The following is a 54,738-nucleotide window of genomic DNA, read 5'->3' on the forward strand; positions in this document are numbered from 1 at the left end:
TGCACGATGCCTTTGGCATCCAGTGCGGCATCGGGTACCTCCAGATCGTCCCATGTGATGGTAACCGCCCCTGTTTTGCCGTTGACCGAGATCACCGCACCCCGCGTCGCGCTGTCAATCCAGCCTGCCGGTTCGCCGTCAGCGTCCCAAATCCAGACGGTATCGGTCGAGCCGACGACCGCGAAATCTCCGGCATTCGCAGAGGGCAGCGCTTCCCGCAGGGCTTCCGGGGTCGCATAGTAGCCCTTGTTATGCTCCAGCAGCGACGGGATCAGGGACAGTGGCAGCCGCCCTTCCTCATCCAGCCCCGCGTAGCCGCCGACTTTGTTTTTGTTGGCTGCATCCTCCTTTGCTTCAAAGGCCGCGATCTGACCGTCCGTCAAAAACCGGTGCTGCGGGTCGGTCTCGACCTGTGCCGCCACCGTTTTGGGATAACGGTCCTCCCATTTTCCGTTCACAAATGCTCTCTGCGTGTAGTTCTGCGCCATACTTTCATTCCTCCTGCTTTAAACTTTACAGCGCGCCCCAGATCACCGAGGTATCCCCGGGCGGGTCTGCGCTGAATACCATGTTTTTGACCGCAACCACATCTGCGGGAGTGTCAGGGACGCTTCCCCCGTCACCGCATAACAGCCGGAGATATACGGCGTCGATTTCGTTGCCCTGATACAGGACCACATATTCGGTATGGCTGAGCTGCCGCAACTCCTTGTTGATCCCCGGCCTTGCCGCATCCTTTGTGGTGTAGACGGCCAGCCTGTTTTTGTCGAGACATTCCGCTTTTGCCGGTATCTGCATCAGGCTGGTTCCGCCTGCCGGGCCGCTGCCCGCTTCGCCCATGCCCGCGCCGTATTGATAGGCAAACGCCAGCACCTGCGGATAGGTTCCCAACTGGTGATCCAGGACAACCAGCTCGGTCTCCGGATGATCCTCCCGGTTATGTTCCCGGATCACCTGCTTCAGTTCCGCTTCCAGTTCTTCGCGGGTCACATTGTCCACCGACGCGTCCACGACAAACTGCACCGCATCCACATTCGTAAACAGCACATGCAGCCAGAGGGTCAGCTTGGACGCGATCCCGTCCAGGATCAGGGCCTTGGCGGTATCCGGGAAGTTACTGACCACAATCAGGTTCCCCGAATCATCCAACAACCCGACCTCTCGGACGGTAAATCCGCCCACCGTCCCGTCCAGCACGATCTTGACGTCCACCATGTTTGGTGACACGGCGTTGACCTTCTTTTCGGCGATCTCCCCGCGCCACACCTCATTTTTGATTTCGGTCATGTCGGGTGTGGGGATGTAATAGCTTCCGCCGCCATCCCCGACCACCGCAGTGGTGATGTTGATTTTCGGTCCGTCCAGCGTATAACCGGCGAGCTTTTGGTTCCCCAGGTCGGTGACCATGGTTTTATACTTCCGCTCATCGGTCGTAATGACCACATTCCCGTCTATGTCCGCCATTTCGCATCCATCCTTTCCTCGGGGTATAGTTCTACCGTCTGCTGCACAGAGATAAACCCGTCATTTCCAGCCCCGACGGCCAGCTCCGCCCGTTCGGCCAGGGCGGGCCAGATTTCCACCGTCTGCGCCACCACCGCCGCAACCCCAATCTGATCGCTTCCGGCTCCGGTCAGCTCGACCGATACCGGCTGCTCCGGCCAGACCTCCACCGTATGAGCCGCGGTAACGTATGCTCCGGTATGGTTCGTCCCGGAAACCTCTCCCTCAAGGGAGATTCCCTCCAGATGGGAGCGCAGATTTTTGTAGTACCAGATCCGGCTCAAAACCCGCCGCTGCCGGTCCTCTGAAACGCCGTCCTGCACCGGCAGGAATAGCCGGAAACAGTAGGGAGACCCGCCATATTCAAACCATTCCTCCACCCAGGCCCCGGGAAAGATGTCCCCCAGAACCGTCTCCACCGCGTATTTCGTCCCCAGCGTCCGATGGACGTTCCAGTTGTCCCGCAGCACCCGGCGTTTCTCCTCGAGGGAATACTCGCTGTCCCACCAATCCACCTTGAAGTCGTACGCCAGGATGTCGAGCAGTTTTTCATCCAGCCGGAATACATCCGGATAGATCCGCAGCCGGTCGATCTCCTCCGGCCGCTGCGCGAGCATCTCCGCCATAGCGCTGGCCAGCGCGGTGACTGACCGATCCAGCCGCAGGGCGACCGGCAGAGTCTCCAGCAGGTTTTCCCGCGTCAGTCCCCGGCTACTCATCCTCACAGCCTCCGTTCAGGACGGACACCCGCTGCACCTGCCCGACCTGCGGGACGGTCATGGTGATCTCGTATTCCTGTGTTCCCAGCGTCATCCGACCGTCCCGCAGCGGCTGAAAGGATGGGGCGCGTAGGTCCACCCGCTTGATCCCGGTCTGCATCAGCAGCTGATAAAGCTTTGACGGGTTGATGTCCCGCCCGAGCTTTGCACTTTGCCAGTCAATATAGTCCTGTACCGCCTGTTCCACCAACCCTTGAAGCTCGGCGGAACTGACGGGAGAATCCGCATGGCTGTACCAGGTCAGGTCGACTTCGTAGGGGACAATCTCCGGGTCGCCCATCTGGACATGGTCGGTGAACGGCCGCACCCGGTCGGCGCTGCATCGCTCGTATACCGCCTTCTTGATCTCCTCCCCAGCCGGTCTCCCGCCCTTCATCAGGACGTAGAGGTAAACCTCCCCTGGCGACGGGGAATTCGGGACCACGTCCGCGATCTCGGTGGACACCTGCATGGCGTGATAAGTATAGCTCCCGGTACTGCCCGCGGTGCTCCATCCGTCCTGGCTCAGCCGCAGCAGGTTGTAGTATTCCTCGTCGGTCGCGGCGTCGGCCCCGCCCTCCGATTCGGTAACATTGCGGCAGACGGTGCAGTAGCTGTACAGGTCCACAATCGTGTCGATCTGCCCGGGGAGGTACCCGTTTCCTATCGTCCCCGGCGTCTGGCAGACCACCTCAACGTCCACCGACGTTTCCCCGACCGGGACGAGGGCATCCTCCTCGGTCTCCCAGACCAGTACCCCGCCTGCATCTGACACCCGCGTCCCCTTGGAAATCAGAACCGGGAACGGCTGGCCCTGGGAGATTTCAAACCGCACACGACAGCGGGCGGATTTTGCGTCCGGCCGTTCGTGCTCCAGAAACAGCTCCCCCAGCGCATCAAGATTTGCCCCCTCCGCCCGGCTCGGGATGTTCTGATTGCCGGTGTAGTTGTTGAGCGCCCGTTCCTGTAGGATCGCCGCCGTATGCCAGCGCAGGAACAGCATTTCGGGGCTGGCCGGTTGGACGGTCATGCCGGTCAGCGTCTCATATGCCGCGATTGCCTGCGAGAGGATTTCCTGCGCATCCATGGATACAAACTCATATTCCGGATTCCTGCTCATCGTTTATCTCCACCTCCACAGTTGGGATCAGTTTCCCCGGGTCGGACGGGTCCTCCGCAAGCTCCACATCCAGGACGGTAACCCGGGGTTCCCACTCCTCGACCGCTTCCCGGATGTCCGAAATCATCATGACCTTTGCCACCGGGATCGGGCGGTCCAGGATGCTGGCCGCAATCCCGAATTCCCGGTAGAGCGGCACCGACCCTCTGGGAGTGGACAACAGCACCGCGATATTTTGCAGGATCGAGGACAGCGCGTCCCGCTCCTGAAACCGGATACTCCGGAGATCGGTCGCGCTCACAAGATAACTCATCTTTTCACCGCCTCGCATATTCCTGTAGATTGACAGATACCACGACCACCGACAGGTTCCCGCGCCGGTCGAATGTTTTTGCTTTGACGCTGTGGCCGGTAATCACCCAACGGTAGGTCCCATACGCCTTGCTGCCGATGGTCAGCGGCAGGGTTCGACCCTTGCTCTCGTACTTGGCGATTTTGGAGATCTCCCGTGCAGGGGACGCGCCTAACTGGGTAGATAAAGTCATATCGAAGGAGATCTTATCCGGGTCCACGCCGGTAAACTCCAGCAGCCCCCGGCCCAGATGCCGCTGGTGGGCCGCATACCGGGCAGACCCCGACCACTGGAAGTTGTCCAGCGTGCGCACCACTGAGGACGACACGGTAAACGCGATGTCCCCCAGACATCCGATCATTGCCATGGCTGATACGCCCCCAATACGAAGCCGTGCGCGTTCTCGACCGGCAGGAACAGCGTGACCACCCTGTCCCCCACGTTCGGCAGCCACGGTTTAATCACCAGATCGTGCTTGTGCTTCTCAAATTCCGCCGCCCCTTCTCCGTCCGGCCCCTCGAATTCGGTCCGCTGCGGCTCGCCGTCGTAATCCGGGATGTGTGGATGGGAGTCGAGCACCGCCAGCCATTCGGAGCTCATCTCGTCGCTGCTCTCAAACAGCACACGGGCGGTGCGGCTGCCCGGATCCACCGCTGTGACGGTGCCCACCCGCACCAGATTTTGCAGGACGTTTGTCTCATCCATCAGTATCCCTCCAATATGCTCCGCAGCCGGACTCTGGTCGTATAGCCTGACCCGTCCACCGTATGTACCGCCTGGCTGATGATATATTTGCAGTCCCAGCCGCCGAACCCCCGAAGCCGCACCGTAACGCCCGCCACCAGCGCGGGGTTGCCAACCATCGTAAAGCTGGCAGTCTTGGCGAACTTGTTGTGCAGCCGCAGCATCTTTTCCGCCAGCGTTTTCGCCTCCCCCGGGCTGGCCACCCGCGCGGCAACCTCCAGCTGCTGCCCATTTTTGACCTTGTCGTCAGTGGCAATCCCGGTGATGCACTGCCCCTTTGCGGGATTCTCGTACCGTACCCGGCAGGATGCATACTGCGTGTCCGCCGTACCCGTCCCGATCTGATACCGGGTATAGGACCCGTCCCCGCGCCGGATGGTCAGAATTTCGTTCTTGGCCTCATATTCCGCCTGATCGAAGAGCACGAGAATCTTGTTGGTTGCCTTGAGGGAGATGCCCGCCTCGTGGCAGAGCCTGCGCAGCAGGGCAATATCGCTTGTCCTGATCTGCTCCACCCGGGCATAATACGGATTGACGGACGATTCGTACATACAGATCATCCCGCTGTTTGCGGCCATCTCATTGGCAATTCCGGACAGTGTGTACCCTTCCCACGCCTTTGACCTTTTGGTCTGTCGAATTGCGGCATGAAAGGGCAGTGAGGTCGCCTTGATGGTGATTTTATTTGGCGGGCCGGAAGCCTCCACCGTATCCAGCTCGAATGTCCCGAACGGCAGCAGGACGTCCTTGCCGTTGCTGTGCTGGTTCTCCCGCAGAAGCACCGCTTCGATTGACAGCTTTTCCGCCGCTGCCGCCTCGATCGCGTCCATCAGCCACTGTTCGGTCCATATCCGTCCCCGGTCCTGGAGGGTAATCTGAAGATCATCGGTCTCGTCCTCCTCGTTGTCGGTATAGGAGACCGACAGCAGGTAAGGCCGGATAGACCTGGTGATGTCCACCCCGTCAAAGGCAATCTCCGCCACCGTCCGGCGGGCCATGTTCCGATTGCTCATCTGCTCACCTGCTTCCAAGGCGGAAGTCCGCCGCTCACCCTCTGCGGGACGTCGGGGATCGTGAGCTTCACGCCTGCCGGGAAAAGGTAGGTCCCCAGCAGGGCATACCTCATGTTGGCGCGCATCAGCAGCCCGGTATGATCGGTGCTGCCCATCTGGTCCTGCGCGATGCTGTCCCACATGTCTCCCTGAGTTGTTATATAGCTTTTCATGCCATCCTCAGCCTTTCCCGATCCGCCAGCATTCCCGACACGACATCCTGTACCCGCTGTGCGAAATCGTCCCCGAATTCCTGTAATGACGCCACCGTTTCGGGCGTCGCGTTCCCCTGAATGTTGAAGGAAACCTGGATACTCACCGGAGAGTTGTCTGCGCCGCCAACCGGCGCAACCAGTGCGGAGAGGGCGGGCTGTGCCCGCATGGACGCGGTCTGTCCCGCATCCATGACCTTTTCCCCACCGTTGAACCAGACCAGCTCCGGCCCCTCCTCGCCGACCAGTGCAAAGCCAGGTTCGGCACTCTGGGTGCCGGATGCGTAGGCATTTTGCGGAGCAACTGACACACCACCCCTACCGCCGGAAAGCGCGGCAGCGGCCGCGGAACCCAGCCGCCCGTACGCTTCCCGCACCTGCGGCAGCATCCCTTCCGCCGCGTCCAGATACCCCTGAATGGTCGCCTGCCCGCTTTTGAGGGCTTCGTCCCCCAGATCCATGGCGGAGATCTGCTCCGTCAGACGATTCTGGATTGCGTCCATCTCGCTGCTGAACCCGGTTTGCAGGTCCGCGATACTCTGCGCTGCTTCCGACTGTGCCTCCTGAAGCGCCTGCCACTGCTCCGCCATTTCCGCCACGGTATCTGTGTCGCCCGCATTGACCGCATCTGCCAGCCCCGCAATCGCGTTGACACTGTCGGCGCTCCCGTCCGCAAAGCTGGCCAGCATCGCTCCCAGCCCTTCGACCTCTGCGGTTTTGCCCAGGAGCAGGTCCATGTTGGCCGCATAATCCTCCCAATATTGCCGCTGTCCCTCGATGTTGGAGGCCATGTTCGCCGCGCTGGTCGCGGATACAGCGGCGGCTTTGTCCCAGACCGCATACTGTCCCTCTACCGATTCCAGCGCCGCGGCATAGGATTCGTTGTAGGCGTCCACAAGCAGCTGCACATGGCTGGCTGTGTTGTCGATCACGCCGGTCAGGAGGTTGATCTGGCCTGCCGCCTCCTGCGACACCCCGGCCTGCTCGGCCAGAACCGCGTTGTAATCCCGGAGCGCATCCTGTGCGGACAGCGCTGCGGTCTCCCCCTGCTCAATCGCGGTATTCAGATTTTTCAGGGTATTTTGGGTCTGTTTCTGTTCGAGCTTCAGCTCTTTCAGGCGTTCCGCCTGCTCATAATATTCCGCTGTCAGGTCTGTCCCGTTGCGGCTCGCTTCCCACGAAAGCTCTTTCAGCCGCTTTTCCAGCGGTTCCCGCTGTTTCTCGATCTCCGTGAGCCGGATTTCCGCAGCGGTCCGGTCCAGCTTGTTTTTAGCCAGCTCCTGCTCTGCCGCCGCCTGCTTGGACAGCAGGTCGGTCAGCTTATCCGCCCGGGCCTGCTCCTCCGCGTTTTTCTGCATGGCTGCGATCGACGCTTCCAGTGCGGCGGTGCCGCCCTCGATCGAGTTGGTGGTCAGGTCGATCTGGCCGGCCAGCTCGGGCATGACCTGTGTCAGCAGGGTCAGCGTGTTCCGGTAATCCTCATTTCCGGCCACATTGCCGCCCGTCGCGGCTTCGATCTCCTTCAGCCGGGAAATATACAGATTGGCGGTGTCGATGCCCGCCTGTGTTTCGGTGGCAACCAGCCCGATCGAAAGGCCCGCCTGCTGTGCCGCCTCACCCAGATCGCTTGCGGCCCGGGTCAGCTCCTCTACCTCCGGTACGCCTTCATGCGCCCGCTGGTACATCCCGTAGATCGCCCCGCCCAAAGCGCCGACCGCAGCGCCTGCCCCGAGGATAATACCTGCGGGGCCGGTGAACATCGCCGCAAGATCAAGCGCTTTTGCTACCTTGGTGACTGCCGTATAGGCGGTTATCCCAGCGGTCAGGGCAGCGACCGAACCGACCACGCCGGTGACCGCGCCCACCACGCCCGGAGAATCCTGCACAAACTGGTCTACCCCGGTGAATACGTCGGTCCCAACCTTGTACAGATCTCGCATAGCCGGGGTGAACTGCTCCCCGACCGAGGTTTTCAGCGCATCCCATGCGGATTTCATCAGGACGAGCTGTCCGTTCATGTTGTCCAGCTTGATCTCCGCCATCCGCTGTGCGGCCCCGGCGCTGCCGTAGATGCTCTGGGTCAGACTGTCCACGTCCGCCTGACTGGCGTTGATGATTGCCAGCATTCCGGACATGGCCTCCTTGCCAAAGATGGTGCTTGCCGCCGCTGTCTGCTCCGCCTCGCTCAGCTCCGAGAAGGAGGAGCGCAGGGTGGTGGTCAGCTGTGCCAGCGACTTCATGCTGCCGTCCGCGTTGGTCATCGAGATGCCAAGCCGCTCCATCTCCCCGGCCTGTGCTTTGGTCGGGGCGGACAGGTTGGCCAGCGCTGTTTTTAAGGTGGTACCCGCCTGGCTGCCCTTGATGCCGCTGTTGGCCATGAGGCCCAGATTTACTGCCGCGTCCTGTGCCGAATAGCCCAGCGTCCCGCACAGGGGTGCCGCGTACTTGAACGATTCCCCCAGCATCGAGACGTTGGTATTGGACTTGGTTGCGGCCGCAGCCAGAATATCCACAAAACGGTTGGTGTCCTGCGCGGTCATCCCGAAGGCGGTGAGGGCGTCGGTCACGATGTCGGACACCGTCCCGAGCTCTTCCCCCGAAGCCGCCGCCAGCTGCATGACCCCGCCCAGACCCGCTGTCATGGACGCGGCGTCCCATCCGGCCATGCTCATATACTGCATGGCTTCGGATGCTTCCTGTGCGGTGAATTTCGTAGCCGCGCCCATCTCCTTGGCTTTTGCGGTCAGAGACTCCATCTCGTTGGCGGTCGCTCCGGAAAGCGCCTCCACTGTGGACATGGAGGACTGAAAATCCCCGGCGATGGTGATGCAGTCCATGTATGCGCCGCCGATTTCGTGCAGCGCGGCGGCGATTCCGGCGGCTGCAATAGCGCTCTGCACCGCCCCGAACGACTGGGCGGTCTTTTCCCCGAAGGTCAGCGCACCCTTGGCGGCTTGCTCCTGTTGGGCGGTCAGCTCCGCAAGCTGGGCGGACAGCCTGGTCTGCGCTTCCCCCAGATCATCTGTACTGATCTCCGCGCCTTTGAGCGCTTCAGCGGTCGTGCCCAGCTTCTGTTTCTGCCGGGTCAGGGCGTCCTCGGCGTTTTTGATCCGCTGTTCCAGCTTGAGCTTTTCCCGGCTGAGGGATGCGGTGGAACCGGTGGTTTCGTCGATCTCGACTTGCAGCAGCGCGTGCTGCTTTTTCAGGTTGGCCAGCTTGTCCTCGGTTGCGGTGATCGCGCCCTGCTGCTTCTGGTACGCCGCAATATTGGACTGGGCCTTGTGCAGCTCCGCGATCTCACCGCCCAGCTTTGCAAACTCGGCCTGCGCCTTGGTGAATGTGCCGTGAAAACCGCTGTTCATCTGGGCATTCAGGATGAATGCAATCTCGTTGAGCTTTCTGCTTGCCATCAGCCGGTTTCCCTCCGCTCTGCTATTACAGCGTTATTCGCCCCGATCCACTTCCCCAGCTCCCACAAAGGGCAGTCCAGCCACCTGAAAACATCTGTGTGGTTGTTCTGCGCCAGTACCAGGCATTCCCGCCGGAGGTTCAGGACACCCCCGACGCGATTAAGAAAAAACGCGCCTGGCTGCAAATTTTTAAAAAGTCCGCGATGGGCAGCGCCTCCAGCATGCCGGTACTGATCCGCTGGCCAACCTGCCCGCGCCAGGTGCACGCCCGTACAGCCATCCCCGCCAGATAATCCTCCGACCAGAGCGCGTTGACCAGCGTTTTCTGCTTTTTCGCCAGCTCGGCCTCAATGGCCAGGCTGTCCTGGCCGGTGAGGATGGTCCAGTCAAACTCGAGCACCTCGAAGGTCGTCCCCTCATAGTTGAGCGGCTTTGTAAGAGGGTGCTTATAGGTCTCGAAGTTAATTCCGGCCTCCTTCATCTCCTGTGTGATTTTGGACACCCTCGCTGCCTGGTCCACCGCTTTTTGTACGCTGGCGATCGCGTCCTGAAACTTCGGTTTGGTTTCTGGAGTCATTGAAATCTCTCCTTTCAAATTTTACGTATTTTTATGTATCTTTCTATTGACATACGTAATTTTACGTAGTATAATAGAATCAAGGAGGTAAGGGGCAGATGAAACGCAAAGACATCGACAAGGCATTGAAGAAAGCGGGCTGGATCATCATACACGGTGGAAACCACGACATGGCAAAACACCCTATGAAGCCCGGAATCAGCATCCCGATCCCCCGGCACAGCGAAATCAATGAGTACACAGCGAAGGGGATTCTGGAGCGGGCAGGGATCAAATGATCCCGCCCGTTTCCGGCCCTGACTGAAAGGAGAACACACAATGGCGAAATATGTATACCCCGCAATCTTTCACCCCAATGAAGACGATGGCTCTATCACGGTAACAGTGCCCGACCTGCCCGGCTGCATCACCGAGGGGAAGGATCTTGCCGACGCCATTTTTATGGCGGAGGACGCGGTTTCCATGTGGCTCTGGTACACCGAGGATCACCACGAACCCATCCCGGCTCCCACACAGCCGCCTGTAGTAACAGCCCCTGAATTTGTAAACTATGTGTATGGTGATACGGATGCATATCGCCGGAAGAACGATTCCCGCGCTGTCAAGAAAACCCTCTCCATCCCGAGCTGGTTGAACGCCCGGGCGGAGCAGGCGGGCGTCAACTTCTCGCAGGTCCTTCAGGAAGCCCTGAAAGAACGCCTTGGCGTTCAATAAGCCTCTTGCAGCCTCCCTTGCCGGGAGGCTGTTTTTTATGCCTTGCCCAGCGCCCGGCGCACATCTGCCATATAGTCAACGTCCCCGATGATACACCGCATGTTGCGTTTGTCGATCTCCCACAGCCGCTTTCCCTTGCGGTATGCGGCATAGTAATAGACCTCAAACTCCCCGGACACATCCGCGGCCGACATAGGCGCGACCGTCCCTGGCGCGATGCTCTTGGTCTGTACCAGCATGACGTATTTTTCCGCCCACATGCCCGATTCCGCCTTCTCGACCTCCCAGAACTCCTCCGCTACCCGCAGGTCGAGCAGATGCTGCCTCGGGGCCGCAAGGCTCGCGGCGGCCTGCGTCACGGTCAGGAAGTTGATGGTCGCGCTCATGGCGTCCACCATGCCGATCAGGGGCACGTTCATGTTGCCCATCATTCCCGCGCCGCTGATGGACACGGTCGGATAGGCGATGGTGGGCAGCTGTACCTTGGCAACCCCCAACAGGTTCACGCTGTCCTCATAGACTTCCAGATTGATATAGGCTGCTGCCTGCTGACTCATTTACCGTCCCTCCTTATTCGGATAGTGCGGCCTGCACATAGTCCGGGTCATATTCCAGCGTGAAGTCGATCTCCTGCGCTGGGCTGGGCGGCGTGATGTAGATATGGATCCGCAGGATCCCCGCCATGAGATCCAGCAGCGGGTTTTCCTCCGCGAGCATCTCCGCCCGCGCGCCGAGCAGGCGTTCCGCGCTGACCAGCCCTGCCAGCCAGAGGTTGCAGGTGTCCAGGATACTGTCAACCAGCCGCCGGGTCATGGGCTTATCCAGCTTGGACCAGAAGGTCCGGATGAGGGTGTTGCCCACCCAATCGAACATCCGGGAAACCGGGATGAAATAATCTTTGACGTCGGTGTTCGCGGGATAACACCCCACATAGTTGCCCTTGGCCACCCAACCCATACTCATGAAGTTGAGGGCGGTCACGATCCCGTAGCTTCCGGCGATCAGCTGCACCTGTTCCCAGGTCAGGTTGATTTCGGTCCCGTCCGCCAGACAGCAGCCGTCGATCTTGAGCGCCTTGTTGGAGGGCGACTCGTACGGGCATCCGGCGTTCTCGGTGTCCACCTTGGCCATCAGGCCCGCCAGCTGGGTGGACAGATGGAACCGGTAATCCCCCAGCTTGACCATGGGCCAGCAGACGATCTGGTTCTCGTCAATAAAGTTGTTTTTGTTCTTGTGCAGGGTCAGGCTGGAATATTCGGTACAGCCGTCCGGGCCGGAGTCGATGTCGATGAGCGCCTTGCCGCGGAACAGGCCGTTGATCCCCGCGGCCTTGGTCGCCATGACCGCTGCGACGGTGGACAGATGCGAGTACCCGGGGGCGCAGATCAGGTCGGGGATCACTCCCACGACGGTCATACATTCGTCGATCACGCCCAGCCCCCGGATGATGTCCTTTTCGTCGATCTGGCCAAATTCCACAACCTGCCCCTCGACATGCAGCGTCTCTGCGGTCTGGTAGTAATTACTGGCGGGCAGCAGCTCGATGATACAGGCATCCTCGTCCGCGTCGTACAGGACGCTGTAATCCTCGTCCTCCGCCAGCTGGTTGTCCGCCGCGATCACCTCGTCCGAACCGGCTTTCTTTACGCAGGTCACCACCAGCTTGTCATCGTGGATAAATCCGAACGGGATGGAAATCCTGTGTTCCGCCACCGCATAGTCCTTGCCTTCTCCCGTCTTCTGCATGGCGGCGGGATCAAAAACGTTGCAGAAGAGCACCGGCTGACAACCGAACAGCTGAAAATGGCTGTACATGAATTCGCAGAGGGTGTAGGTTTCCCAGTCGTAGGAGAAGCCCAGCTTTTCCACCGCTTCTGTCCAGCTGGTGCAAAGGACCGGCGTATACGCTTTGCCCGGGCTGGATGCCGCGTGGGATGGGGCGACGCCCACCACATACGGGATCCCGGCATCCGCCACGACCGGCGTGCTGAGCGAGGTCGCCTGCTCATACACATGTACGCCGAGATTGGCCATTTACTTCCCCTCCCTTCCGGCTGCAACCTTCTGGTAGTTCGCATACAGGGCGTTCCCCGGCTTTTTAACCTTGAGCCGGGCCTCCGGCAGGGCCGCGCCCGAGACAATCAGGGTTTTCACCAGCGGCTGTTTTTCAATCGCGCGGGCCGCTGCGGCGAGCGCTTCCTCTTTCGTACCCATGTAGATCGTCCCGCTCTGGATCAGGCCCGCAAGGTTGGGGCCGATGTAGCAGTAGAACCCGCCGTCATCCGGCTTGGGCTGGGCCGTTATCTTTCTTGCCATTGCGTCAACTTCCTTTCCACCGACTTTAATTTCCACTGGGAGATCATCTCCCCCGCATAGAACGGGGCAGAGTTCTCGGGATAGATCAGGCTTTCCAGCCCCTCCTGCAAATTCAGGATGAACTGCTTGCCGATGACCACCTGCTGCATCAAGGCGATCCGCATCCGCTCCATCAGGTTTAGAAGGGCCAGCCCGCCCTCCTGCTCATCCGGGTGGTATACGCAGAACACCGAACGGACGACAGCGGAGGAATCCGGCCATGGTCTGCCGGGCTGGTGCACATCCTTGCAGGTAATCACCTGGTGCAGGATGTAGGGGGCGTCCCGCATGTAGACTTTGCCGTCCGGCAGGCGGGTCAGGAACACCCTGACGGGCCGGGGCGCGGGCGGTTCGGTGTCCTCTTCCTGCATCTGCACCGGCAAAATGATATTTTTTGTGGCCTCAAGCGTGAAGGCTTTCAGCTGTTCGAGTAAAAGAATCCTTGTCATTCTGTCACCATCCCCATCCGTTCATAAGTGCTATGATTCCATGGTCCAGCTGCTTTTCAAACGCCTGCTCCGCTCTTGCCGTCAGCCTCTCCGAAACCTCCGGGCTGTCCAGCATCTGGGCGACCGAAGGCCCAAACAGCTCCTCGATCTCGTCCTTGTCGTGGGAGGTCATGCCGCCGGTCCGCTCAAAGATGCCGACATGTCCGGTTTTCATCCGCGCGGCGAACGCGTTCGGGAAGGATTTGGCGGACGTGCCTTTCAGGACATGCCCATAGGCGGGACTGCCGGGATGCAGTAAGCGCCACTTATCCGGGCCAAACATCACAGGGATCCGGCGGCTGGTATCGTAGGAAGGGTTGAGCGGACCGGACCCGTCGAACCTGTGCAGCGGGATCCGGTACCCGGCAAAGGTGATATATACCTGTACCCCGTTCTGGTAACTGTACCGGACTGAGACGTTCTCGTTGGCCCGGATGCCTGCCGCGGAGATTGCGTACCGCTCCCGGATCGCTCGGGTGCTCTCTGTTCGCAGATAGGAGGTTGTTCTGGACAGGGCCCTTTTCATTGCTTTTTCAAGTCCGCCCTCAATACCGGCCAGCAGCCCCGCCGCCCGATCCAGCGCATCCTGTCCGGCTGTGACCGTTACGTCAATGTCCGCGCTCGCCGGTCCTTCCCAGGTCCCCCGGCCCGCGGGCCTGCGCGCTTCTCTGCTGATGTTATCAAACCTCAATCCTGGATCGCCTCCAGTTCGATGCGCAGCATCCCCATTTCACGGGCCGCTGCCGCCACGTAATAGCGCCGGAAATAGCCGCCGCCACCCTCGCAGTTGTTGATCTGCAAGGGGCAGCCCTGCCTTGGGAGCTTGCCGCCCAGGTCACTCTCGGCGCAGTGAAGGACTGCGCTGACCCGGTGCAGCCCCTGGACATGGTCGTCCCGGAGCTGTTCCCGCTCCTCGTTTACCGGCCCCTCCAGTACAACGGGAATATCCTGGTAGGTCTCCCCGTCATACCGGACGGTGCGCAGCTCCGCGAACTCCTCCAGATTCAGGAACAGGCTAATGTCCTCCCGCATCTGCTCCTTGAATGTTGCCATCCGCTCACTTCCTTCCCTTGCGGCCGACCGGCAGCTCCTGCACGCCGGAAAGCTGGTCCGGCGCTTCCTCCGGTTCGGCCTCCTCTCCGGGTTTCTGCTCTGGCGCCTGTTTCGGTTCGATTTGCTCGAGCCAGCCCTCGCTCACATCCATCGCGACTACCCGTTTTCCGTTGCCCGCGGCCACGATCTTCTCTTCCAGCTCCTTTGGCAGACGGACGGTCTTTCCCGCCGGGATCAGGTACCCGTTATGCGTCAATGGACAAAACAACCGGATCATCCTGCCGCCCCCTCACAGCTTGCAGAGCGCGGCCGCGGCCTCCGCCGCCTTCGCCTCTGCCGCGTATCCCGCGAGGATTGCCCCGCTTGCCGCCTTCGTCGCGGTGAGCCGTTTGTTTTCCGCATCCCACCAGAGTGTCTGCCCCATCTGGAACGCGGTCCCGGTCTCCGCGGGCATCTCATAGACCCCGCTCACCCCGACCGTACCAAGGCTTCCCGCCGGGATGTCGATGCCCGCCACCCCGATCCGCTCTTCGAGCACCACGACTTCCCCGTACTGGATCAGCTCGCTGCCCTCGTTGCGGTAGTTTAAGCTCTCGCCCTTCTGTACAAATTCCGCCATCCGAATCCCTCCTTATGCCTTGCCCGGGTTCTTGAACAGGCCCCGGTAGCCCAGCAGCGTGACCCCCCGGTCGATATAGACCCGGTACTGCACGCCCAGTTCATCAAACGCCATCCGGCTCTCGACGATCGGCGTCTCGCTCCCGTTCAGGTAACAGACCTCGATCGTGTCCGCCATGCGCGGGTCGGCTGCGAAATAGTAGGGCTGCGCGCCGCTGTCCACGTCCAGCTCGGCGTCCACTATCAGCCGCATCCGGTTGCGGAACACGTTGGCCACCCCCGAATTGCTGCTCCCCGGATCGGCCAGCGAGGTCAGCAGCTTTTCCATCTCGGTCTCATCCGCCGCGCTCGAAAGGATATATGCGGGCGAAAGGTTCAGGTAAGCGTTGTCGCTGATGTCCCGCTGGGTGCGCATCTTTTTACGCGCCTCGGCGAACGTCGCGGTCGAGGGGGCTGCGCCGGTCCCAAGGTTCCGGTGCGCCGCGCTGAACAGCCGGTTCCCGTCGTACATGACCGGGTTCTGCTTCAGCAGGTCGTACACCGCCGTATTGATCCCCCGCTGTGCCGCCAGCGAGAACCGGGTCAGCGTCCGCGACACCAGCCCGATGTCGTCGTTGATAAACAGCTGGCGGGTAAAGGTGATCTTCCGCCCGAAGGTCAGCAGGCGGCGGGTTGCAACCGCTGCATCCGACAGCCGCGCTTCCTTGAGCTCCCCGTTCTGCGGCACCTCGAGCAGCTCGCCCGCCTCGCCGATCTCGTAGAATTCGGTCGGCTTGAAGTCGGACGCGCTCGCCTTACTGGTCCAGAGCTGGAAGGTGGTCGGGACGGTGTCCCTGCTGCCCAGCACGATCCGGTTGGCCACGTTGGACAGGATCGACACAAACGCGCTGTCCGGCGTCATCGACCGGCGGAACAGCTGCTCCGCGCTCATCCGGTTGGCGTCTTCCACCCCTGACCGGGAGAGGCATTCCACCGCGATCCGCGAGAACGACATTCCCGCGAATTCCCCCGCGCCATCCGCGGGTTTTTCGGGTGCATACCCTGCCCGGATCAGCAGGCCGTCCGCTGCCGCCGCCCGCACCTTGTCCAGCTCATCCACCGTAACGCCGGTCTCGCGCCCGATCCCGCCTGCCACTGGGGTGCGCTCAGCCGACAGCCGCTCGAGGATCGCCGCCCGCACCTGATCCACCGTCTGCCCCTCCGACAGGTACTGCGACCGGGTCTTATCGTCGACCCCGAACCGGGCGCAGAGCGCGTCAATCTGGGTTGTGCGTTCCCGCTCCGCCTGCACTGCCCGTGTCAGCGCCCCGTCATCCTGCATGGGCGGCATCGTTGCCGGTACCGGCTCCTGTGTCCGCTGCCCTTCCTTGGGCAGAACCTCCGCCGGGGTTGTTCCCTCCTGCTTCTCTTTCAATGCCATTTCACATGCCTCCTCCATTGTTCTGCCCACACCGACCGTCGGATCGGCGGGGACCGGTTCCAGACTGATCTCATGCGGCTGCCACCGGGTCGCGACATACGCGGGCCCCGTAAACCGCCCGTTTGCGCTGGTATCGCCCGCCTTCAGCTGCTGGTACGGGGTCAGCAGCCGGTACCCGATCGACACCCCGCTTAACATCCCCTTTTCCAGCTTGCTTTTGAGCCGGGCGCTGTCCGGGTCGTCCTCGTCCATCTCGATCACCGCCCGGCACTGCCGTTTCTCCTCGTCCAGCCATGCCCGCACGATCTTCCCGACCGGCACCAGCCCATAGTTGACGTCCCGACCATGCGCGAAGAGCAGCGCACCGCCCCGGTTTAAAAGCGACAGGTCGACCGCGCCCGCATCGTGTGAGAGGATCTCCCTGCCGTACCACCGGGCCGCGGGCGTCTCGCTTGAAATCGAGATCTCAAACTGTGCGGGCTGCCCCTCGACCGCCCGGCATTCCAGCTGTGCGCTCCGGTGCGCCAGCTGTCCCGCCCCCGGCGGGCTTTCCATCTGTTTTGCCATCCTTCATCCCTCCATTGTCGAGCAGCCCCAGCTGCTCCAGATATGCTCGTTCCTGTGCCCTCTGCTCCGCGACCTCCTTCCAGTCGGTCCCGCGGGCCGCGCAGAGCGCCTGCATGGTGGTCTGTCCGGTCTCGAGCGCGATCCGGTTGGCGTTCGCCTCCTTGAGCGGGTCGATCCAGTCCCAGCCGCTGCACAGCCACACATGCTCCTGATACCGCTGCGCGTCCCGTTCGTATCCCGGCAGGTCCAGCCGGCCGCTCAACACCATCCAGTCGAGCCACTCCTCATAGACCGTCTCGCACAGATGGTCGATCAGCCAGGTTTGCAGGCCCCTGTAGGTTTTCTGGTCCTCCAGCAGCCCCTGCCGCGCGGACGAGTAGGTCACCTGCGACATATCCCGCGACGCGACCTCGTAGCTCAGCCCCACGCTGCTGCCTGCCAGCCGCTGGGCGGTGCGCACCAGCGGATCGACCGTCGAGCTGGTGCCTGCCTGCGAGATCGGCTGGACCTCCTCCCCCGGGTTCAGATAGACCACCATCCCCTGCTCCAGCAGCTCGGCCGGCGGTTCCCGGTTCTCTTCCCGCTGCGCCTGCCCGAAGCCTCTGCCCAATCCGGCCAGGCCGCCGCTGAGTGTTCCCTCTGTTTTCTTGATCGCCATCGAAAAATGGCACTGCACCCGCTCCTTCTCCTCCGCCGCGTCCAGCAGTTCGTTGAGGTCGTCCACCCGCCCTACCGACGGTGCGGCCGGGGAGATCTCCCGGATCTGGCTGGTGCGGGTCAGGCAGGACAGATAGCTCACCCGGTCCGCGGGGATGCGGCGGGTTTCGACCGGGAACCCCCACGCGTCATACACCCGGATGTGGTAGGCCAGCGCCCGCCGGTAGTCGTCCACTTCGATCCCGCCGATCACCCGGCGGCCCTCATGCCCCTGTACCGTCGTGTCCAGGTCATCCACCTCGAGCAGCTGGAGCTGGTACCGGCCCTCAAAGTAGGACCGGATAACCAGGATCCCGCCGTCCACCAGCCGTCTCCGCAGGCAGAGCGCCAGCACCTCCCGGAACCCGAACCGGCCGGAAACCTCGCAGCTGCCCGGCCTGCACCACCTGCGCCACAGCCGCTCGATCCGGCTGTTGAGCGCTTCCTCCTCCGTACCGTCCGCGCTTCGAATTTTCGCTTGCAGGACAATCCCGCTCCCGATCACGTTTCGCTCGAAGGCGAGCAGCAGGCTGTTCATGACGTCCGAGTTGCGCTCGAGGTCCCGGGCGCGCGCCCGGATGATCTCCCGCGCCCCCTGGTTGGCCTGTTCCCCGGTCGTGTTGGACTGCGCCATCCCCGCGCTGCGGGGGCTGCGGTCGGCTGCCGCGTAGAAGTTCCGCTGTGCGTGCCGCCGCCATGCCTCCCGCTCACAGGCGAGCCTCGGCGCGATCGGCAGCAGCATCCGGTTGAGCAGGCTCATCTTCTGTTTCATCCGCCCCGCCTCCGTCCCAGCACCGCCACCGTATACGCCGGACGTTCCATCCGGCTGATCCGGACGGTAAGCTGCTCGTATTGCGCATACAGCGTCCCAAGGTCCGCATATTTGAGCGAACGCGACCCCAGCCGGTATTCCTGCGCCCCGTTTTCAATCCGGTTGATCGCTTTCAGCAGTGCTGCGCGCCGCTCCTTGAGTTCCGACAGTTCACTCATACCGATCCCCTCCGTCTAAATGATTTTCCATGCCTGCGGGGCCGCTCCGGACGGCTTTCCGGCTGCGGCGGGGGCTGTTCCGCCTGTGCCTGCCTGCTGTAGATGGTGCGCAGCCCATAGACGTCCGCCGCACAGGCCGCGTAGACCTCGCAGTCCAGGTAGTGGTTGTCCCCGCCCGAAACCTTCTGTTCCCACCGGCTGACCAGATGTCCCCGCCTGCGCTCAATCACCTTGTGTTCGGCGGTGATCTGCTCGGCGTATTCCGGGTCGCACCCGTCGTGCAGGAACCAGCCTCCATTCTCCACCGCCCGGAACAACCGGGAAAAGATCATGTCTTTGTAGAAGTCGGTGTCCACCCAGAGCATCAGCTGGCCGTCCGCCATCCCGTTGCGCTCAATCCGGCCCGCCCGGTATTTGCTCTGCATCCGGGAGGATGACCCGCGGCTCGCCACCGCCCAGCTGCTGTTGACCGCGCAGAAGTCGAACACCGTGTCGGTCTCGTATCCCGCGTCCACCAGACACAGGTTCACCTGATACTTCCCGCCCTGCGCATCCTCGTACCAGGCGTTCATGACCCGTTCCAGCTCGCCCCAGGAGAACGCCTGCCCATGCGCCACGTTGAAGCTGGTCATGTTGACCCGCCACGCCCGCACCGTCCAATAGAGGCACCGCTTCTGCACATCCACCCCGCCGGTCAGCATGACCGTATCGGGCGGAACCCTCCCTGCCGGGTACTGCCCCTGCCGCGTTTCGAGCAGGGTTTCGGCGTCCATCTGCCGGTCGATCTCCTTGTACGGCTCGGCCAGCCAGGAGTTGATAAAATTCTGACGCAGCTCGGGCGCGCTTTCGCTCTCGATCCAGTTGGCCGCGATCTCCCCCAGCCGCACCCACGGCGAATAGAATACGTTGAGCCGGAACGCGATCCTGCGGCGGCTCCCGTTAGTATCGACCGCCTTCCACCGGCAGCTTTGGAGCATCTCCGCCCGGTCGGCTTCACTGATGACCGCATCGCATTCCTCGCAGAGGTAGACCGCCTGGGCCAGCGCCTGATCCGCAGTAGCGCCCTCCGGCCACTTGAGCCGTCCGAACTTGTAGGTCCATTCGGCGTGGCAGTGCGGGCAGGTCACGAAGCATTCCATCCGGGTGTCCGCCTTCAGCCATGCCTGCCAGGTCGGGCCATCCTCAAAGACCGGCGTGGACATCCGCACCATCTTTTTGCTGCCCGGATAGGTCTTGAGCCGTTCCCGGGCCAGCGCTGCCGGCGCTGATTCCTTCCCGGACCGCGCCGGGAACTTGTCCTCCTCGTCCAAAAACAGGTATCGGACCGCGCGGCTCGCGAGGTCGCTCGGGGAGTTCGCGCCCACGATCCCGATCGACACGCCGCTGCGGAACCCCAGGTCGTCCCACTTACTCCCCTCCAGATACTGCCGCGCCAGCTCCGGACAGTCCCGGATCATCGGCTGGATCCGCCGTTCGGACACCAGCTGCGCCAGCTCCTTCTGCGGCAGCACCATCAGGATAGGGGCGGGGTCGTTGCAGAGCGCGGCCCCGATCATGTTCAGCTCCGCCTCGGTGCCGCCGACCTGTGTGCACTTCACGAACGAGATTTCCTCCACCTCCGGGTCGTTGAACGCGTCCATGAGTTCCCGCAGATAGGGGGTGTAGGAGGTGCGCCACCGGCCGGGCTTGCTCGACTGCCCTTCGCCTAGGATGCGGCAGCGGTCCGCCCACTCGCTGACCCGTTCCCGCCGGGGCGGGCGCAGCGCTTCAAGCGCTTCCCGGATCCAATCAGGCGGGCTGTACCGGTTATCCGCCATCTGTGTCCAGCTCCTCCCGCGCGATCCCGCCCACCGCGATCTGCTCGAGTCCCTCCCGGATCCGTTCGTCGATCCTATGGTTCAGCCGCCGGGCGGTGTCGCCGTCCACATAGGGCGACACCAGCAGCCCCAGTTCCCGGCCCAGCCCGGTGACCGCCGTTTTTAAGACCAGCAGGAACCGGGAAAGGTCCCGCACCACCTGCACACGGGGGAGATATTCCCCTTCGGCCAGCCGGTTCTGGAACTGCCGGGCCTCAAACTGCGCCTGTTTGAGCTGGGCGTCGTAGTGCAGCCGCAGCTCCCCCGCGCTCATCTGCTCCGGGTCGGACGGCATCTCCGGACGCTCCTCTCGCTTGGCCCGCCAGTCAAGCACCGCCTTGAGGTCGTAGTACCCGCGTCTGAGCTGCGGGCATCCGCTGCGCGTCCAGTTGCTCAGGGTCGCGGTGGTCACCCCGAAGTATGCAGCGGTCAGGCGGGTGCAGAGCACCACCGTCCCGTCCTCGAAATACAGCTCCGCTTTCTCCGTCATAGCCCCCTCCCTCTGCTTCGTCATTTTGACAGGATTTTTCCGGCATCCTGCTCCGGCTGCCTGGAAATCCCGTCATTCTGCACAATCCCCTGCGCCCATACCCGCGCTCCGGCAACCTGCACAAGATTTCTGACGATCTGGGCAGGATTGGAAAATCAAAAGATCAAACCGGATTTTTCGGGTTTTACGGAGCTTTTTTTCGCGCTCAACGGACCCGCGCACAAGCCGCCCCGTCAGGAGTACCTTTGCCCGGCGGGCCGCGCAGACTGCGAAGCCCGGATCAAAAGCCCTGCCATGCAGGGCCGCCCAGCCGCCTCTGCGTGGACGCTGTGGAGCCGCTTCCGGCAGCGCATTGCCCCGCTTGATTTTGTACCGGGGATTTGATTTGCGTACAAAAAAAGAGACGCACCCTTTCGGGTACATCTCTACAGGTTTATTATACGTCAAGAATGGTGCCCTTTTCAAGGTGAACTTTTGTAAGAAAAACTACATAAAAGGTGAACTAATTAAAAAATTTTCGGCTTACAGGTCAAGCGCATCCAATGCCCGGGCTTTGAGTTGCAGCGTATATCGCTTGGACCACCCCTTCTGCCTGCAAAAGTCCGCAACCGAATCCCCTGCCAGATAGAGCGCTTCGAGCACCTCTCTGTATTTCTCGTTGTTCATCCCGCCTATGGCCCGCATCAGATCCCCCCGAAGTTCCTGCACCTGACAGGTCAGCTCCTCGCACTCGGCGCGGATATGCAGCGCGGCCACCTTGACCTGGTTTTTCCCGCCCGGATCGCTCCCTTCGGCGATCGACTCCCAGCGCGCCGCCTCCTCGCATTTCCGCTCGAGCCTTGCCAGCGCGAGCAGATACCTCTGCGCCCGGCGCTGCTTCTCTTTTCTATTCATTCTTTTCTCCTTTTTCCCTTTTTTAAAAATAAATATAAAAGATAAATAATAGATATGGTGTATCCTTGGATGGTGCATATGGTAGATATGGAGTCAATGCTAAGAAGTTCCCTAAGGAAACATAGGGGAAAGTTTACGCAAACGCCTGCAATCCGCCATATCCGCCATCAGCCGGTGGGGGATTGCGGGGCCATCGCGAGGTATTCGCGCCCAATCGCGGAAAACTCCACATCCAGAAACTCCGAAAAGCGCATGGTTTTTCGCCGAAAAAACCGATGGTTGTCCACCAGCTCGGTCGAAAACTTCTTCTGTCCCAGCGGATACCGCTCCCCATTCTCTTCCGCCCACGCCCGGTAGACCGCGTAGATACGGTGGCTCGGCAGCGCACTCCCCTGTGTGCGCACCAGACAGTCGTCTATAAACTCCTTGACCCGATCCATCTCGTTGCGGTAGTCCTCGTTGGCGTTATCCACCCGCAGGCACTGCGGCATCCCGTACCGGTACCAGTCGATTGCCCCCTGTACCGCCCAGCGGAAGATGCCCGGCCGCTCCGCGGCCAGACGGTCCCCGAGATCCCGGTCCTGCTTTTCCGGCGGGAACTGCGCGGTGAATGGGATCAGCCGCACCCGCCGCCAGATCCCCTGGTCGCTGCCGGTAATCACCGGCTTGGCGTTAGTGCTCATCACCACCTTGAATTCCGGTTTATAGTCGAACGACGCCTTATAGAGCAGCCGCGCGGTCACCACATCCTCACCCGTGATCCGTTTGACCATCCCCTCTGCCAGACGGCAGCCTCCGTCCGGCTCTGATGTGGTCAGCAGGCGCACACTTTTCATCCGCGCCAGCTCGGCTGTAGAGGTGTTCGGGCTGCTGCGGTCCTTGACGATGATCGCTTCGGGCGGGCTGTTTTTGGTGTAATCCCCAAGCAGCGAGGTGACCGCCTCGACAAACCGGCTCTTGCCGTTGCCGCCCGAACCCCACAGGAAAAAGATGCATTGTTCCCGGGTTGAGGCGGTCAGGCAGTAGCCCACCATCCGCTGAAGGTAGAGCGCGAGATCCACGTCCCCACAGGTGATCTCGTCCAGGAACTGCATCCAGCGGGGGCATTCCGCCACCGGGTCATACTCCACCGCCGCGATCATCGAGAGCATATACTCCCGCTTGTGCGGCAGCAGCTCGCCGGTCTTGAGGTTGAGCACCCCGTTCTGTACGTTCAGCAGCGCCTGATACAGGTCCAGCTCGCCCGGCAGCACAGGTATCCCCTCCAGCGGCTGCGCCTCCCGGATCATCGCCTCTTTATACTTGCTGCTGCGGGTCTTGCGGACATGCTTGAGCAGGTCCCCGCTGTCATAATTTAAACGTGCCTCCTCTTCCATCCGCTCAAGCAGCGCGTTCGCCCGCCGCTTGACCTCCCCTGTTTCATCCACCGCCCACTGTTTGCCGGTCCAGTACATCCAACGGCCGTTGACATGGTCGTATCTGAGGTCCCGCCAGAAAGCGTCCCGGAACCGGTAGGCGTTGCCGGTGTCGTCCAGCGTATACCGCTCCGGGTCCGGCCTCACCTGTGCCGGTTGAGAGGGCTGTGCGCCCTCCGAAGGCGGCTCCCGCCTTCGGGAAGGAGATTCCGGAGGCGGTTCCGGAAGCGGCTTCCCGCCGCCTCTGGGCCGGTCATACGGGACAAACGTCCGGGTCGTCCCCTTGACCGCCGCGGCAATCGTCTTCTGGCCGTAGGTCTGCGCGCCCCGTTTCTCGTCCCATTTTTTGCGGTACAGCCCCGAGGCGCGGAACACCGTATCCATCCGGGCGCCGTCCCGGTCAAACCAGAACGCCAGATGACCACAGAACAACAGGTCCGCCTCGCTCTGGCTCTTACCCGAAAGCTGCGGCAGACTGCTCCAGTCCCCCGCGTAAAGCCGCCGTATATCATCCCCGGTCTCCTTATTCCGGAACGCAATCTCAAGAATCTCCTGATCCGAAAGGTCACGGACCGCCTGACGGGAATCCGGTGTCCTTGCCGCGGCGGGCTTTGGCGCGTCCAGCCTGGTCTGCTCGACCGGTTCGGGCGTCAGATATTTCCGGTGGATCTCGTCCAGCTCCTTGGTGCAGTCCCGGAGCGGGTACGGCCTGCCGGACGGGTCGAGGTACGCAGATCCGGTTACCGTAAAATACCGCCCGGTATCGTACATCTCGAGACCGAGCGAGCTGTCCCGCCTGCCCTCCCGGGCAGGCAGCCGCCCCTTGCAGAGGATATGGATGCCCGTACCGGAGGGGGAAACCTCGGTATAGCTGCGCATTGTCTCAACGATCTCCCGCGCGAATGCGCTTAGCTCCCCGCCGTCCACACAGTCGTCGATGTCGATGCCGCAGATTCCGTTTGCAAACTGGATGCCGATGCCGGTCGCGCCGTGTTCCTTCACCGCCCTGACCGCTTGTCCAAAGCTGGACCAGGTGGCCGGTTTGTTGCAGCTCGCCGGGTACAGGAGGCCATCCGCATTTGGACACGCACACAGGGGTATCTTGCTCGGGTACTTGTGGCAGACCCACTGGGAGAGCTGCTTCAGCTCCTCCGGTATGTACTCATACATGGCGGACCGCAGTCGAAAGCTCCATGACCGCCTGCTCCAGATGCATCCGGGCCGCTCCATCTAACGCAGGAAGAGCGGCTTTCGCCTCCTCCAACAGCTTCTCGACCGGATTACGGTACTGAGGCCGGTATTCACGCAGGAACACATTTCCCTGCTCATCCAGCCAGATTTCGATGGATGAGCCGTTCTCCCAGCCGTGCGTGCTTCGGATTTCTTTTGGGATCACCAGCCGCCCCAGCTCGTCTATTTTGCGTACAATACCCGTTGCTTTCATCTCTTTAACCTCCTGTTTACAGATCTGGCGGCAGATCTATCTCCTGATGCCCGATCAGCTGGTTGGTCATCAGCCGGATTTCCTGCCGGATTTCGTCTATCTCTTCCGCCGCCTCTTTGAGCGCGTTCAATGCCAGCGTTCCTTCTGTACGGCTGAGGAGCACGGTGAACTGTTCAAAGCCCGACCAGAGCGCCCCCACAAACCGTTCCCGGGCATCATCTGCCTCCTCCGCAGTATAGATCGCCTCCGATCGGGCTGGCTGCTGCCTGAGCTTCCGTTCCGCGGCTTCCGCCCGCTGGCGTTCGGCGGCGATCTGGCTGCAGTATTTCTGCTCGGCCTTTGCCTTCTCCTGCTGCCGGATCTCCTCAATCTGCTCCTCGCTGACCTCCGCCACTGCGACCTCAACCGGGCGGTGCTGAAGTTCTATGACCTGCCCTTGCAGGTCGTCCACACAATGCTGTGCCCGCTCCGCACGCTTTCTCTGTTCCGACGCTTCCCGCTTTGCGATTTCCAACTGTTCATCTGCTTTTTCTTTTGCAACAAGCGCATTCATGTAGTTGTCATACTCCCGTTTGGCGCGGGCTTTCTGCTCTGCGGCCTCCTTGCGGGCCTGGTCCCGCTCGCGGATCGCCTGCTCCAGCTCACGTTTGGACATCTCATCCACCGTTTTGGGCACCCCATTGACCAGGTGGCTTTCCGCCAAAAATGCTTCCCGATCCTCCTCCGGGACCTGCAAAAGCGCCAGCATTTTGGTGTAGCCCAAATCGGCAACCGGTTGCCGATTTCCATATTCGGTTGCCAGCCGCATAAAGTTGCGGGCCGAACGCTCGCTGAAGTCCACTGCATCCCGCAGCCAGTCCGCCCATTCCCCATGCGGCAGGCGCTCCTTGGCTTCAATCAGCCGCTTACCGATCTCGATGATATTCTGGACTGTCTGCGCCTTATAGAAATTGATCTCCACCGCGATCTGCTCCACAGTGCGTGGCCTGTCCACTGTTTCTGTGTTGGATTCTTTCGGAGCCATCATCTCCCGGACGTTAAACTTCCCCACCTGCGCCCTCCTTTCTCTGCGCCAGATACTCCGCAACCAGCGAAACGTAGTCCTGCGCCGCTGTGCTGCGGGGCGCATGAACCAGCAGCGGTTTGCCCTCGTAGGTTGTCTCAGTGACCTTGACGGTGCTCCGGATGCGGGTTTTGAAGATGGGATAGCTTCCATCATCATGCAGCCAGTCATCCCCGCGCTGATTGGCCTTGTTGCGCTGGTACATGGTAAAAAAACAGCCCGCAAACCGCAGGCTGGGGTTGCTCTCCCGGATCTCATCCACCTGCTCGATCAGCTCCGCAAGACCATCAAACGCAAACTGGTCGATCTTGACCGGTACGAGCACATCGTCTGCGGCCATAAGCGCATTGATGACGCCGACGTTGATGTCAGGGGCATTGTCAATCACACAAAAGTCGTATACATCCCGCACCGGGTCGAGCGCCCGCCGGAGCCGGTAGTCCCTGCCCCGGCTCATGTTGATGAGCAGCGAGCTGTTCGCCGAAAGCAGGGACATGTTCGCGGGGATCAGGTCGATCCCCGCGATCCCGGTCGGTTGGATCACCTGCCGGACGTCCATCCCGGGTTGGGTCAGCAGCTCGGCAATGCCGGGGCGTTCGTAGCTGTGCAGCCCCCAGAATTTGGTCGTGTTGCCCTGCTTGTCGTTGTCGATCATCAGGATACGCTGATGGTGGACCACAGCCAGCACATGGGCAATGTTGATCGCACTGATCGTCTTGGCGACCCCGCCCTTCAGGTTGATAATGTCAATCACTCTCATGCTGCCACCTCTAAAACGGAAGATCGTCGCCTGGAGGCATCTCGGTGAAGTCTTCCTGCTCTGTCTGCTTGGGCGCTGGCGGTGCCTCCGGAAGCCCTTTGTCTGTCTTGCTGCCATCCCCGCAAAACCGCACGCTCTGGGCAATCACCTCATAGAGTTTTCGCTTGATCCCATTCTTGTCCGTATAGGTGCGGGTTTCAATCCGGCCGTCCACTAAGCACGGCTTGCCCTTGCAGAAATACTTGGCGACAAACTCCCCGAGTTCCCGCCAGGCAACGATGTTGAAAAAGTCCGCCTGGCGCTTGCCATCCTTGTCCGCGTACTGGCGATCCACTGCAATCGCGAAGGTCGCAACACTGACCCCGCTGGGCGTCTGTCGAAGCTCCGGATCCGCCGCCAGACGCCCCATCATGATTACTTTTTGGTACACCCGTCTACCTCCTCCGAAACCGTTTTGGGGCATACCGGTCTTGATGTATACGGCGGATGAGCAGGAGGTACACCGATGCATCTGCCGCCTACATACGATGGGCAGGTGGTTGTCTGGTCGGTATACGCCATCCTCACTCTTCCATCTACTGGGCAGGATCCATCTGATACAGGCAGCGCAAGCGTCTGCAAAATCAGCTGCAAATCATCCAAAGCCAGGGCCTTTCTTTCGATGAGGCTGCCGAGCTTCATCAGATCTTCCGGCGATCCAGCGGGGACGAACCGACGCCAGACCAATCCTTTCGCTGCCTTTGCCGCCGCCTCGTTCAGCTCCACCTGAAGCTGACGGGACTTCTCAAGCAGGTCTTCCAATTCCTGATCCTTTTTTCTCATAAACTTCATCTTGCTTCTCCTCTCATCTTTTTCAGATTATCAAATCACTAAAATCGGCGATCTTGCACTGTAACTCCGCATCTAGGCGTATGTACTTTTGCTCGTGCATCTCCAGCACTTTGTAACCATGCTTCCGTAGCACCTTACACAGGGTGCTTTTTCCTGTCGGGCCTTGTCTTCCGTCGATGATGATATACCGCTGCTCCTTCTCCTGACTGTTCATTGAAAGGATCTCTCTGGCCGCATGAAGTCCAAGCATTTCTGTCAGGTAAGCACGTAGCGAGATCCCAAGGGCGGCCTCCTGCTCTATGGTCAATTTGTCTTTTTCGAGCTGTTCGTTCATAGCTTCTCCTGCTTCCGGATAAAATCTGCGTACACTCTGAGCAATGAATTGCAGGCCGCGCTCCAGGTCTTCCTGCACAGAGCACGACGTTTCCACCTGAAACGCCGTCTCTGTTCCATTCTCACTTTTAAAGCTTCCGCGATACTTCATTTTTTACTCCTTTCGTACCGTCAGCCGATCTATAAAGGCATCGGCAAAGGCATGCACAGCGGATCCGGGGGTCACGTAATGACCAACCAGTGCAAAAGGACCCTTGCTAAAGCCCCTGATGTAAACAGCATAGGCAGCAGGGCAGGTTGAGGAGCCATCTTCCACCAACAGGCAGCTGTCGCCAAGCACCCCTACGACCCGGCATCCATCAGGCAGATAGTCTTCGATCATGGGGACGCCCTGCCAATTTGCAGGCGGTATGAATTCTTTCATAGAGCCTCCTTAGGTTTTAAGAGGCAAATCTACCCATCCCATTATCTTTTCTTCTCCGTTTCCGGATTTTTCGGTGTTAGAACAATTTCGACAGGATAGCCACGCTGACGGCTGATTAAATCAGACAGTACAGAAACGATATAGTAAGGGTCCCATTCTTTCTTATCCCGCTCAAACGCTTCCAAATCAATAGGACTGATCTTCATGTGATATGCCTCCTTCTATCGAATCTGTATGCATCTCGGATTGTCCACGATACCGACATCTCCGCCGCCCGCCGGGCGGCTCTTTAGTAGTTGCTCCCTACATCCTTCTCTGTTATACTAATTTAATACACTATGAAAGAAGGATCGAAAATGTCAAACATTCCAGAAGACCTCTCATTTCAAATACTTGAACATATACAAAACAAGGCAGATATAGAAATGGATCTTTATCAAAAATCTCTGAATATGAATTCTGAAGAATCTGTACACGCCATGCTTCATGTTCCTTATTATGAAACAGAAGAATTCAAAAGCAAAATTCAAGATATTATGCAATCCCAACGCGAAATAAAAGCTCGGGTTCAAGAGATTGAATTCAATTTTGAAGTTGAAAGACAATCCCGTGTCGAATCCGAAAAAAAAGCAATGGAGGTGGCCAATAGGCAAAAAAATATTGATCGCATTCGCTTCTGGACATCTCTCATCGCTACACTTATAGGCAGCATTGCTGCTGTAGGTAGTTTAGTCGCGACTATCGTTTTGAGTTAGGGCCATACCATACATAGAAAAGTATCATAACGATAATATTACACACTGCTGTAACCGAGTTAAAAATGATTGTGATCATATGGCCTGTCATCTCCAGCACCTCCTTTCCGCCGCCCGCCGGGCGGCTTTTTTATGCACTAAGGCTGTTCCGATTTTTCCGCTTGCTTACACAGACAAACCAAAATACTCATCTTTCAAGGCTTGTCCTTCATAACGAGGGGATATCCCCCTATGCGCGGATTAGGATACATCTTCCGACTTCTCCGTTTCCGGATTCTTCGGTGTTAGAACAATTTCGACAGGATAGCCACGCTGACGGCTGATTAAATCAGACAGTACAGAAACGATATAGTAAGGGTCCCATTCTTTCTTATCCCGCTCAAACGCTTCCAAATCAATAGGACTGATCTTCATGTGATATGCCTCCTTCTATCGAATCTGTATGCATCTCGGATTGTCCACGATACCGACATTTCCGCCGCCCGCCGGGCGGCTTTTTCTTGCATTTTTAACCACTCTGTGGTATTCTTGGATTGTACCTACTTCATCGGATTACTGAGTGACTTTTTTATTTGCACAATCTTTTTCACATGGTACAATTCAAGAGAAAGAAGGTATACGCATGATTTTTAAAGAGTGGTTGAAACAACACAAAGACGATCCGTCTGCAATTGGAGATATTGCAAAAGATATGCTTGCGGACCCTCATTTTACCGAATCTCAAAAGAAAGAGGATATCTTGGAATATCTCCAAAAGGCAGGCGCGATACAAGATGCTTTAGATGCCTTTAATCTCGCTTGGAAGGAATACTCTCGTGAGCAGAAGCGGTAAATGACAATTCTGTGTTACAGCGTACCCATTCGTCCGTATAGGGCTTGCGGTACCAACCTGAGCAGTTTTTATTCCAGCTTTGAAGTTTTTCCACGAATTTCGCAATTTCCTGAGCATCACCTTTAATAATAATTTCCATAAAAATCTCCTTATAATTTAGTCATCGGTTGTCCGAAGCGGTGCAGGTTCTTGCAAGAGTTCTGCCAGATCACCTGCTGAAATAGGGTATACTTCGCTCTAGGATACTGGATAAGTAGCTGCAACTGCTTATCCAGCATTCCTTTTGTTTTTTTCGCTTAACACAATGGAAACACCCCCTTTCCGCTGCCCGCTATGGGCGGCTTTTTCTTGCATTTTTAATCACTCTGTGGTATTCTTTGGTTATACACTTACTTCGCCGGATTGCCGTCCGGCTTTTTTTCTATGTCCGGGGTTGCCGCCCCGAACAATTTGCGAACATCTTCAATTTTCAGGGCATCTGCTATCCGTATTGCCGTGTAAACATCTGGTATACGTTTACCCTTCTCGTAATATTGATAGCTGCGTAATGCAATACGACTACTTTTAGCTACCTCTTCTTGTGTCATCCCCCTTTCCTCACGAATCTTTTTCAAAATGTTAATCATTCTCCTTCTCCTTAAAATTTAACATGCCGTTTCGTGCATGTTATGTTATCATAATAACATGCCGTTTCGTGCATGTCAACACTAAAATTGCGAGGTGTTGTCATGTCAACTCTAAATGAAAGGCTAATCCAATTAAAAAATGAACGAGGACTGTTGCAAAAGGATATTGCTAGGGATGTAGGGCTTGCCTTACGAACTTATCAATATTATGAAACTGGACAACGCAAACCCGATTCTGACACCCTCATCGCCCTCGCGGACTACTTCGACGTGTCTTTGGACTACCTCGTGGGCCGCAGCGACGATCCCGCGCGCCATTGACCGAACCGCCCTCGCCATGTTATACTCTTAGAAAAAAGGAGGGGCTTGAGATGAACAACGAAGAGAAAATTCTAGCATTACTGGAACAGATGATCGAAAAACAGGATCAAATGGCTGCTCGTCAGGACCAAATGGCTGCTCGTCAGGACCAAATGGCTGCTCGTCAGGACCAAATGGTAGCTCGCCAAGATAAAACAGATGCCGCTATCGCCGATTTGCGCAAGGAAATGAACAGTATGCGCGAAGAGATGAACGAGCGTTTTGATGCGGTCGAAGCCAGCTTGAAATACGCCTGGCAGGATATTGCTTTAATCGAGAAGCGCGTCAGACAACATGAAAAAGAGTTTCACAACGTTAGTTGAGTTTTCCTTTCCGCCGCCCACTATGGGCGGCTTTTCCTTGCATTTTTAATCACTCTGTGGTATTCTTTGGTTATACCTACTTCGCCGGATTGCCGTCCGGCTCTTTTTCTATGTCCGGGGTTGCCGCCCCGAACAAATCTTCAACTGTGCTGTTAAGTGCTCTGGCGATCCGGATGGCCGTCCGTACGCCTGGTTCTCGCTTGTCATATTCATATCTCTGATATGACAATTCAGATACCCCAATCTCTTTGGCAACCTGCGCCTGTGTCTTGCCGGACTGCTCGCGGGCTGCCCTTAATTCCATATTCACTTCATCCTCTCTTTCTAGACTAACACTACCATTTGGATATGTGTTGATGATATAATAACACTACCATTTGGATATGTCAAGTCTTTCTCTAAAATTGTTGGAGGGAATTTGCCATGTCTTTCGCAGAACGTTTAAAAGAACTTAGAACGTCAAAAGGTCTAACTCAAAAGCAAGTATATGAAGCAGTTGGCATGTCAGCTATTGGCTACCAACGTTATGAATACGGCGATAGGGAACCAGCATACCAAAAACTCATCGCCCTCGCGGACTACTTCGACGTGTCTTTGGACTATCTCGTGGGCCGCAGCGACGATCCCACGCACCATTGACCTCCTTTCCGCCGCCCGCCGGGCGGCTTTTTGCTCTGAATATTGCTTTTTAAGAAATCAAAGAAGTTTCTTGAAAAGCAACTAATTGGCAAAAAAAATTTCACTAGGAGATTTACCTACTATGGAGGCGAAGTTTTCCATTTCACTTCTAGTGAAATCCGTTTTTCCGTTTATTCTAGCTGATAAAGTTGATCTGCTCATCTGCATCTTTTGGGCTAATCCGCCAATATCTAAGCCAGCTTCAACAATACTAGCCTTTAACTTTCTTGCTTCCATTTCCGTTAAATAGCTATATAATTTCATTTTTTCACTTCCTTGTTAGTTTCTTTTTACGTAACAAATATAACATCTATTTGACCAAAAGTCAATACAAACTGTAAAAAAAGTTGCTTTTTACGTATTGACTTCAAAACATTTAAATAATATAATATCGGTGAGGTGAAAAAATGAATATCGGTCAACGAATTAAGGCTCTAAGAGAACTTCGAGGTTTAACTCTTGAGCAAGTTGGAAATTATCTTAATGTAAATAAAGCGACTGTCCAAAGATATGAAACAGGAGATATAGATATTAAGCGGACTGTTGCCATAAAACTCTCTGAAATATTGAACACTACGCCTTCTTACATTATGGGATGGACCGACGATCTCTCTCATGCTTCCCAGAATGTAAGTAACGATGCTTTAGAAGTAGCTTATGCATATGATAGAGCTACCCTCAAAGATAAAAACATCGCTCGACAAGCCTTGGATCTCCCCCCGTTAGAGCCGTCCGCTAAAGAGGTTTCTTCCTCGGGCGATCGAAAATTTGCAGTTTGATAATGTAATCTGGTTGGATGATTTCCGATAAATAAAAAAAGCCCGCTACCAAGCGGGCGTGCGAAAGGAGCAGATGCTATGAACGGGAACCTCGCATACAAAGAGGATTGGCGGGAAGAACTAATCGGCGGGAAAGTCGTGGCCATGTCCCCCCGTCCTACTTTTAACCATAATCGAGTTGCAAGCAGAATTTACTGGATTTTTGAAAGTTATTTGAGAGGACACGCCTGTACCCCTATTGCGGACGGTACCGATCTTTATCTGTCTGAAGCGGATCTCTTTGTTCCTGATTTTATGATTGTTTGTGACCGAAATAAGATCAAAAGTGATGGTGTCCATGGCGCTCCTGATTTAGTGGTGGAAGTCATTTCCCCTAGCACAGTCAACAGGGATCGTGGCTATAAGAAAGATCAGTATGCAAAATGTGGTGTTCAAGAATACTGGATTGCAAATCCTGTTGATCGATCTATCGAAATCTATCTTTTTAAAAACAACGAGCTTGGGTTTGACCGTGTGTATACAGTTCATCCTGACTGGATGCTGGCGAAGATGTCCGAAGAAGAGCGGGCTGCTGTGGAAACACATTTTAAATGCAGCCTGTTTGACGATTTCGACATTTCTCTGGACGACATTTTTAGCGGTCTTTTACCGTAAAAATAGAAAAAGCGCTCTCAGCACCACCAGCACCGATAGCGGTTTGACTGGGTTTGAAGTATTGTTTCAACTGGAGGTGGGCAAGTGGCACGTCCCAAAAAACGCATTGAGGATACCGGGATACAGCGGGCGGCGCTATATATCCGCGTCTCGACCGAAGAACAGGCAATGCACGGCCTGTCTCTTTCCGCCCAGCGTGAAACGCTGACCCGCTATGTGCAGGAGAATCGTTTGCGCCTAGTGGACATCTACGCCGATGAGGGCGTTACCGCCCGGAAAAAGTACCGCAACCGGATACAGTTTATGCGGATGCTGAAGGATGTGCAAGAGGATAAAATTGACCTGATCTTGTTTATCAAGCTGGACCGTTGGTTTCGCAATATTGCCGACTATTATGAGGTGCAGAAAATTCTGGATGCTCATAATGTCCGCTGGATCGCTACAGAGGAAGATTACGATACCACTACGGCCAACGGGCGTTTGCATCTTAACATCAAACTCTCCATCGCGCAGGACGAATCCGACCGTACCTCGGAGCGCATTAAATTTGTCTTTGACAGCAAGGTAAAGCGTGGGGAGGTCATCAGCGGAAAGGTGCCGCTGGGTTACCGGATCGCGGAAAAGCGTCTTTGCCTGGATGAGAACACAGCCCCTGTCGTCCGAGATATTTTCGACCGCTATCTAATTCTGCGTTCTATGCGGTCACTGCGGCAGTATATGATGGATCAGCATGGTCTTGTGTATTGTTACAGCGGCATCCGGGCCCTGCTCAGCAACGAACGCTATATAGGTCGTGCGCATGGACAGGATGATTTTTGCCCTCCATTGATTGACGCAAATATCTTTTCCCAAGTCCAGCAGCTAATGTCGGAACGAGCGCAGCGCAACAGTCATCTAAAGGCAAGTCAGGTCTATCTGTTTACCGGCCTTGTCTACTGTGCAGAATGTGGGAACCGTCTCAGCGCCCATACCGTTTCTCAAAAGTACATCTATTACCGCTGCACAAGATATGAAAAGCTGCACATGTGCAACCACAAAAAAAGAACGAGCGAACTCGTTCTTGAAGATTGGCTGCTACATAACCTGCTTCCACAATTCGCGCAGTACAATCTTGACCTGGAAACAAGGGCGACTCAGCCCCAGAAAAAAATTGACGAAGCCAAGATCAAGAATAAAATGGAAAAATTAAAAGATCTCTATCTCAATGACCTGATTGATCGTGATGTCTATGAGCGCGACTACACTGCCTTGCGGGATGAACTGCGAGCCGCCTCCGACACCATAGCAACACTCCCCCAGCCCGTTGATTTGGATGAATTGGCAAACACGTTGTCACTTTACTCCGAGTTATCCAAACAGCATAAGAAGGAATTTTGGACCCGCGTCATTGGCAAGATTATTATCACGAATGGAGATCATTTTTTTGTCACCCCAATTTCGCCATAATTATATTAACCAACAGGAAACTGGCCGGGCAAAACGGTGACAAACGCGCAGGGGCGATACCGGCGCGGCGGGCAGGACTATCTGCTGGTGGACCTGCCTGGAGCGTACTCTTTGCTGGCCCATTCGGCAGAAGAGGAAGTGGCGCGGGATTTCATCTGCTTCGAGGAGCCGGACGCAGTCATCGTGGTCTGCGACGCGACCTGCCTCGAGCGAAATCTGAATCTGGCGCTCCAAACACTGGAAGTCACACCGCGTGTGGTGCTCTGTGTCAATCTGCTGGATGAAGCAGGAAAAAAGCAGATCCAGATTGATCTTCCCCGGCTCTCCCGGCGGCTGGGGGTTCCGGTGATTGGAACGAGTGCGCGGAGCAGCAAAGGGTTGGAACAGCTCACCGGTGCGGTCGAACGGATATGCCGTAAGCCCCCGGACACAAAGCCGCTGCGCATGCGGTACCCAGAAGCGGTCGAGCGGGCGCTGGGGCTGTTGGTTCCGGTTCTGGAGCCGCTGAATCTCAAAAAACTCCCTGCCCGCTGGATTGCGGTCAAACTGCTTTCGGAGGATACACAGCTGCTTGCGTCGATCGACGCGTACTTAAAAATCCAGCTCCGAATGCATCCGGAAGTCCGGGACGCACTTGAGGAGGCACAAAGGCATCTGACCGAAGAGGGTATCGCGCCCGAAAAATTCCGGGATATGGTGGCGGCATCGGCTGTTCTGTTGGCCGAAGAGCTCTGCATGGATACCGTATCCTACCAGAAAGCCAGCTGTCACGACCGCGACCGGGCGCTTGACCGGCTGCTCACCAGCCGCGCTACCGGAATCCCAGTGATGCTCCTGCTGCTCGCCTTTGTTTTCTGGTTAACGATTGCTGGCGCGAACGTCCCCTCCCGCCTGCTCTCCGACCTGCTTTTCCAAGGACAGGGGATACTCGCGGAAGCGCTGTCCTGGGTGGGCGCCCCGCCCTGGCTGAACAGGATGCTTACGGATGGGGTCTATCGAACACTGGCGTGGGTGGTCTCGGTCATGCTGCCTCCCATGGCAATTTTTTTCCCGCTTTTTACTTTGTTGGAGGATTCCGGATATCTCCCCCGCATCGCCTTCAATCTTGACAAAGGCTTCCAACGGTGCCGCGCTTGCGGGAAACAGGCGCTCACCATGTGTATGGGATTTGGATGCAACGCTGCAGGGATCACCGGCGCCCGAATCATCGACTCGCCGCGCGAACGGCTGATCGCGATCATCACCAACAATTTCGTCCCCTGCAACGGACGGTTTCCCACCCTCATCTCGATTATCACAATGTTTTTCATCGGCAGCGCTTCCGGACTTGGAGCAAGCCTCCTTTCCGCCCTGCTGCTGACCGGCATCATCCTGCTTGGCGTGTTGATGACCTTTGCTGTCTCGTTTGTACTCTCCCAAACCATCCTCAAGGGGGTCCCCTCCTCCTTTACACTCGAGCTGCCCCCCTACCGGCGTCCGCAGATCGTCCAGGTGATTGTGCGGTCGATTTTTGACCGTACCCTGTTTGTTCTTGGGCGTGCAGCAGCGGTCGCTGCACCTGCTGGCCTGCTGATCTGGTGTATGGCCAATCTGACGGTCGGCGGACAGAGCCTTCTGGCACACTGCAGCGGATTCTTCGACCCGTTTGCCCGCCTGCTGGGGCTGGATGGAGTGATCCTGATGGCATTCATCCTAGGATTCCCAGCGAATGAAATCGTGGTACCGGTTATGTTGATGGCCTATCTTTCGACTGGGAGCCTAACCGAAATCAACGACCTGACACAACTGAAAACCCTGCTGACCAGCCAAGGCTGGACCTGGCTGACCGCTACCTGTACGATGCTGTTTTCCTTGCTGCACTGGCCCTGCTCGACAAGCTGCATGACCATCTATAAGGAAACCCACAGCATCCGGTGGACGCTGGTTTCGTTCTTGGTACCGACCGTGATCGGCATGGTGATCTGCGGTACAGTTGCGGGGGCGGCCCGCCTGTTCGCGCTGACGTGAATGGCAGACAGGGATTCTGCTACGTGCGGTTTAGTTTGGTACATTCAGGACGATTATTTATGTTAGAAAGATGTGGAACAGATGTTGTGTTGAACACAAAGGGAGGGTTGAGGAATGAAGGTTCAGTCCAGTATCCAGTATTATCCGCCCCGGATCTCGGTGAAGGAGCAGGAGAAAAAGACACAGAACCCTGTGTCGCTGTCCGCTGATGAGCAACAGAAAAACCTGCTTTCCCAGCTGAAAGAGCAGGAGGAGGCCCGGGAGAAATCGCAGGCACAGATGATGCAGGCCGCGATGGGCAAAAGCAGTGGTGGGAAAGTCTCAGTTTCCACCAGTTCACAGAACTCGGTCGGGGAGCTTGCCACCATGCTTGCGAATGCGCAGAGTACGATGGATGTCCAGCGGGTGATCTCCAAGGGAATGATGGCATTGGCGGGTTTGAAGATGGCGCAGCCGCTCGCGGAGGGCAAACAGAAGAATAAGATCACAGCACAGATCCGCCGGATTGAAAAACTGCTCAAGCGTTCGCGCAACAAGATCCGGCATCTGAACAAAGAGGCCGAACTGGAGCGGAAGCAGAAGAAGGCTGAGAAGGCACAGGAGGAGCAGAAAGCGCACGCCCAACGGGAAGAACTGAAAAGCCGCCGGAACAAGCGCCGGCGGGACGAGACGCGGTATGCTCAGAAGGAGGTTTCCAAAGACGCACAGGAGCGTCAGGAAGCCATGCTCGAAGGGATGGCCGGAGCAGTCGGAGGATCGTCCCCAGCGGTGGCTCCGGTTGCTGCTCCTGTGGCATCCGCCCCGGTTGCTGCCGAAGTTCCTGTTGGGGCGGATATGGCTGCGGCGGATGTCCCGGCCGTATCCATGGATATTTCTGTTTGACCCTTGCGCAGTCTCAGGGAACAGCTGCTCCTGGTATCTTTCATCCCTGAATGGGAGGTAAGAAGTACGGGACTACAAGCAGGAACATCTGGCACATGGGGAAACCGAACTGCATGGTGGTGTTCTGCCCGGCCAGCTTCCTTATCCGGAATGGCTTGCGCTCGTAGAACGCAACGCTGTCTTTGAGGCGGTCTCCCCCAGACGGGGGGCTTCCACCTTTTTTGCAGTGCGGCTTTCAAACCACCGGCTGATTGAAACGGTAAACATCCGGCACACCTTAAATGAGTATCTGCGGCAATATAGCGGCCATATTGGATACGGGGTGCGTCCCTGCGAGCGAGGCAAGGGGTATGCCGGACAGATTCTGCGGCTGTCATTGAAATTTGCCTGTTCGGTCGGCCTGCACCGTTTGATGCTCGTCTGCGACAAAAACAATCCTGCATCTGCGCGGACGATCCTTTCGAATGGCGGTATCCTGGAACGGGAATCTGCACATCCCAATGGAGAACCGATACAGATCTACTGGATGAAAAGACAGACAGCCCGCTCTAATCCGGAGCGGGCTGCTTTTCTATCCCAATCAGCGGGAATTCCTGAACGACATCATTCCGAAGGCAAGCAGGAGAAATCCACAACAGATCAACACCGCGTGTCCGGCGAACAAGCGGCAGCAGAAGGTACCAAGCGCTGCCCCGCCGATAAATGACAGGATGATCCCGCAGTAATGCAGGCTCTCAGTACGCCGGGAAGGGTCGCCAGTGGTCCAGAATAGGTAAAACCGCTCGGCGGCTGAGCGCAGGTTCCCGGTGCACATGGTGGTTGCAGCAGCGTTTCCCAGAATCTTACGGAATCCCTCGACCTGCATGGCACAGAGCAATGAGATCATAATGTTGGCGGCAGAGTCCCAGCTCCCGAGCGGCAGAAAGGCAACAATGACCAGAAGTACCATCTCCACTGCAACCACAAGCTGGCGCCAATGGATGGCCTGGCAGTTTTGAAACCGGGATCTGATCCACTCGGTCAGCAGAACCCCGCAGAGGAACGCCAGAATCGGCAGCAGGTAGTAGGAAGCCTTGAGGAACTCCCCTTGGGCGGCAGAAAGCCCAAGCAGAACGATATTACCGGTCTGTGCATTGGCAAATACGTGCCCGCGCAGCAGATAGGTGTAAGCATCCAGAAATCCGCCCACCACAGCGAGCAGAACTCCCACCGTGAGCGAATCCGACATCTGTTTTTGTTTCAGTTTTTGTCCCATAAGACGTTGTAGAATGAAGCCTGTCCCACAAGGGGGCGGTTTTTTCATTCTTTCTCCTTTCTTCAAAAACAGGATATAGCGGGGGCCGCCACCCATACCGTTCAGAGACATCCCTGAAATTGGGAGCTGATGGATGCCAGTCTAAAAAATACAGCAAACATGCCGCGGGCAGAAATTTCTGCCCACGGCAAACAGAAGAGAGTCCCCCTTTATCCTGCGCGCTCCATATCATGGTAGCAGCGCTGCATCGTCATGGCCTCCTGGCCCAGACGCGCAGTCTCCATGTCCAGCCGGATCAGCTTGTCCGATGTATACGGCACCTTACCGGCGATCAGGCGTTTCATCTGTTTGCGATTGCGGTCAATTTTTCTCCAGTTCCCTTCGATTCGACAAGCAATCAGCCATAATACCAATTTCTTCAATTTCCGCATTCCTATATACCTCCTATACATGCAACCTTTTTATATTCGCCAAAAACATGAAAAAACCGGTTATTTCCATGTGACAAGCTTCACCCTGTCTGCATTTTGACTTAGAAGTCAAACCAAAGCCTCTTTCTTCCTCAACATTTCGTTTCTTCCACAGCATTCGCGACGGGACCATGGACCTAAAAATCGTTTCTTCTGAAGCTGTTTGCTTCTGTCTGAAGGCCTCTTGCATGTTTATTATATACAAGAGCGGTGTCATCTCTTGTCGAAAAAACGGACTATTCTATATTTTTCTCGCTACATCCCTAAAATTCGAGGTTCATTTTCCCTAAAAAGCTCGAATTTTGCAATATTTAAGATTCTTTATACAATCTGGCAAATTTGGCCATCAATTTTTTGGTGCCAACGCTTCCAAATGCGACCTCCAGCAGATGGTCATTTCCCATCGGCGTGACCGAAAGAACCGTCCCCTCTCCAAAAACCTTGTGGCTGACCCGGTCACCCGTACGGTAGGAAATCTCAGGTTGATTCTCCTGCTGGGAACGGGGCATACCGCCTCCAATCCCGATCAGCTTATCGGTCGGATTGACCCGCTGCCTGCGAACGGTGGGCTGTTTCTGCGGTGCCGCCTGCCGCTGCAAAACCGCATCGGTCAGCTGGGTCAGCTCCCCGGGGACTTCGGCCAAAAAACGGGACGGACGGTTCCGCATTGTCTGCCCAAACAGCATCCGTTGTGCAGCGGTTGAAAGATAGAGCCGCTTTTTTGCCCGGGTGAGTGAAACGTATGCGAGCCGCCGTTCCTCCTCGATTTGGGCCGGATCGAACATCGACTGCACACCTGGGAAGATTCCTTCCTCGATCCCCGCAACAAACACATGGTCAAATTCCAGCCCTTTTGCCGAGTGCATCGTCATCAGCACCACATTGTCCGCAGTCGGATCGAACTTGTCGATATCGGTATAAAGCGAGATTTCCTCGAGAAAACCGGCCAGAGTCGGCTCTGTGTTCTCCTCTTCATATCGGTTCATGGTGGACTTCAGTTCCTCGATGTTCTCAAGACGGGTCTGTCCTTCAAATCCTTCCGCTTGAAGCATCCGCAGATAGCCGGTATCCTCGAGCAGGGTGTCAAGCAGTTCTCCCAAGGGGCAGGTGTCCGCCAGCTCCATTAGACGATGGATCATCTGCCCGAACTGCATCAGATCGGATGCCCGGCGCGCGAGCGGTTCATATGTATCCGCATGGTCCACCACCTCAAATGCCGATTTTCCCGATTCGGCGGCAAGTTCGAGCACCATGTTTACAGTCCCGTCACCAATCTTTCGTTTCGGCTCGTTGATGATCCGGCGCAGACGCAGGGTATCCGCCGGATTGTGGATCAGGCTGAGATAGGCGACAATATCTTTGATCTCCTTACGCTCATAAAACCGTACGCCGCCGATAATCCGATACGGGATGCCCGCTTTGACCATCCCCCGCTCCAGCATCTGCGCCTGCGCATTCATCCGGTAAAGAACCACATGGTCGGCATAATGCGCCCCATTTTTGACATTCTCGGAAATCCGGTCACAGATATGCTGCGCCTCTCCGTTTTCGTCTATTGCCCGGTAAACGTCGATCGGCTCGCCGGTTCCGTTCTCTGTCCAGAGGGTTTTGCCCTTACGTTCGGTGTTGTTCTCGATCACCGCGTTTGCCGCATCTAGGATGGTGCTGGTACACCGGTAGTTCTGTTCCAGACGGATTACTCGTGCGCCCGGGAAGGTGTCCTCAAACTGTAGGATATTTTCGATCGTCGCTCCCCGGAACTTGTAAATACTCTGGTCATCATCGCCTACCACGCAGAGATTTCCGCTGTGGGACGAAAGCAACCGCACCAGCTCAAACTGGGCACGATTGGTGTCCTGGTATTCGTCTACCATCAGATAGCGGAACCGGTTGCGGTAATGCTCCAGCACCTCGGGAAACTGCTGGAAGAGCTGGACAGTCAGCATGATGATGTCATCGAAATCCACCGCATTTGCTGCCCGCAGCTGCTGCTGATAGATTCGATAGACCTTAGAAGCCACCTGAAGCCGGAAGTCCTCCCCTGCCGAATCCGCAAAATCTTCCGGCGTTTTCAGCTCATCCTTGGCGCGCCCGATCGTCGAAAGAACCCCCTTCGCGGAGAATTTTTTCTCATCCAGATTCAGTTCCTTGAGTGCGGCCTTGACCAGTCGCACCGAATCATCAGTGTCATAGATCGTGAAGCTGCTCGAGTAGCCCAGACGGTCGATTTCGCGGCGGAGGATGCGCATACAGGCCGAGTGGAAGGTCGAAGCGTTTACCTCATCCGCGAGCGAGCCAAGCATCGCGGAGAGCCGCTCCCGCAGCTCCCCCGCAGCCTTATTCGTGAACGTGATCGCCAGAATGTTCCAAGGCATGACCGCTCGGTTCTTAATCAGCGAGAAAGCCCGCTCCATCTCCCAGTTTTCTCCTGCTGCATATTCCTCCAGAAAGGACACATCCTCCTCGGTGATCCCCTCGGGCATCCAATCGCTATGATAGGCGTTCCCAAACTGCACCATATTTGCAATTCGGTTGATGATAACGGTGGTTTTGCCGCTTCCCGCCCCCGCGAGGATCAGAACTGGCCCATCCACCGCAAAGACCGCCTCCCGCTGCCTGTCGTTCATCCGTTTGAAAAAGTCGTCTATGATCTCCTTTTTGACTTTGATATATCGCGCTTTTAACTGTAAATCCATTCTCTTTCCCTTCCAAGCTGCATCTAAATTTTAAAGCCTGTTTTCTGCCTTTCTTTCAAAATGCTTCCGCACCTGAAAAGCCCCCGCTTATCGTCCAAACGTGCTTCACCAGTGAGCCGTATTTTACGCCCAGCTTGCAGAACGGTTGCGTTCAAAATGTTTCGCTGCGGCTCGCAGTAGAAACTACGATTTTGCAAAGCAGGTCCCTGTCAAAGTCCACGCAAGAAAACACGCCGCGGATGCATTCTGCATCCGCGGCATCGTCTTTTTTTACAGGACAGATTATTTCAAAACCGCAAGCAGGACGCCGGCAGCAACTGCCGAACCGATAACACCCGCAACATTCGGACCCATTGCATGCATGAGCAGGAAGTTGGTGGGGTTCTCCGCCTGGCCGACCTTCTGAGAAACACGCGCTGCCATCGGAACCGCAGAAACACCAGCCGAACCGATCAGCGGGTTGATCTTGCCGCCCGAGAGGACGCACATCAGTTTGCCGAGCAGGACACCGCCCGCAGTACCGCACGCAAACGCACAGAGGCCCATTGCGACAATGCCCAGCGTTTTCAGGTTCAGGAAGCTGGCGGCGTTCGCAGTCGCACCGACGGTGACGCCGAGGAAGATGGTGACAATATTCATCAGCTCATTCTGGGCCGTTTTGGAAAGACGATCGGTGACGCCCGACTCTTTAAACAGGTTGCCCAGCATGAGCATACCGATCAGCGGGGTGGTATCCGGAACCAGGAAGGAAACGACCATCGTAACCAGGACCGGGAAAATCAGCTTCTCGATCTTGGAAACCGGACGGAGCTGCTCCATCTTGATCATACGCTCTTCTTTGGTGGTCAGCGCCTTCATGATCGGCGGCTGGATGATCGGGACAAGCGCCATATAGGAATATGCTGCAACCGCAATCGAACCAAGGAGATGCGGGGCAAGCTGTGTTGTCGTGAAGATCGCAGTCGGACCATCCGCACCGCCGATGATACCGATCGAACCGGCTTCCGCAGGTGTAAACCCGATGCAGAGCGCGCCAAAGAACGCGAGGAAGATACCGAGCTGCGCCGCCGCACCCATCAGGAAGCTCTTGGGGTTTGCAATCAGCGGACCAAAGTCGGTCATACAGCCGACGCCGAGGAAGATCAGCGGCGGGTAGATGCCCAGCTTGACGCCCAGATAGAGATAATCGAGCAGACCGCCTGTCTCAGCGAGCAGCGACCAGTCGATATGCCCTGTTTCGTTGATAAAGATCAGGGTATGATAAAGGTTTGCGTTGGGGATATTGGTCAGAAACATACCGAATGCAATCGGCAGAAGGAGAAGCGGCTCAAATCCGCGGCCGATCGCAAGATACATCAGTACAAACGAGACGAGAATCATGAGCGCCTGCCCAAACGACAAGCTGGTAAAGCCGCAGTTTTGGATCAGCGTGCCTACAGAATCCAGAAAAATTGCAAACATGTTGTCAGTCCTTTCAACAAATTCATTCAAGATTGATTAAAACGGCTGCGTATTCTGCATCAGACCCGCCTGTGCCCATGCGGGACGCCCACCCTTTACCTGCTGGTGCTGGGGAGCTGTGCCAACAACCGGAGCCGCATTCTGAATGCTTTGCAGGACATACCCACCGGATTCTCCTGCACCCATCGCCTCAACTGCCGCCGCAATGACTGCCACAATCTCATCGCCGATCCCGTCTTCCACAACTGGGACTGGCGCTGCCTTGGGTGCCGGAGCAGCGGGGGCAGAGGGAGCTGCCGCCTTTGGGGCCGGAGCTGGCGCCGCTTTGGGCGGCTCGGACGGTTTGGGCTTATTCGATGCCGCTGAAAAGAACCTTCCAAACAGGGCGACAATCCCCCAAAGCCCGACCAGCGCAGTGAATACGACTACGAGTCCGGTAAAGATTACCGCACCTGCCAGGGTAAAATCGATGCTCATAATCATTCTCCTTACCTTTATAAAGTTATACGAACAAAAATCGAAACTACGCTTAGTATACTATATTCTCTTGGTTTTTGCAATCGGTTTTGTGCCAACTTATGAAAAAATCTTAACAAACTTTTCACGGAACCGCAAAAAACGCCGCATATCCTTGCATTTCCCGACAAATCGCTGTATACTTGGTTTGCCAAAAAATTTTTATTCTTTTAGGAAGGGATTTTCATGAAAAAAATGCTTTGCCTGCTCTGCACAGCCCTAGCGGCCCTAAATACAGGATGCAGCAGCCCCGGCTCCGCTCCAGACCTCTGCCGCGAACCGCCTGCCGCTGATTTCACCCAGATGTTCGGTGCGCTCGATGCGCTGCCCGAAGCATGGGACGACGGTACCCGTGACCTGCGCAGCACCGATCTGCGGTCGGCGGACCTCTCCGGGGAGCTGGACGCACTCCTCCTTTCGGACTTTGACAGCCAAACACTTTGGCCGGACACTCTGCCGGACGGGTTCGACCCTGCTGCTGTGATGGAACAGGGCAAAAACCCGGGGTTGGGGGTGCGCGCCCTGCATGAAAAAGGGATCACCGGGAAAGGAGTCGGAATCGCGATCATTGACCAGACCCTTCTGACCGGGCACCAAGAGTATGCCGACCGGCTGCGCTGCTACCGGGAATATGGGCCGGTCTCCTCAAGGGCAGGTGCACAGATGCATGGGGCGGCGGTCGCTTCGATCGCGGCCGGGAAAACGGTTGGGGTCGCGCCGGACGCCCTGCTCTATTTTTTTGCGTGTGACAGTTCCTCCGAGGATGGAGAACCCGACCTCACCCTGCGCGCGCAAACGGTCGATGATATCATCGCCCTGAACAACACGCTTCCGGCTGGGGAGAAAATCCGTGTGATTTCGATGTCACGTGGTTGGATGCCGGATACCCGGGGTGCTGCCGAGATGCAGGCCGCAGTAAAACGTGCACAGGAAGCGGGGATCGCATTTGTCTACGTGGCGGATAATGACCCGCTGCTGCCGTTTATGGGAAGCGGCCGCCTTCCACTTGCCGACCCGGAGGCCCCTTCCAGCGTGCGTCCGGGCATGTTCTGGGAACCGTATCTCTTTGAAGAAGATGCCCAGGACTACAGCGGCCAACTGCTGATCCCGATGGACCGCCGCGCCACTGCCTCCCCCACCGGTGAACAGGACTATGTTTTCTATAACAACGGCGGCATGAGTTGGGCGGTTCCGTATGTTGCGGGGCTGTATGCGCTCGCCTGCCAGGCACAGCCCGGCATCACCTTTGAGCTGTTTGTACAGGCACTGCAAGAGACTTCACGTCCCGCCACACTGGAGCGGGACGGTAAAACCTATTCGTTTGGAAAAACCATCGACCCTGCGGCGATGATCGAACAGGTGTCCGTATCCTAAGAAATCCCGTTCCTCTATAATAAAAAACCTCGCCGCTGGCGAGGTTTTTTTGCAGGCTGAACACTTATACTCACTTTAAGTGCTGCTATATCCCTGACAGGCGAGCAGGACATATCTGGTGAAGTAATCGCGGGAAGCATAGCTGCTTTGTGGGCCGGGGCTGGCAATCACTGTCACAAGATTCAAAGAGGGCACAACAAAAATATACTGCCTCCATGCACCAAAAGCATAATAAGTGTCCGTATTCCCGAAAGAACGAATCCACCACTGGTAACCGTAGGCCCCTGTTCCGTCACCGGCGCCGTTGTTTTTGACGGTGGTGGATTCTGTCACCCAGTCTGCCGGAACGAGCTGCTGACCATTCCAGATTCCGCCATCCAAAAAGAGCTGGCCGAACTTTGCCGCATCCCGGGCAGACATGATCAGTCCATTTCCACCATCGGCGATCCCCTGCGGATCGGTCCCCCAGATAACGCTCTCCATCCCCATGGGGTCAAACAGCTTCTCTCTGGCATAATCAGCCAGACCCTTGCCGGTAACCCTCTCCAAAACAGCTGCCAGCAGATGGGTGTTGCCGGTGCTGTAATTGAATACGGTTCCGGGGGCGTAGACCAGTCGACGGCCTAAAATATAGTCCACCCAGTTATCCGCCGAACGGAATTCCCCCCAGTTGCTGTAGCTTCCGCCCCACTCATACCATTCCAGCCCTGAAGTATGGGTCAGCAGATGCCGCAGGGTAATCTGCTGCTTTCCCTCGTCCTCCAGCTCCAATACCTGGGGAAGATAGTCAGAGAGCAGATCGTCCACACTGCCAATATAGCCTTCCTCCATGGCGATCCCAAACAGAGCACTGGTCACTGACTTGGAGGCGGAATGAAAGGCATAGGCGCTGTCCTCGTTATCCCCTTCCTGGTAGAATTCATCGACAATAACCCCATCTTTTGCTGTCAGCACCGTGTAGACCGGCGCCCCTGTCAGGGCTATGTGCATCTGCTCCAATAAGGCAGGGTCCATGCCGTGGTTTTCCGGTGCATCAAACTGCCAGCGATTGTCTGGTTCTGGCTCCGGCGGCGGTTCCGGGCTGGACTCCGGTTCCCGAGCCGCTGCCGGTTCAGAGGCTATGGAGGTGCTCTCTGCGGACGGCGTGTCGGACGCATCGGAGGAGACTGGGGAAGAATGAGCGCAGCCTGACAGCAGGAGCGCCACTGCCATTAGAGCGGCAAAAAATGATTTCATGACAAAAGGTTCCTTCCTTTCACTCTGGTTATTTATCCCTCATCCGCTGGTCCGTAGCCCTCAAGTCCAAAGACCGGCGGGAGCGCGTTCAGCTCCATTTCCGGCAAAGGCCCGTTTTCTGCCTCCCAGGCAGCTATTTCAGCGGCGACTCTCTGGCGCAGAGTTTCCATGTCCGGCGCAGGGGAATCCGCAATAGGGAGTCTTTGTGGCGTGGGATAGTCCAAGGGACAGGAGGGAGCCGGAAAGGACTCCGCGATCTCCCGGTTCTGTTCCGCCGTCAATACACCGGCAGCTATGAGATTTTGCTCCCAGTGGTGGGAGGCAGCCATCGTCCTGTCCCCCCGAAGGAAGTATCTATAGCCTACCGAACCGCGACGGGAAATCGCGTCCTCCAACTGGCTGTCCAGATGGTACCACACCCCGTCAACTTTCACCAGCGTCCAGGCATGATCCACCGGATTTCCCTCTGCGGAATAGGTAAGCCCCGGCATATATGCGGCCTCCAGCCCCATCTCCCGCAGCAGCAGCGTGAGTGCGGCGGCATAGTCCTCGCACATTCCTACTCCAAACCGCAGCGGACCAATCGCCCGCTGCTCTATAAAAGGGATCGCTTCTGCCCCGCCGCCATGAACACGCCAGAGTTCAAGACCTATCGGTTCCCCTATCGACACATGGGTTATCAGGTAGTCGAAAGCTGCTTTTGCCTTCTCATATTCACCCATTCCCGGAGTGGAAAGCTCCGCTGCGATATCTGCTGTCAGCCCTTTCACATAGGGATGCAGCTGGGATACTCCTGCTTCTTCGGATTTCTCCGGTTCCCCCGCAGGCTCGGCAGGAGGCGAAACCACGCGCAGGATGGCATGTCCGTCCATGCTGTCCGGGGGCAGACCGCCGGAGCTTGGCACATCCTCCGGGCCGGTGCATCCGGTTGACAGAATGGAACCGAGCAAAAGGACTGCGAGAAAACCCTTGATTCGCTGTTTCATATGGCGGATTCTCCTGTCTGCTGTAGAATGAGGCCCTTTATCAGAGTACACCTTGGAGTCTGCTCGAAGTCAAGACCGGAATCGTAAACCTCCAGTAAAGATTCCATGAAAAAAAGATGAACAGAGCAATCTGCTTCCAGGTCAGCAGTCCAATCCGCTTCTACAGCGTGTCTCTCCGCAGTCCGGGCTTGCAGGTTTACGCTGTATACATTATAATAGGCCATATAACAAACCTGCAACATGCAGGAAAATCCAGATGAACGACTGACAGGAGAGATGATTTTGGGACAGGAAAATATGACATTCCGTTTTGCACAAAAAGAAGACGCTGCGCTGATCCTGCATTTTATCCGGGAGCTGGCGAAATATGAAAAGCGACCGGACCAGGTCTTTGCGACCGAAGAGATGATTACCGAATGGCTGTTTGAAAAAGAGCGGGCCGAGGCATTCTTTCTCGTTGTGGATGGAAAAGAGATCGGTTATGCGCTCTTTTTCCATAATTTCTCGACCTTCTCCGGTCGAGGAGGCATCTACCTTGAGGATTTGTATGTCGATCCAGACTTCCGGGGGCGCGGATATGGCAAAGCATCCCTCCAGCAGCTCGCGCGGATCGCGTCTGAGCGAGGCTGCAACCGGATGGAATGGACCTGTCTGGACTGGAACAAGCCCAGCCTGGACTTTTACCAGTCACTCGGTGCGCATCCCAAAGAGGGCTGTGTCGCCTTCCGTCTGGAAGGGGATGCGCTCAACAAGCTAGCCGAATAGGGACGGATAAAACATGTTGAAAAACCATCTCCAGCCTCCTGGTTTAGTCAAAAACAGGACATAAGACTGGTGCCTCTGATCCTAAAATTCAAGGCTTCCCTGTATGGAAGCCCTCTTGAGATTATCCCGCAAACAGAGTATAATAGTATCATAAAGAAGATAGTAATCTGCGGGGAGGGATTCTGATGTTGGAGAAAAAACGGGGATGGGCACTGATACTGTCTGTGGCGATCATGCTCTGCACAGTGTCTGTTTTCCTGTCGTCTGACGTATATGCACGCCGTGACAGTGGGTATGATCGTCCGAGTTACACGATTTCGTCTTTTTGGGAGCGGGTGATCGACCGGATTGCGGACGCCAGCCGCGGCGACCACATCCAGATAAACGCCGGGACGCGCACCACAATGCCCGCTGACGTGCTGCGGGAGATGAAGTACAGCGGGACGACCCTCTCGATCAAGCGGTCGGGCAAGTCCACGATCGTGATTCGTTCCTACGAGATCGGGCGGATTCCGAACAGTAAGAATTATTACACCCTTAGCTCGCTGGCAGCGGTCTACAGGACGGTGGGGACTGGCACGACCAGCCGCGCCTCCTCTTCGTCTTCGTCACAGGAGTTTGAATATCCCGAGTTCGAGTATCCCGAATATGAATATCCCAGCGCCGCACAGAGTCCCAGATATGCTGTACCGGTACAGACGCCAAGCGTGAGTGCTCCCTCCAGTTCGAGCAGCTTGACAGAGTCCAGCTCCTCCTCTTCTATACCGGAGAGCAGTTCTGAACCGGCCTCCTCTTCTGAATCCGAAGCTTCTTCAAGCAGCTCCGAACCAGACCCGGAACCGGTACCCCCACCTGATCCGGAGCCACCCAGCACGCCCGACCAGCCCGCTGCACCAGCGGTGACCGTAAACGGCCTGGTTCAGAATCCCCTTGCGCCGCTAACCTTTCTCTTCCTCCTGCTTTCGGTGATGTCCACTTCCGGACTGATTGCGGCAGTGGCAACTTTCCTGCTCTGGAAAAGGCGTAGGCGGGTCTATTGATCCCAAAAACAGAAATTTAGATGGATTTCATAAAATCTTCACATTCTCTTGACTTTTTTTGGTTCTTCTGTTACCATATGAGATAGGAAGAGAGTGGCAGAGGGCGAAACGCCCATGAAAATGCTTATCTTCATATCCTCACCCCCCTATTGAGGAGCGGGCTGTAAACAGTTTCGTTTGCAGCCCGCTTCTCATCTTTTGGAGAACCGTTACCGTTCTTCCTCAATCTTGATCTTATCCCGCGCAAATTCCAGTGCCATCCCGATCACCTCGTTGCGGCTCCGATTGGTCTGCTGCGCAAGGCGGTCGTAAAAATCGACCAAAGATTTGTCAATGCGGATGCTGAACATGACCGGTTCGGTGCGTTTGGAGATTTTCAGTTCGTCCATCTTTGCCACCTCAAAATTCAACGGTTTTCTACTTAATATTATGACTAAAATTCAGTAGAATAAAATGTCTAATTTTGTTTTGTTTATTAGTTGAATTTTAAACTAAAATTGATATATAATAAGCATCGATAAACATGGAGTCGTCCTGTCTGCATCCAGAAATGCCCATTTTTAACTCGATCTTTACGGCCTGCAAGCCGGTTTTTAACCGTGTTATCCGGCCCGCAGGGTACTAGCGCCTCTCTATTACATCCCCAAGCACCGTCCACATGTCTTGGGTAAATGCCACCTTGTTCTCAGATGAAAAACTGTCCACGCATTCTTACAAAACTCGATCAAAAAAATTTCTTTTTTTGAAGTTTTTATGTGGGATGGCTCGTTTAGTTCTATGGAGCCAAAAAAAGAAACGGTTTTTTGAAAAAATACTTGCATTTTCAGTGGTTATGTGTTATATTTTTCTGTATTAAGCAGAATAGTACACTTGATACAAAAATCCATACATAGCAAGGAGCGGAAACGATGAATGAAACGACGGATAAGCTGGACTATCAGGAAGTGGTACCTGTCGAGACGCAGGCGGCGGTCACTGCAAGCCAACAGCAGGAGATCGCGCGGTTTACCCGAAAAAAGCCGAAGAAGAAAAAGATCATCATTGGTGCGGTCGTCATCGCGGCGGTCGCCATTGGCGGCGCGAAGATCCTTCTGGCGAAGCCACCGGTCCCGGCGGTGACCACCGTGGGCCTCGAGCGGCGCGAACTGGTGAACCAGGTCGGCGTTTCGGGGGTGGTTGAGAGCGCGCAGGGGATGCAGGTCTATTCAACCGTCTCAAGCACTGTCAATACCGTCAACGTCAAGGTGGGGGACCGGGTCAGCGAGGGGGATGTCCTTGCCCAGCTCGATACCACCGATCTCGAACTGGATATTGCACAGCAGCAGTCCAGCATCTATAAACAGGCACAGCTTGGCCAGCTTGAGCTGGAAGCGGCGCAGCGGGAACGGGACTATCTCGACAGCGACCTCCAGGAGGATATGGACAGCCAGCTGGTGTCGGCCGAGCACGCGCTTGATGCGGCGCAGCGGGAACTGAATGATGCGCGGCGCGATCTCAAAGACAACAAGGACGACATCGACTTTGCGGAAGAGGTCCTTCTTGATCTCGAGCGCAAGCGGGACCGCGCCGAGGATGCGCTCAAAAAGGTGGAAAAGGAACTGAAAAAGGCCCAGCAGAACGGTACCGTGACCCCTGAACTGGAACAGCGGGTTGAAACTGCGCGGGATAATTACATGAAAGCGGCGACCGAGTACCACGAAGAGGACACCAGCTTCGATGGGGACTACAGCATGTACACCAAGCTCTATCGCCAGGCGCGTACCGCATATGAGACAGCGCTCTCCAACTATGAGATCGCCAAACAGAACGCGGGACGCCGGCTGGAAAATTCGGAGGACGCAATCAGACGCGCCCGCCTGAGCGCCGACCAGAGCGCCGCACAATACACCCTCAAGCAGCTCCAGAACCGGCTGGAGGATTCAACCATCAAAGCACCGATTGCAGGGACTGTCACCGCTGTCTATGCAAAAGAGGGCGGCCAGGGCAGCGGGCTCCTGTTCGTGATCGAGAACACCGACGATCTCGTGGTCAAAACCAAGGTCAAAGAGTTCGACATCGGTTCGGTCAAGGAAGGGATGTCCGCAGTCATCAAGTCGGACGCCACCGGCGATGAGGAATTCGAAGGCCGCATCGAGCGGATCTCCCCTGCTGCCAACAAGAATGCTGCGGGAGAGGTGCAGTCGAGCGGCTCGGTCGAGTTCGACACCGACGTGGCACTCCTTTCCAAGGACAGCGGCCTGCGGGTAGGCATGAACGTCCGCCTGAATATCATCCTTGACCGCAAGGAGAACGTATTTGCGGTACCGTTCGAAGCAGTGATCACCGATCCGGAGGGGAAAGAGATCGTCTATGCAGCGCGTCCAAACGCGGAAGGAAAGCTGATCGCGACCGCAGTTCCGGTCACCAGCGGGATGGAAACTGACTTCTATCTCGAAGTAAGCGGTGAAGGATTGCAGGAAGGCGACCTCATTATTTCGGATGCTGCAAGCATCACCGATGGGATGGAAGTGCAGGATCTTTCGAGCGCCCTCAATGCGGCAGCTGCGGTGAAATAACCATGAGCGACACCAAGATGACGGTTGCCGGCCAGTCGACGGCAGCCAGGCGTCTGATTATTGACATGAAGGGAATCGTCAAGCGGTTCTATATCGGACAGCCAAATGAACTTGAGATTCTCAAGGGAATCGACTTACAGGTTTACAAAGGGGAGTTTGTCTCGATCGTCGGCGCGTCCGGCTCGGGCAAGTCCACACTGATGAATATTATCGGCGCGCTCGACCGCCCGACCTTCGGCAGCTACCAGCTCGACGGGGTCCCGATGGGCGAGGTACCCGACGACATGCTTTCCGAAATCCGCAACTACAAGATCGGATTTGTGTTCCAGACCTTCAATCTCATCCCCCGCACCTCTGCATTGAGCAATGTGGAACTGCCGATGCTCTATGCGGGTGTACCGCGCTCCCAGCGCACCGCCCGGGCCAAGGAGCTGCTGCGGCAGGTCGAGATGGAGGATCGGATGAAGCATCAGCCCAACGAGCTTTCGGGCGGGCAGAAACAGCGTGTGGCGATTGCGCGCGCGATGGCCAACGACCCGGCGATCATCCTCGCGGACGAACCGACCGGTGCGCTCGACTCTTCCACCGGGCGGCTGGTGATGGACCTGTTCCACCGCCTGCACCGGGAACAGGGCAAGACCATCGTACTCATCACCCATAACCCCGAACTGGCCGAGGAGACCGAGCGGATCATTACGATCAGCGACGGGCAGATCGTCGGGGTGAAGAAAGGGGGCGGCGTGCATGTTTAACTTTAAGGAAAACATCTCGCTTGCGGTCAACGGCCTGCGTTCCAATAAGATGCGCGCCCTGCTCACCATGCTCGGCATCATTATCGGCATCAGCTCGGTTATTACGATCGTCACTGTGGGCGATTCGATGACCAAATCGATCACCGATGTGTTCAACGATATGGGCGCGAACAGCGTCCAGCTCTATATTATCGACCGGCCGGACGAGAACGGCAACACCAACTGGTCCCGCCCGTATCAGGAGGAGGACTACATCTCGGACGAGATGATCGACCAGTTCTTGGAAGCGTTTGGCGACCGGGTCGCCTGCTGGGCGGTTTCGGAAAGTGTTGGATACGGACAGGCGATCAATGGGCACAATAAGGCAGAGGCCCGGATACAGGGAGTGAATGCCAACGCGCTCGGGATCAATAATATTGATATCATCGCGGGCCACGACCTGAATGAACGCGAGGTCAGCGGCGAAAAGAGCGTCGCGGTGATCTCGGACAAATTCGTGGAAGATCTGTTTCCGGGTCTCCCTGTCCACGAAGCGCTCGGAAAAGAGATCAAATTACAGCTTTCCCAGGGAACCTACACCTTCACCGTAGTCGGGGTGTATCAGTATGAGGTCAGCGGCATGGCAGCAATGATGGGCGCCGGCAGCGTCACGACAAATATCTTCATCCCGGTCGGCGTCGCCAAGGATATGTCGCGGGATACGGACAGCGTCACGAGTGTTTATGATGGCTATTATGCAATGCAGATCAAGGGGAACGAAACGGTCACCGACAGCAAAGCGTTCACCGAGGAGATCGACAACTATTTCAATAACAAGCTCTACCGCAGCAACAAATATGTAATGGTGCGCGCCGAGAGCATGGACAGCATGATCGGGGAGATGACCAGTTCGCTGGATATGATTAAGCTGGCGATCTCGATCATCGCGGCGATCTCGCTGCTGGTCGGCGGTATCGGCGTTATGAACATTATGCTTGTATCGGTGACCGAGCGTACCCGTGAGATTGGCACCCGGAAAGCACTCGGCGCAAAAAATATCGCCATCCGCGTCCAGTTCATCGTTGAGTCGATGATTATCTGCCTCTTCGGAGGGGTCATCGGCGTGATTCTGGGCACCACCTTGGGCAGACTCGGTTCCACCCTGCTCGGCGCTCCCGGTTGGCCATCGGTGAGCATCGTGTTGATCGCGGTTGGCTTCTCAATGGGGATCGGCGTATTTTTCGGGTACTACCCCGCCAACAAAGCCGCTAAACTCGATCCGATCGAGGCCCTGCGCTACGAATGATTCTCTGGATTTCCCAGGAAATCACAGACAGCACCCCAAAACACCCCCGGCATTTTGCCGGGGGTGTTTGCTTCTATCGCTGAACAGAGGCCAGGCAGGGCGCATATTGGTTGCCCGCTATTTTTCCAAGACGCTTTCTTTCATCGCTGTGCAGCCAGCCGGGTGATCACACCATCCATAAGGCACCCCCTATGCAGAACCAATATATGAGCGGGGCTGTACCACACCCGAAGGCGGCAAAAGTCGGGGCAATGCATGGTACTGTTTCATTCCATCAAAAAGGATTGCCAGAAATGCGGCAATCCTTTTTGAGAGTTTTATGGAAGGTTAAAGAGAATTTCATTTTGGCTCACAGAAACGCGACACACTCGACTTCAACCAGCCCGCCCAGCGGGAGTTTTGCTACCTGCACACAGGAGCGGGCAGGATACTGACCGTCGAAATAGGATTGATAGACCTCGTTGACTGTGGAAAAATCGTCCATATTGGTCAGGAAGATGGTGGTTTTCAAAATTTTTCTGTAATCGCTCCCCGCTTCCCTCAGAATCGCACCCAGATTTTTCATCGAGCAATGCGCCTGCTCTTCCACTGTGGTGGCGAGCTTTCCCTCAACCGGATTGATTCCCAGCTGTCCGGAGCAGTAAATGATATTTTCCAGCTTGGTTGCCTGTACATAAGGCCCTACCGCACCGGGTGCGTTCTTCGTTGCAACGACCTGTTTCTCCATTATTTCACAACCTCTTTCCCTTTCTTCTTCAGGACCACACCGTTGCGTGTGCCGGTATGTTTGCCGTCCTTCACAGCCAGCTCGCCGTTGACCATGACATGCACGATCCCTTCTGGATACTGGATCGGGTCGGTGAAGG

At 56.7% G+C, this 54,738-nt stretch carries 65 protein-coding genes and 1 pseudogene (1 of these 66 only partly in view); 18 read left to right on the top strand and 48 right to left on the bottom strand.

The window, feature by feature from the left end:
- From D5269_RS08015 to D5269_RS08065, 11 genes are all read right to left on the bottom strand, one after another.
- On the bottom strand, positions 1–488 hold a 488-nt coding region (locus D5269_RS08015; protein ID WP_166545157.1), incomplete at its 3' end, for a hypothetical protein.
- 25 nt (positions 489–513) lie between these two features.
- On the bottom strand, positions 514–1,464 hold the full coding sequence (locus D5269_RS08020) for a phage tail protein (protein ID WP_120484909.1): 951 nt from the start codon (positions 1,462–1,464) through the stop codon (positions 514–516).
- Positions 1,452–2,222 (bottom strand): phage tail protein I, encoded by a 771-nt coding sequence (locus tag D5269_RS08025; protein ID WP_120484910.1) that lies wholly within the window; start codon positions 2,220–2,222, stop codon positions 1,452–1,454. Before D5269_RS08025 ends, D5269_RS08020 begins: the two co-directional genes overlap by 13 nt.
- The gene (locus D5269_RS08030) at positions 2,215–3,381 is read right to left on the bottom strand and encodes a baseplate J/gp47 family protein (RefSeq protein ID WP_120484911.1); all 1,167 of its coding nucleotides are present in this window, start codon (positions 3,379–3,381) and stop codon (positions 2,215–2,217) included. Before D5269_RS08030 ends, D5269_RS08025 begins: the two co-directional genes overlap by 8 nt.
- Positions 3,359–3,694: a GPW/gp25 family protein gene (locus tag D5269_RS08035; RefSeq protein ID WP_120484912.1), complete on the bottom strand. Its 336-nt coding sequence runs from the start codon at positions 3,692–3,694 to the stop codon at positions 3,359–3,361. The genes D5269_RS08030 and D5269_RS08035 overlap by 23 nt, the downstream gene beginning before the upstream one ends.
- Before the next feature lie 4 nt (positions 3,695–3,698).
- Entirely contained in the window at positions 3,699–4,100 is a 402-nt protein-coding gene (locus D5269_RS08040; protein WP_120484913.1) for a phage tail protein, read from the bottom strand.
- A complete protein-coding gene (locus tag D5269_RS08045; protein WP_120484914.1) occupies positions 4,091–4,438 on the bottom strand; it encodes a hypothetical protein in 348 nt (115 codons plus the stop codon). Before D5269_RS08045 ends, D5269_RS08040 begins: the two co-directional genes overlap by 10 nt.
- Positions 4,438–5,490: a contractile injection system protein, VgrG/Pvc8 family gene (locus D5269_RS08050; RefSeq protein ID WP_120484915.1), complete on the bottom strand. Its 1,053-nt coding sequence runs from the start codon at positions 5,488–5,490 to the stop codon at positions 4,438–4,440. Before D5269_RS08050 ends, D5269_RS08045 begins: the two co-directional genes overlap by 1 nt.
- On the bottom strand, positions 5,487–5,702 hold the full coding sequence (locus tag D5269_RS08055) for a tail protein X (RefSeq protein ID WP_120484916.1): 216 nt from the start codon (positions 5,700–5,702) through the stop codon (positions 5,487–5,489). Before D5269_RS08055 ends, D5269_RS08050 begins: the two co-directional genes overlap by 4 nt.
- Positions 5,699–9,151 (bottom strand): phage tail tape measure protein, encoded by a 3,453-nt coding sequence (locus D5269_RS08060; RefSeq protein WP_120484917.1) that lies wholly within the window; start codon positions 9,149–9,151, stop codon positions 5,699–5,701. The genes D5269_RS08055 and D5269_RS08060 overlap by 4 nt, the downstream gene beginning before the upstream one ends.
- Positions 9,152–9,290: 139 nt before the next feature.
- Positions 9,291–9,728, bottom strand: coding sequence for a hypothetical protein (locus tag D5269_RS08065; RefSeq protein WP_120484918.1), 438 nt, complete (start codon positions 9,726–9,728; stop codon positions 9,291–9,293).
- Positions 9,729–9,826: 98 nt separating this feature from the next.
- Between D5269_RS08065 and D5269_RS08070 the strand changes: the two genes are divergently transcribed.
- Complete coding sequence (locus D5269_RS08070) at positions 9,827–10,006, top strand: type II toxin-antitoxin system HicA family toxin (protein WP_120484919.1); 180 nt, start codon at positions 9,827–9,829, stop codon at positions 10,004–10,006.
- A 40-nt stretch (positions 10,007–10,046) separates the two neighbouring features.
- The gene (locus tag D5269_RS08075; protein WP_120484920.1) at positions 10,047–10,442 is read left to right on the top strand and encodes a type II toxin-antitoxin system HicB family antitoxin; all 396 of its coding nucleotides are present in this window, start codon (positions 10,047–10,049) and stop codon (positions 10,440–10,442) included.
- 35 nt (positions 10,443–10,477) lie between these two features.
- On the opposite strand, the gene D5269_RS08080 is transcribed toward D5269_RS08075, so the two are convergent.
- The 23 genes from D5269_RS08080 to D5269_RS08190 form a co-directional block, all read right to left on the bottom strand.
- Positions 10,478–10,999: a phage major tail tube protein gene (locus D5269_RS08080; RefSeq protein WP_016318038.1), complete on the bottom strand. Its 522-nt coding sequence runs from the start codon at positions 10,997–10,999 to the stop codon at positions 10,478–10,480.
- A gap of 13 nt (positions 11,000–11,012) precedes the next feature.
- A complete protein-coding gene (locus D5269_RS08085; RefSeq protein WP_120484921.1) occupies positions 11,013–12,476 on the bottom strand; it encodes a phage tail protein in 1,464 nt (487 codons plus the stop codon).
- Entirely contained in the window at positions 12,477–12,758 is a 282-nt protein-coding gene (locus D5269_RS08090; protein WP_120484922.1) for a hypothetical protein, read from the bottom strand.
- A complete protein-coding gene (locus D5269_RS08095) occupies positions 12,743–13,246 on the bottom strand; it encodes a hypothetical protein (RefSeq protein ID WP_120484923.1) in 504 nt (167 codons plus the stop codon). Before D5269_RS08095 ends, D5269_RS08090 begins: the two co-directional genes overlap by 16 nt.
- A gap of 4 nt (positions 13,247–13,250) precedes the next feature.
- Positions 13,251–13,976: a hypothetical protein gene (locus D5269_RS08100; protein WP_120484924.1), complete on the bottom strand. Its 726-nt coding sequence runs from the start codon at positions 13,974–13,976 to the stop codon at positions 13,251–13,253.
- Entirely contained in the window at positions 13,973–14,338 is a 366-nt protein-coding gene (locus D5269_RS08105) for a hypothetical protein (protein ID WP_120484925.1), read from the bottom strand. The genes D5269_RS08100 and D5269_RS08105 overlap by 4 nt, the downstream gene beginning before the upstream one ends.
- A 4-nt stretch (positions 14,339–14,342) precedes the next feature.
- Positions 14,343–14,615 carry a hypothetical protein gene (locus tag D5269_RS08110; protein ID WP_120484926.1) on the bottom strand — a complete coding sequence of 91 codons (273 nt, stop codon included), beginning with the start codon at positions 14,613–14,615 and terminating at the stop codon, positions 14,343–14,345.
- Between the two features lie 12 nt (positions 14,616–14,627).
- On the bottom strand, positions 14,628–14,957 hold the full coding sequence (locus D5269_RS08115; RefSeq protein WP_120484927.1) for a DUF2190 family protein: 330 nt from the start codon (positions 14,955–14,957) through the stop codon (positions 14,628–14,630).
- A 12-nt stretch (positions 14,958–14,969) separates the two neighbouring features.
- Positions 14,970–16,943 carry a prohead protease/major capsid protein fusion protein gene (locus D5269_RS08120; RefSeq protein WP_120484928.1) on the bottom strand — a complete coding sequence of 658 codons (1,974 nt, stop codon included), beginning with the start codon at positions 16,941–16,943 and terminating at the stop codon, positions 14,970–14,972.
- The gene (locus D5269_RS08125) at positions 16,843–18,411 is read right to left on the bottom strand and encodes a phage portal protein (protein WP_120484929.1); all 1,569 of its coding nucleotides are present in this window, start codon (positions 18,409–18,411) and stop codon (positions 16,843–16,845) included. Before D5269_RS08125 ends, D5269_RS08120 begins: the two co-directional genes overlap by 101 nt.
- Positions 18,408–18,629 carry a hypothetical protein gene (locus tag D5269_RS08130; protein ID WP_120484930.1) on the bottom strand — a complete coding sequence of 74 codons (222 nt, stop codon included), beginning with the start codon at positions 18,627–18,629 and terminating at the stop codon, positions 18,408–18,410. The genes D5269_RS08125 and D5269_RS08130 overlap by 4 nt, the downstream gene beginning before the upstream one ends.
- Positions 18,626–20,446 carry a terminase gpA endonuclease subunit gene (locus tag D5269_RS08135; RefSeq protein ID WP_120484931.1) on the bottom strand — a complete coding sequence of 607 codons (1,821 nt, stop codon included), beginning with the start codon at positions 20,444–20,446 and terminating at the stop codon, positions 18,626–18,628. The genes D5269_RS08130 and D5269_RS08135 overlap by 4 nt, the downstream gene beginning before the upstream one ends.
- Entirely contained in the window at positions 20,436–20,975 is a 540-nt protein-coding gene (locus D5269_RS08140; RefSeq protein ID WP_120484932.1) for a hypothetical protein, read from the bottom strand. Before D5269_RS08140 ends, D5269_RS08135 begins: the two co-directional genes overlap by 11 nt.
- Positions 20,976–21,497: 522 nt before the next feature.
- Positions 21,498–21,869, bottom strand: coding sequence for a hypothetical protein (locus tag D5269_RS08145; protein ID WP_120484934.1), 372 nt, complete (start codon positions 21,867–21,869; stop codon positions 21,498–21,500).
- A gap of 167 nt (positions 21,870–22,036) precedes the next feature.
- Entirely contained in the window at positions 22,037–24,454 is a 2,418-nt protein-coding gene (locus tag D5269_RS08150; protein ID WP_158604911.1) for a phage/plasmid primase, P4 family, read from the bottom strand.
- On the bottom strand, positions 24,447–24,728 hold the full coding sequence (locus D5269_RS08155; protein WP_120484936.1) for an AbrB/MazE/SpoVT family DNA-binding domain-containing protein: 282 nt from the start codon (positions 24,726–24,728) through the stop codon (positions 24,447–24,449). The genes D5269_RS08150 and D5269_RS08155 overlap by 8 nt, the downstream gene beginning before the upstream one ends.
- 16 nt (positions 24,729–24,744) lie before the next feature.
- Complete coding sequence (locus D5269_RS08160; protein ID WP_158604912.1) at positions 24,745–25,779, bottom strand: DUF3102 domain-containing protein; 1,035 nt, start codon at positions 25,777–25,779, stop codon at positions 24,745–24,747.
- The gene (locus tag D5269_RS08165; protein WP_016318005.1) at positions 25,766–26,551 is read right to left on the bottom strand and encodes a ParA family protein; all 786 of its coding nucleotides are present in this window, start codon (positions 26,549–26,551) and stop codon (positions 25,766–25,768) included. Before D5269_RS08165 ends, D5269_RS08160 begins: the two co-directional genes overlap by 14 nt.
- Positions 26,552–26,561: 10 nt before the next feature.
- Positions 26,562–26,981, bottom strand: coding sequence for a single-stranded DNA-binding protein (locus D5269_RS08170; RefSeq protein WP_120484938.1), 420 nt, complete (start codon positions 26,979–26,981; stop codon positions 26,562–26,564).
- Positions 26,966–27,382, bottom strand: coding sequence for a hypothetical protein (locus D5269_RS08175; RefSeq protein WP_120484939.1), 417 nt, complete (start codon positions 27,380–27,382; stop codon positions 26,966–26,968). Before D5269_RS08175 ends, D5269_RS08170 begins: the two co-directional genes overlap by 16 nt.
- A 22-nt stretch (positions 27,383–27,404) precedes the next feature.
- Positions 27,405–27,866, bottom strand: a complete 462-nt coding sequence (locus D5269_RS08180; RefSeq protein WP_120484940.1) for a hypothetical protein — start codon at positions 27,864–27,866, stop codon at positions 27,405–27,407.
- A 3-nt stretch (positions 27,867–27,869) separates the two neighbouring features.
- Entirely contained in the window at positions 27,870–28,139 is a 270-nt protein-coding gene (locus D5269_RS08185; RefSeq protein WP_120484941.1) for a hypothetical protein, read from the bottom strand.
- Between the two features lie 41 nt (positions 28,140–28,180).
- Entirely contained in the window at positions 28,181–28,345 is a 165-nt protein-coding gene (locus D5269_RS08190) for a hypothetical protein (RefSeq protein WP_158604913.1), read from the bottom strand.
- Positions 28,346–28,495: 150 nt separating this feature from the next.
- Between D5269_RS08190 and D5269_RS08195 the strand changes: the two genes are divergently transcribed.
- Positions 28,496–28,894 carry a hypothetical protein gene (locus D5269_RS08195; protein WP_120484942.1) on the top strand — a complete coding sequence of 133 codons (399 nt, stop codon included), beginning with the start codon at positions 28,496–28,498 and terminating at the stop codon, positions 28,892–28,894.
- A gap of 240 nt (positions 28,895–29,134) precedes the next feature.
- On the opposite strand, the gene D5269_RS08200 is transcribed toward D5269_RS08195, so the two are convergent.
- Positions 29,135–29,308: a hypothetical protein gene (locus D5269_RS08200; protein WP_158604914.1), complete on the bottom strand. Its 174-nt coding sequence runs from the start codon at positions 29,306–29,308 to the stop codon at positions 29,135–29,137.
- A gap of 208 nt (positions 29,309–29,516) precedes the next feature.
- Between D5269_RS08200 and D5269_RS08205 the strand changes: the two genes are divergently transcribed.
- Positions 29,517–29,726 (top strand): YozE family protein, encoded by a 210-nt coding sequence (locus D5269_RS08205; protein ID WP_120484943.1) that lies wholly within the window; start codon positions 29,517–29,519, stop codon positions 29,724–29,726.
- A gap of 389 nt (positions 29,727–30,115) precedes the next feature.
- Here D5269_RS08205 and D5269_RS08210 read toward each other — a convergent pair whose 3' ends face one another.
- On the bottom strand, positions 30,116–30,352 hold the full coding sequence (locus tag D5269_RS08210; protein ID WP_120484944.1) for a helix-turn-helix transcriptional regulator: 237 nt from the start codon (positions 30,350–30,352) through the stop codon (positions 30,116–30,118).
- Positions 30,353–30,454: 102 nt separating this feature from the next.
- Here D5269_RS08210 and D5269_RS08215 point away from each other — a divergent pair, with 102 nt between their 5' ends.
- Together D5269_RS08215 and D5269_RS08220 are read left to right on the top strand one after the other, a co-directional pair.
- On the top strand, positions 30,455–30,673 hold the full coding sequence (locus tag D5269_RS08215; protein WP_120484945.1) for a helix-turn-helix transcriptional regulator: 219 nt from the start codon (positions 30,455–30,457) through the stop codon (positions 30,671–30,673).
- A gap of 50 nt (positions 30,674–30,723) precedes the next feature.
- Entirely contained in the window at positions 30,724–31,035 is a 312-nt protein-coding gene (locus D5269_RS08220; protein ID WP_120484946.1) for a hypothetical protein, read from the top strand.
- 76 nt (positions 31,036–31,111) lie between these two features.
- Here the strand turns inward: D5269_RS08220 and D5269_RS08225 are convergent, their stop codons facing one another.
- On the bottom strand, positions 31,112–31,339 hold the full coding sequence (locus D5269_RS08225) for a helix-turn-helix transcriptional regulator (protein ID WP_120484947.1): 228 nt from the start codon (positions 31,337–31,339) through the stop codon (positions 31,112–31,114).
- Between the two features lie 119 nt (positions 31,340–31,458).
- On the opposite strand from D5269_RS08225, the gene D5269_RS08230 reads away from it, so the two are divergent.
- Positions 31,459–31,674 carry a helix-turn-helix transcriptional regulator gene (locus D5269_RS08230; RefSeq protein WP_120484948.1) on the top strand — a complete coding sequence of 72 codons (216 nt, stop codon included), beginning with the start codon at positions 31,459–31,461 and terminating at the stop codon, positions 31,672–31,674.
- 81 nt (positions 31,675–31,755) lie between these two features.
- On the opposite strand, the gene D5269_RS08235 is transcribed toward D5269_RS08230, so the two are convergent.
- The gene (locus D5269_RS08235; RefSeq protein ID WP_120484949.1) at positions 31,756–31,977 is read right to left on the bottom strand and encodes a helix-turn-helix transcriptional regulator; all 222 of its coding nucleotides are present in this window, start codon (positions 31,975–31,977) and stop codon (positions 31,756–31,758) included.
- A 143-nt stretch (positions 31,978–32,120) separates the two neighbouring features.
- Between D5269_RS08235 and D5269_RS08240 the strand changes: the two genes are divergently transcribed.
- The 5 genes and pseudogenes from D5269_RS08240 to D5269_RS08260 all read left to right on the top strand — a co-directional run bounded on the left by D5269_RS08240 (position 32,121) and on the right by D5269_RS08260 (position 37,481).
- The gene (locus tag D5269_RS08240; protein ID WP_120484950.1) at positions 32,121–32,492 is read left to right on the top strand and encodes a helix-turn-helix transcriptional regulator; all 372 of its coding nucleotides are present in this window, start codon (positions 32,121–32,123) and stop codon (positions 32,490–32,492) included.
- A 78-nt stretch (positions 32,493–32,570) separates the two neighbouring features.
- The gene (locus tag D5269_RS08245; RefSeq protein ID WP_120484951.1) at positions 32,571–33,146 is read left to right on the top strand and encodes a Uma2 family endonuclease; all 576 of its coding nucleotides are present in this window, start codon (positions 32,571–32,573) and stop codon (positions 33,144–33,146) included.
- An 84-nt stretch (positions 33,147–33,230) separates the two neighbouring features.
- Positions 33,231–34,592, top strand: a complete 1,362-nt coding sequence (locus D5269_RS19010) for a recombinase family protein (protein WP_120484952.1) — start codon at positions 33,231–33,233, stop codon at positions 34,590–34,592.
- A 12-nt stretch (positions 34,593–34,604) separates the two neighbouring features.
- Positions 34,605–36,599: pseudogene (feoB, locus tag D5269_RS08255) on the top strand (ferrous iron transport protein B); the annotation flags it as partial.
- Positions 36,600–36,713: 114 nt separating this feature from the next.
- The gene (locus tag D5269_RS08260) at positions 36,714–37,481 is read left to right on the top strand and encodes a hypothetical protein (RefSeq protein ID WP_120484954.1); all 768 of its coding nucleotides are present in this window, start codon (positions 36,714–36,716) and stop codon (positions 37,479–37,481) included.
- Positions 37,482–38,061: 580 nt separating this feature from the next.
- On the opposite strand, the gene D5269_RS08270 is transcribed toward D5269_RS08260, so the two are convergent.
- The 5 genes from D5269_RS08270 to D5269_RS08290 form a co-directional block, all read right to left on the bottom strand.
- The gene (locus D5269_RS08270; RefSeq protein ID WP_243126735.1) at positions 38,062–38,784 is read right to left on the bottom strand and encodes a YoaK family protein; all 723 of its coding nucleotides are present in this window, start codon (positions 38,782–38,784) and stop codon (positions 38,062–38,064) included.
- 161 nt (positions 38,785–38,945) lie between these two features.
- Positions 38,946–39,167, bottom strand: coding sequence for a hypothetical protein (locus tag D5269_RS08275; protein ID WP_016315211.1), 222 nt, complete (start codon positions 39,165–39,167; stop codon positions 38,946–38,948).
- Between the two features lie 350 nt (positions 39,168–39,517).
- A complete protein-coding gene (locus D5269_RS08280; RefSeq protein ID WP_120484955.1) occupies positions 39,518–41,902 on the bottom strand; it encodes a UvrD-helicase domain-containing protein in 2,385 nt (794 codons plus the stop codon).
- A gap of 282 nt (positions 41,903–42,184) precedes the next feature.
- Complete coding sequence (locus tag D5269_RS08285; RefSeq protein ID WP_016315209.1) at positions 42,185–43,363, bottom strand: sodium ion-translocating decarboxylase subunit beta; 1,179 nt, start codon at positions 43,361–43,363, stop codon at positions 42,185–42,187.
- A 36-nt stretch (positions 43,364–43,399) separates the two neighbouring features.
- Positions 43,400–43,840, bottom strand: a complete 441-nt coding sequence (locus D5269_RS08290) for an OadG family transporter subunit (RefSeq protein WP_016315208.1) — start codon at positions 43,838–43,840, stop codon at positions 43,400–43,402.
- 225 nt (positions 43,841–44,065) lie between these two features.
- Between D5269_RS08290 and D5269_RS08295 the strand changes: the two genes are divergently transcribed.
- Entirely contained in the window at positions 44,066–45,253 is a 1,188-nt protein-coding gene (locus tag D5269_RS08295) for a S8 family serine peptidase (protein WP_120484956.1), read from the top strand.
- A gap of 75 nt (positions 45,254–45,328) precedes the next feature.
- Here the strand turns inward: D5269_RS08295 and D5269_RS08300 are convergent, their stop codons facing one another.
- Positions 45,329–46,489, bottom strand: coding sequence for a serine hydrolase (locus D5269_RS08300; protein WP_120484957.1), 1,161 nt, complete (start codon positions 46,487–46,489; stop codon positions 45,329–45,331).
- A gap of 32 nt (positions 46,490–46,521) precedes the next feature.
- Positions 46,522–47,475, bottom strand: coding sequence for a transglutaminase-like domain-containing protein (locus tag D5269_RS08305; RefSeq protein WP_120484958.1), 954 nt, complete (start codon positions 47,473–47,475; stop codon positions 46,522–46,524).
- A gap of 297 nt (positions 47,476–47,772) precedes the next feature.
- Here D5269_RS08305 and D5269_RS08310 point away from each other — a divergent pair, with 297 nt between their 5' ends.
- Together D5269_RS08310 and D5269_RS08315 are read left to right on the top strand one after the other, a co-directional pair.
- Positions 47,773–48,240, top strand: a complete 468-nt coding sequence (locus D5269_RS08310) for a GNAT family N-acetyltransferase (protein ID WP_120484965.1) — start codon at positions 47,773–47,775, stop codon at positions 48,238–48,240.
- 185 nt (positions 48,241–48,425) lie between these two features.
- Positions 48,426–49,280: a hypothetical protein gene (locus D5269_RS08315; protein WP_016315203.1), complete on the top strand. Its 855-nt coding sequence runs from the start codon at positions 48,426–48,428 to the stop codon at positions 49,278–49,280.
- A gap of 209 nt (positions 49,281–49,489) precedes the next feature.
- On the opposite strand, the gene D5269_RS08320 is transcribed toward D5269_RS08315, so the two are convergent.
- A complete protein-coding gene (locus tag D5269_RS08320; RefSeq protein WP_016315202.1) occupies positions 49,490–49,669 on the bottom strand; it encodes a hypothetical protein in 180 nt (59 codons plus the stop codon).
- A gap of 519 nt (positions 49,670–50,188) precedes the next feature.
- Between D5269_RS08320 and D5269_RS08325 the strand changes: the two genes are divergently transcribed.
- From D5269_RS08325 to D5269_RS08335, 3 genes are read left to right on the top strand one after another with little or no spacing between them, the layout of a single operon-like run.
- Positions 50,189–51,835: an HlyD family efflux transporter periplasmic adaptor subunit gene (locus D5269_RS08325; RefSeq protein WP_120484960.1), complete on the top strand. Its 1,647-nt coding sequence runs from the start codon at positions 50,189–50,191 to the stop codon at positions 51,833–51,835.
- A 2-nt stretch (positions 51,836–51,837) separates the two neighbouring features.
- Entirely contained in the window at positions 51,838–52,587 is a 750-nt protein-coding gene (locus D5269_RS08330; RefSeq protein WP_022788236.1) for an ABC transporter ATP-binding protein, read from the top strand.
- Entirely contained in the window at positions 52,580–53,872 is a 1,293-nt protein-coding gene (locus D5269_RS08335) for an ABC transporter permease (RefSeq protein WP_120484961.1), read from the top strand. The genes D5269_RS08330 and D5269_RS08335 overlap by 8 nt, the downstream gene beginning before the upstream one ends.
- Positions 53,873–54,221: 349 nt before the next feature.
- Here the strand turns inward: D5269_RS08335 and D5269_RS08340 are convergent, their stop codons facing one another.
- Both D5269_RS08340 and D5269_RS08345 read right to left on the bottom strand, forming a co-directional pair.
- Positions 54,222–54,599, bottom strand: coding sequence for a RidA family protein (locus D5269_RS08340; RefSeq protein WP_120484962.1), 378 nt, complete (start codon positions 54,597–54,599; stop codon positions 54,222–54,224).
- On the bottom strand, positions 54,599–54,738 hold the end of the coding sequence (locus D5269_RS08345) for an amidohydrolase family protein (protein ID WP_120484963.1). Its footprint extends 256 nt past the window's final position; the window shows 140 of its 396 coding nt (coding positions 257–396); its start codon lies off the right edge, out of view; it ends in the stop codon at positions 54,599–54,601. Before D5269_RS08345 ends, D5269_RS08340 begins: the two co-directional genes overlap by 1 nt.

This window comes from Anaerotruncus sp. 1XD42-93, from assembly GCF_009917605.1.
In the GTDB taxonomy this organism is placed as follows: domain Bacteria; phylum Bacillota; class Clostridia; order Oscillospirales; family Ruminococcaceae; genus Anaerotruncus.

Coding starts and splice junctions, on each gene's coding strand:
- D5269_RS08295 (WP_120484956.1), top strand. CDS start 44,066: ATGAAAAAAATGCTTTGCCTGCTCTGCACAGCCCTAGCGGCCCTAAAT.
- D5269_RS08235 (WP_120484949.1), bottom strand. CDS start 31,977: ATGAAATTATATAGCTATTTAACGGAAATGGAAGCAAGAAAGTTAAAG.
- D5269_RS08105 (WP_120484925.1), bottom strand. CDS start 14,338: ATGGCAACATTCAAGGAGCAGATGCGGGAGGACATTAGCCTGTTCCTG.
- D5269_RS08055 (WP_120484916.1), bottom strand. CDS start 5,702: ATGAAAAGCTATATAACAACTCAGGGAGACATGTGGGACAGCATCGCG.
- D5269_RS08195 (WP_120484942.1), top strand. CDS start 28,496: ATGTCAAACATTCCAGAAGACCTCTCATTTCAAATACTTGAACATATA.
- D5269_RS08025 (WP_120484910.1), bottom strand. CDS start 2,222: ATGAGTAGCCGGGGACTGACGCGGGAAAACCTGCTGGAGACTCTGCCG.
- D5269_RS08125 (WP_120484929.1), bottom strand. CDS start 18,411: ATGAAACAGAAGATGAGCCTGCTCAACCGGATGCTGCTGCCGATCGCG.
- D5269_RS08060 (WP_120484917.1), bottom strand. CDS start 9,151: ATGGCAAGCAGAAAGCTCAACGAGATTGCATTCATCCTGAATGCCCAG.
- D5269_RS08260 (WP_120484954.1), top strand. CDS start 36,714: ATGAAGGTTCAGTCCAGTATCCAGTATTATCCGCCCCGGATCTCGGTG.
- D5269_RS08225 (WP_120484947.1), bottom strand. CDS start 31,339: ATGGAATTAAGGGCAGCCCGCGAGCAGTCCGGCAAGACACAGGCGCAG.
- D5269_RS08275 (WP_016315211.1), bottom strand. CDS start 39,167: ATGCGGAAATTGAAGAAATTGGTATTATGGCTGATTGCTTGTCGAATC.
- D5269_RS08120 (WP_120484928.1), bottom strand. CDS start 16,943: ATGGCAAAACAGATGGAAAGCCCGCCGGGGGCGGGACAGCTGGCGCAC.
- D5269_RS08290 (WP_016315208.1), bottom strand. CDS start 43,840: ATGAGCATCGATTTTACCCTGGCAGGTGCGGTAATCTTTACCGGACTC.
- D5269_RS08085 (WP_120484921.1), bottom strand. CDS start 12,476: ATGGCCAATCTCGGCGTACATGTGTATGAGCAGGCGACCTCGCTCAGC.
- D5269_RS08325 (WP_120484960.1), top strand. CDS start 50,189: ATGAATGAAACGACGGATAAGCTGGACTATCAGGAAGTGGTACCTGTC.
- D5269_RS08190 (WP_158604913.1), bottom strand. CDS start 28,345: ATGAAGATCAGTCCTATTGATTTGGAAGCGTTTGAGCGGGATAAGAAA.
- D5269_RS08030 (WP_120484911.1), bottom strand. CDS start 3,381: ATGAGCAGGAATCCGGAATATGAGTTTGTATCCATGGATGCGCAGGAA.
- D5269_RS08230 (WP_120484948.1), top strand. CDS start 31,459: ATGTCTTTCGCAGAACGTTTAAAAGAACTTAGAACGTCAAAAGGTCTA.
- D5269_RS08130 (WP_120484930.1), bottom strand. CDS start 18,629: ATGAGTGAACTGTCGGAACTCAAGGAGCGGCGCGCAGCACTGCTGAAA.
- D5269_RS08065 (WP_120484918.1), bottom strand. CDS start 9,728: ATGACTCCAGAAACCAAACCGAAGTTTCAGGACGCGATCGCCAGCGTA.
- D5269_RS08210 (WP_120484944.1), bottom strand. CDS start 30,352: ATGATTAACATTTTGAAAAAGATTCGTGAGGAAAGGGGGATGACACAA.
- D5269_RS08205 (WP_120484943.1), top strand. CDS start 29,517: ATGATTTTTAAAGAGTGGTTGAAACAACACAAAGACGATCCGTCTGCA.
- D5269_RS08185 (WP_120484941.1), bottom strand. CDS start 28,139: ATGAAAGAATTCATACCGCCTGCAAATTGGCAGGGCGTCCCCATGATC.
- D5269_RS08050 (WP_120484915.1), bottom strand. CDS start 5,490: ATGAGCAATCGGAACATGGCCCGCCGGACGGTGGCGGAGATTGCCTTT.
- D5269_RS08150 (WP_158604911.1), bottom strand. CDS start 24,454: ATGTATGAGTACATACCGGAGGAGCTGAAGCAGCTCTCCCAGTGGGTC.
- D5269_RS08145 (WP_120484934.1), bottom strand. CDS start 21,869: ATGAATAGAAAAGAGAAGCAGCGCCGGGCGCAGAGGTATCTGCTCGCG.
- D5269_RS08075 (WP_120484920.1), top strand. CDS start 10,047: ATGGCGAAATATGTATACCCCGCAATCTTTCACCCCAATGAAGACGAT.
- D5269_RS08310 (WP_120484965.1), top strand. CDS start 47,773: ATGACATTCCGTTTTGCACAAAAAGAAGACGCTGCGCTGATCCTGCAT.
- D5269_RS08300 (WP_120484957.1), bottom strand. CDS start 46,489: ATGAAATCATTTTTTGCCGCTCTAATGGCAGTGGCGCTCCTGCTGTCA.
- D5269_RS08220 (WP_120484946.1), top strand. CDS start 30,724: ATGAACAACGAAGAGAAAATTCTAGCATTACTGGAACAGATGATCGAA.
- D5269_RS08175 (WP_120484939.1), bottom strand. CDS start 27,382: ATGAAGTTTATGAGAAAAAAGGATCAGGAATTGGAAGACCTGCTTGAG.
- D5269_RS08180 (WP_120484940.1), bottom strand. CDS start 27,866: ATGAAGTATCGCGGAAGCTTTAAAAGTGAGAATGGAACAGAGACGGCG.
- D5269_RS08200 (WP_158604914.1), bottom strand. CDS start 29,308: ATGAAGATCAGTCCTATTGATTTGGAAGCGTTTGAGCGGGATAAGAAA.
- D5269_RS08280 (WP_120484955.1), bottom strand. CDS start 41,902: ATGGATTTACAGTTAAAAGCGCGATATATCAAAGTCAAAAAGGAGATC.
- D5269_RS08140 (WP_120484932.1), bottom strand. CDS start 20,975: ATGACGGAGAAAGCGGAGCTGTATTTCGAGGACGGGACGGTGGTGCTC.
- D5269_RS08095 (WP_120484923.1), bottom strand. CDS start 13,246: ATGACAAGGATTCTTTTACTCGAACAGCTGAAAGCCTTCACGCTTGAG.
- D5269_RS08135 (WP_120484931.1), bottom strand. CDS start 20,446: ATGGCGGATAACCGGTACAGCCCGCCTGATTGGATCCGGGAAGCGCTT.
- D5269_RS08155 (WP_120484936.1), bottom strand. CDS start 24,728: ATGAAAGCAACGGGTATTGTACGCAAAATAGACGAGCTGGGGCGGCTG.
- D5269_RS08165 (WP_016318005.1), bottom strand. CDS start 26,551: ATGAGAGTGATTGACATTATCAACCTGAAGGGCGGGGTCGCCAAGACG.
- D5269_RS08045 (WP_120484914.1), bottom strand. CDS start 4,438: ATGGATGAGACAAACGTCCTGCAAAATCTGGTGCGGGTGGGCACCGTC.
- D5269_RS08305 (WP_120484958.1), bottom strand. CDS start 47,475: ATGAAACAGCGAATCAAGGGTTTTCTCGCAGTCCTTTTGCTCGGTTCC.
- D5269_RS08340 (WP_120484962.1), bottom strand. CDS start 54,599: ATGGAGAAACAGGTCGTTGCAACGAAGAACGCACCCGGTGCGGTAGGG.
- D5269_RS08110 (WP_120484926.1), bottom strand. CDS start 14,615: ATGATCCGGTTGTTTTGTCCATTGACGCATAACGGGTACCTGATCCCG.
- D5269_RS08215 (WP_120484945.1), top strand. CDS start 30,455: ATGTCAACTCTAAATGAAAGGCTAATCCAATTAAAAAATGAACGAGGA.
- D5269_RS08240 (WP_120484950.1), top strand. CDS start 32,121: ATGAATATCGGTCAACGAATTAAGGCTCTAAGAGAACTTCGAGGTTTA.
- D5269_RS08090 (WP_120484922.1), bottom strand. CDS start 12,758: ATGGCAAGAAAGATAACGGCCCAGCCCAAGCCGGATGACGGCGGGTTC.
- D5269_RS08335 (WP_120484961.1), top strand. CDS start 52,580: ATGTTTAACTTTAAGGAAAACATCTCGCTTGCGGTCAACGGCCTGCGT.
- D5269_RS08115 (WP_120484927.1), bottom strand. CDS start 14,957: ATGGCGGAATTTGTACAGAAGGGCGAGAGCTTAAACTACCGCAACGAG.
- D5269_RS08320 (WP_016315202.1), bottom strand. CDS start 49,669: ATGGACGAACTGAAAATCTCCAAACGCACCGAACCGGTCATGTTCAGC.
- D5269_RS08245 (WP_120484951.1), top strand. CDS start 32,571: ATGAACGGGAACCTCGCATACAAAGAGGATTGGCGGGAAGAACTAATC.
- D5269_RS08070 (WP_120484919.1), top strand. CDS start 9,827: ATGAAACGCAAAGACATCGACAAGGCATTGAAGAAAGCGGGCTGGATC.
- D5269_RS08330 (WP_022788236.1), top strand. CDS start 51,838: ATGAGCGACACCAAGATGACGGTTGCCGGCCAGTCGACGGCAGCCAGG.
- D5269_RS08285 (WP_016315209.1), bottom strand. CDS start 43,363: ATGTTTGCAATTTTTCTGGATTCTGTAGGCACGCTGATCCAAAACTGC.
- D5269_RS08270 (WP_243126735.1), bottom strand. CDS start 38,784: ATGAAAAAACCGCCCCCTTGTGGGACAGGCTTCATTCTACAACGTCTT.
- D5269_RS08080 (WP_016318038.1), bottom strand. CDS start 10,999: ATGAGTCAGCAGGCAGCAGCCTATATCAATCTGGAAGTCTATGAGGAC.
- D5269_RS08020 (WP_120484909.1), bottom strand. CDS start 1,464: ATGGCGGACATAGACGGGAATGTGGTCATTACGACCGATGAGCGGAAG.
- D5269_RS08035 (WP_120484912.1), bottom strand. CDS start 3,694: ATGAGTTATCTTGTGAGCGCGACCGATCTCCGGAGTATCCGGTTTCAG.
- D5269_RS08315 (WP_016315203.1), top strand. CDS start 48,426: ATGTTGGAGAAAAAACGGGGATGGGCACTGATACTGTCTGTGGCGATC.
- D5269_RS08040 (WP_120484913.1), bottom strand. CDS start 4,100: ATGGCAATGATCGGATGTCTGGGGGACATCGCGTTTACCGTGTCGTCC.